Annotated in this window: 55 protein-coding genes and 1 other RNA gene (2 of these 56 cut by a window edge); 19 read left to right on the forward strand and 37 right to left on the reverse strand. The window is 62.8% G+C overall.

Annotated elements, in window-relative coordinates:
* On the reverse strand, positions 1-267 hold the 5' end (the start) of the coding sequence (locus B0G77_RS03975; protein WP_133660943.1) for a glutathione S-transferase C-terminal domain-containing protein. It extends 345 nt beyond the left edge of the window; 267 of the gene's 612 nt are visible here — the first part of the coding sequence; it begins with the start codon at positions 265-267; its stop codon lies beyond the left edge, outside the window.
* A 149-nt stretch (positions 268-416) separates the two neighbouring features.
* Between B0G77_RS03975 and B0G77_RS03980 the strand changes: the two genes are divergently transcribed.
* From B0G77_RS03980 to purH, 5 genes are all read left to right on the forward strand, one after another.
* Positions 417-1,895, forward strand: a complete 1,479-nt coding sequence (locus B0G77_RS03980; RefSeq protein WP_243750930.1) for an aminopeptidase P N-terminal domain-containing protein — start codon at positions 417-419, stop codon at positions 1,893-1,895.
* 16 nt (positions 1,896-1,911) lie between these two features.
* The gene (locus B0G77_RS03985; protein WP_133660944.1) at positions 1,912-3,129 is read left to right on the forward strand and encodes a UbiH/UbiF/VisC/COQ6 family ubiquinone biosynthesis hydroxylase; all 1,218 of its coding nucleotides are present in this window, start codon (positions 1,912-1,914) and stop codon (positions 3,127-3,129) included.
* 198 nt (positions 3,130-3,327) lie between these two features.
* Positions 3,328-4,395, forward strand: a complete 1,068-nt coding sequence (gene dusB / locus B0G77_RS03990; RefSeq protein WP_133660945.1) for a tRNA dihydrouridine synthase DusB — start codon at positions 3,328-3,330, stop codon at positions 4,393-4,395.
* Positions 4,392-4,625 (forward strand): Fis family transcriptional regulator, encoded by a 234-nt coding sequence (locus tag B0G77_RS03995; RefSeq protein ID WP_133660946.1) that lies wholly within the window; start codon positions 4,392-4,394, stop codon positions 4,623-4,625. The genes dusB and B0G77_RS03995 overlap by 4 nt, the downstream gene beginning before the upstream one ends.
* Before the next feature lie 61 nt (positions 4,626-4,686).
* Positions 4,687-6,252 carry a bifunctional phosphoribosylaminoimidazolecarboxamide formyltransferase/IMP cyclohydrolase gene (gene purH / locus B0G77_RS04000; protein ID WP_133660947.1) on the forward strand — a complete coding sequence of 522 codons (1,566 nt, stop codon included), beginning with the start codon at positions 4,687-4,689 and terminating at the stop codon, positions 6,250-6,252.
* A 129-nt stretch (positions 6,253-6,381) separates the two neighbouring features.
* On the opposite strand, the gene B0G77_RS04005 is transcribed toward purH, so the two are convergent.
* A complete protein-coding gene (locus B0G77_RS04005) occupies positions 6,382-6,621 on the reverse strand; it encodes a hypothetical protein (RefSeq protein WP_133660948.1) in 240 nt (79 codons plus the stop codon).
* 119 nt (positions 6,622-6,740) lie between these two features.
* On the opposite strand from B0G77_RS04005, the gene ruvC reads away from it, so the two are divergent.
* On the forward strand, positions 6,741-7,283 hold the full coding sequence (gene ruvC, locus B0G77_RS04010) for a crossover junction endodeoxyribonuclease RuvC (protein WP_133660949.1): 543 nt from the start codon (positions 6,741-6,743) through the stop codon (positions 7,281-7,283).
* An 87-nt stretch (positions 7,284-7,370) separates the two neighbouring features.
* Here ruvC and B0G77_RS04015 read toward each other — a convergent pair whose 3' ends face one another.
* A complete protein-coding gene (locus B0G77_RS04015) occupies positions 7,371-8,015 on the reverse strand; it encodes a LysE family translocator (protein WP_133660950.1) in 645 nt (214 codons plus the stop codon).
* A gap of 180 nt (positions 8,016-8,195) precedes the next feature.
* Here B0G77_RS04015 and ruvA point away from each other — a divergent pair, with 180 nt between their 5' ends.
* The 3 genes from ruvA to B0G77_RS04030 all read left to right on the forward strand — a co-directional run bounded on the left by ruvA (position 8,196) and on the right by B0G77_RS04030 (position 10,931).
* Positions 8,196-8,777 (forward strand): Holliday junction branch migration protein RuvA, encoded by a 582-nt coding sequence (gene ruvA, locus B0G77_RS04020; protein WP_133660951.1) that lies wholly within the window; start codon positions 8,196-8,198, stop codon positions 8,775-8,777.
* A gap of 107 nt (positions 8,778-8,884) precedes the next feature.
* Positions 8,885-9,949 (forward strand): Holliday junction branch migration DNA helicase RuvB, encoded by a 1,065-nt coding sequence (ruvB, locus tag B0G77_RS04025; RefSeq protein ID WP_133660952.1) that lies wholly within the window; start codon positions 8,885-8,887, stop codon positions 9,947-9,949.
* Between the two features lie 49 nt (positions 9,950-9,998).
* Positions 9,999-10,931: an oxygenase MpaB family protein gene (locus tag B0G77_RS04030; RefSeq protein ID WP_133660953.1), complete on the forward strand. Its 933-nt coding sequence runs from the start codon at positions 9,999-10,001 to the stop codon at positions 10,929-10,931.
* A 52-nt stretch (positions 10,932-10,983) separates the two neighbouring features.
* Here B0G77_RS04030 and B0G77_RS04035 read toward each other — a convergent pair whose 3' ends face one another.
* The 3 genes from B0G77_RS04035 to tyrS all read right to left on the reverse strand — a co-directional run bounded on the left by B0G77_RS04035 (position 10,984) and on the right by tyrS (position 13,487).
* Complete coding sequence (locus tag B0G77_RS04035; protein ID WP_133660954.1) at positions 10,984-11,655, reverse strand: histidine phosphatase family protein; 672 nt, start codon at positions 11,653-11,655, stop codon at positions 10,984-10,986.
* 70 nt (positions 11,656-11,725) lie between these two features.
* Positions 11,726-12,184, reverse strand: a complete 459-nt coding sequence (gene dtd, locus B0G77_RS04040) for a D-aminoacyl-tRNA deacylase (RefSeq protein WP_133660955.1) — start codon at positions 12,182-12,184, stop codon at positions 11,726-11,728.
* A gap of 55 nt (positions 12,185-12,239) precedes the next feature.
* Positions 12,240-13,487 carry a tyrosine--tRNA ligase gene (tyrS, locus tag B0G77_RS04045; RefSeq protein WP_133660956.1) on the reverse strand — a complete coding sequence of 416 codons (1,248 nt, stop codon included), beginning with the start codon at positions 13,485-13,487 and terminating at the stop codon, positions 12,240-12,242.
* Between the two features lie 186 nt (positions 13,488-13,673).
* Here tyrS and B0G77_RS04050 point away from each other — a divergent pair, with 186 nt between their 5' ends.
* The gene (locus B0G77_RS04050) at positions 13,674-14,807 is read left to right on the forward strand and encodes an anhydro-N-acetylmuramic acid kinase (RefSeq protein ID WP_133660957.1); all 1,134 of its coding nucleotides are present in this window, start codon (positions 13,674-13,676) and stop codon (positions 14,805-14,807) included.
* 106 nt (positions 14,808-14,913) lie between these two features.
* On the opposite strand, the gene erpA is transcribed toward B0G77_RS04050, so the two are convergent.
* The 4 genes from erpA to B0G77_RS04070 form a co-directional block, all read right to left on the reverse strand.
* On the reverse strand, positions 14,914-15,279 hold the full coding sequence (erpA, locus tag B0G77_RS04055) for an iron-sulfur cluster insertion protein ErpA (RefSeq protein ID WP_133660958.1): 366 nt from the start codon (positions 15,277-15,279) through the stop codon (positions 14,914-14,916).
* Positions 15,280-15,515: 236 nt separating this feature from the next.
* The gene (gene rpsI / locus B0G77_RS04060; protein WP_133660959.1) at positions 15,516-15,908 is read right to left on the reverse strand and encodes a 30S ribosomal protein S9; all 393 of its coding nucleotides are present in this window, start codon (positions 15,906-15,908) and stop codon (positions 15,516-15,518) included.
* An 11-nt stretch (positions 15,909-15,919) separates the two neighbouring features.
* Positions 15,920-16,348, reverse strand: coding sequence for a 50S ribosomal protein L13 (rplM, locus tag B0G77_RS04065; protein ID WP_075158980.1), 429 nt, complete (start codon positions 16,346-16,348; stop codon positions 15,920-15,922).
* A gap of 44 nt (positions 16,349-16,392) precedes the next feature.
* Positions 16,393-16,611 carry a hypothetical protein gene (locus B0G77_RS04070; protein ID WP_133660960.1) on the reverse strand — a complete coding sequence of 73 codons (219 nt, stop codon included), beginning with the start codon at positions 16,609-16,611 and terminating at the stop codon, positions 16,393-16,395.
* A gap of 342 nt (positions 16,612-16,953) precedes the next feature.
* Between B0G77_RS04070 and B0G77_RS04075 the strand changes: the two genes are divergently transcribed.
* Positions 16,954-17,376 (forward strand): OsmC family protein, encoded by a 423-nt coding sequence (locus tag B0G77_RS04075; protein ID WP_133664034.1) that lies wholly within the window; start codon positions 16,954-16,956, stop codon positions 17,374-17,376.
* 85 nt (positions 17,377-17,461) lie between these two features.
* Here the strand turns inward: B0G77_RS04075 and rnpB are convergent.
* The 3 genes from rnpB to pyrC form a co-directional block, all read right to left on the reverse strand.
* Positions 17,462-17,876, reverse strand: an RNA gene (gene rnpB, locus B0G77_RS04080) — RNase P RNA component class A.
* Positions 17,877-17,945: 69 nt separating this feature from the next.
* The gene (locus B0G77_RS04085) at positions 17,946-18,815 is read right to left on the reverse strand and encodes a DUF3025 domain-containing protein (RefSeq protein WP_208116393.1); all 870 of its coding nucleotides are present in this window, start codon (positions 18,813-18,815) and stop codon (positions 17,946-17,948) included.
* A 48-nt stretch (positions 18,816-18,863) separates the two neighbouring features.
* Positions 18,864-19,925 (reverse strand): dihydroorotase, encoded by a 1,062-nt coding sequence (gene pyrC, locus B0G77_RS04090; protein ID WP_133660962.1) that lies wholly within the window; start codon positions 19,923-19,925, stop codon positions 18,864-18,866.
* Between the two features lie 180 nt (positions 19,926-20,105).
* Here pyrC and B0G77_RS04095 point away from each other — a divergent pair, with 180 nt between their 5' ends.
* Positions 20,106-21,017 (forward strand): class II glutamine amidotransferase, encoded by a 912-nt coding sequence (locus B0G77_RS04095; protein WP_133660963.1) that lies wholly within the window; start codon positions 20,106-20,108, stop codon positions 21,015-21,017.
* Positions 21,018-21,102: 85 nt separating this feature from the next.
* Here B0G77_RS04095 and B0G77_RS04100 read toward each other — a convergent pair whose 3' ends face one another.
* The 6 genes from B0G77_RS04100 to B0G77_RS04125 all read right to left on the reverse strand — a co-directional run bounded on the left by B0G77_RS04100 (position 21,103) and on the right by B0G77_RS04125 (position 26,876).
* Positions 21,103-21,828, reverse strand: a complete 726-nt coding sequence (locus B0G77_RS04100) for an amino acid ABC transporter ATP-binding protein (RefSeq protein ID WP_133660964.1) — start codon at positions 21,826-21,828, stop codon at positions 21,103-21,105.
* Positions 21,825-22,502 carry a glutamate/aspartate ABC transporter permease GltK gene (gene gltK / locus B0G77_RS04105; protein ID WP_133660965.1) on the reverse strand — a complete coding sequence of 226 codons (678 nt, stop codon included), beginning with the start codon at positions 22,500-22,502 and terminating at the stop codon, positions 21,825-21,827. The genes B0G77_RS04100 and gltK overlap by 4 nt, the downstream gene beginning before the upstream one ends.
* Positions 22,502-23,242: an amino acid ABC transporter permease gene (locus B0G77_RS04110; RefSeq protein ID WP_133660966.1), complete on the reverse strand. Its 741-nt coding sequence runs from the start codon at positions 23,240-23,242 to the stop codon at positions 22,502-22,504. Before B0G77_RS04110 ends, gltK begins: the two co-directional genes overlap by 1 nt.
* 90 nt (positions 23,243-23,332) lie before the next feature.
* Positions 23,333-24,226 carry a glutamate/aspartate ABC transporter substrate-binding protein gene (locus B0G77_RS04115; RefSeq protein WP_133660967.1) on the reverse strand — a complete coding sequence of 298 codons (894 nt, stop codon included), beginning with the start codon at positions 24,224-24,226 and terminating at the stop codon, positions 23,333-23,335.
* Positions 24,227-24,431: 205 nt separating this feature from the next.
* Positions 24,432-25,736 carry a Glu/Leu/Phe/Val dehydrogenase gene (locus B0G77_RS04120; protein WP_133660968.1) on the reverse strand — a complete coding sequence of 435 codons (1,305 nt, stop codon included), beginning with the start codon at positions 25,734-25,736 and terminating at the stop codon, positions 24,432-24,434.
* 183 nt (positions 25,737-25,919) lie between these two features.
* Positions 25,920-26,876 carry a LysR family transcriptional regulator gene (locus B0G77_RS04125; RefSeq protein ID WP_133660969.1) on the reverse strand — a complete coding sequence of 319 codons (957 nt, stop codon included), beginning with the start codon at positions 26,874-26,876 and terminating at the stop codon, positions 25,920-25,922.
* A gap of 156 nt (positions 26,877-27,032) precedes the next feature.
* Between B0G77_RS04125 and purB the strand changes: the two genes are divergently transcribed.
* On the forward strand, positions 27,033-28,421 hold the full coding sequence (gene purB, locus B0G77_RS04130; protein WP_133660970.1) for an adenylosuccinate lyase: 1,389 nt from the start codon (positions 27,033-27,035) through the stop codon (positions 28,419-28,421).
* A gap of 91 nt (positions 28,422-28,512) precedes the next feature.
* Here purB and B0G77_RS04135 read toward each other — a convergent pair whose 3' ends face one another.
* Positions 28,513-29,007, reverse strand: coding sequence for a gluconokinase (locus tag B0G77_RS04135; protein ID WP_133660971.1), 495 nt, complete (start codon positions 29,005-29,007; stop codon positions 28,513-28,515).
* A gap of 10 nt (positions 29,008-29,017) precedes the next feature.
* Positions 29,018-30,385, reverse strand: coding sequence for a GntP family permease (locus B0G77_RS04140; RefSeq protein WP_133660972.1), 1,368 nt, complete (start codon positions 30,383-30,385; stop codon positions 29,018-29,020).
* A 712-nt stretch (positions 30,386-31,097) separates the two neighbouring features.
* Here B0G77_RS04140 and B0G77_RS04150 point away from each other — a divergent pair.
* Complete coding sequence (locus tag B0G77_RS04150) at positions 31,098-32,831, forward strand: methyl-accepting chemotaxis protein (protein WP_133660973.1); 1,734 nt, start codon at positions 31,098-31,100, stop codon at positions 32,829-32,831.
* 195 nt (positions 32,832-33,026) lie between these two features.
* On the opposite strand, the gene eda is transcribed toward B0G77_RS04150, so the two are convergent.
* Both eda and edd read right to left on the reverse strand, forming a co-directional pair.
* On the reverse strand, positions 33,027-33,668 hold the full coding sequence (gene eda, locus B0G77_RS04155; protein ID WP_133660974.1) for a bifunctional 4-hydroxy-2-oxoglutarate aldolase/2-dehydro-3-deoxy-phosphogluconate aldolase: 642 nt from the start codon (positions 33,666-33,668) through the stop codon (positions 33,027-33,029).
* 2 nt (positions 33,669-33,670) lie between these two features.
* Entirely contained in the window at positions 33,671-35,542 is a 1,872-nt protein-coding gene (edd, locus tag B0G77_RS04160) for a phosphogluconate dehydratase (RefSeq protein WP_133660975.1), read from the reverse strand.
* Positions 35,543-35,838: 296 nt separating this feature from the next.
* Between edd and B0G77_RS04165 the strand changes: the two genes are divergently transcribed.
* Positions 35,839-36,729: a MurR/RpiR family transcriptional regulator gene (locus B0G77_RS04165; RefSeq protein WP_133660976.1), complete on the forward strand. Its 891-nt coding sequence runs from the start codon at positions 35,839-35,841 to the stop codon at positions 36,727-36,729.
* Here B0G77_RS04165 and B0G77_RS04170 read toward each other — a convergent pair whose 3' ends face one another.
* The 9 genes from B0G77_RS04170 to bamE form a co-directional block, all read right to left on the reverse strand.
* The gene (locus B0G77_RS04170; protein ID WP_133660977.1) at positions 36,730-37,146 is read right to left on the reverse strand and encodes a CopD family protein; all 417 of its coding nucleotides are present in this window, start codon (positions 37,144-37,146) and stop codon (positions 36,730-36,732) included.
* A 52-nt stretch (positions 37,147-37,198) separates the two neighbouring features.
* A complete protein-coding gene (locus tag B0G77_RS04175) occupies positions 37,199-38,470 on the reverse strand; it encodes a glutamate-5-semialdehyde dehydrogenase (RefSeq protein WP_133660978.1) in 1,272 nt (423 codons plus the stop codon).
* Between the two features lie 252 nt (positions 38,471-38,722).
* The gene (gene holA, locus B0G77_RS04180) at positions 38,723-39,823 is read right to left on the reverse strand and encodes a DNA polymerase III subunit delta (protein ID WP_133660979.1); all 1,101 of its coding nucleotides are present in this window, start codon (positions 39,821-39,823) and stop codon (positions 38,723-38,725) included.
* Between the two features lie 40 nt (positions 39,824-39,863).
* On the reverse strand, positions 39,864-40,415 hold the full coding sequence (gene lptE, locus B0G77_RS04185) for an LPS assembly lipoprotein LptE (protein WP_133660980.1): 552 nt from the start codon (positions 40,413-40,415) through the stop codon (positions 39,864-39,866).
* A gap of 108 nt (positions 40,416-40,523) precedes the next feature.
* Complete coding sequence (gene leuS / locus B0G77_RS04190; protein WP_133660981.1) at positions 40,524-43,118, reverse strand: leucine--tRNA ligase; 2,595 nt, start codon at positions 43,116-43,118, stop codon at positions 40,524-40,526.
* 258 nt (positions 43,119-43,376) lie between these two features.
* On the reverse strand, positions 43,377-43,820 hold the full coding sequence (locus tag B0G77_RS04195) for a biopolymer transporter ExbD (RefSeq protein ID WP_133660982.1): 444 nt from the start codon (positions 43,818-43,820) through the stop codon (positions 43,377-43,379).
* Between the two features lie 32 nt (positions 43,821-43,852).
* The gene (locus B0G77_RS04200; RefSeq protein ID WP_133660983.1) at positions 43,853-44,518 is read right to left on the reverse strand and encodes a MotA/TolQ/ExbB proton channel family protein; all 666 of its coding nucleotides are present in this window, start codon (positions 44,516-44,518) and stop codon (positions 43,853-43,855) included.
* Between the two features lie 29 nt (positions 44,519-44,547).
* A complete protein-coding gene (gene dapB, locus B0G77_RS04205; RefSeq protein WP_133660984.1) occupies positions 44,548-45,345 on the reverse strand; it encodes a 4-hydroxy-tetrahydrodipicolinate reductase in 798 nt (265 codons plus the stop codon).
* Between the two features lie 178 nt (positions 45,346-45,523).
* Positions 45,524-46,390: an outer membrane protein assembly factor BamE gene (gene bamE / locus B0G77_RS04210; protein ID WP_133660985.1), complete on the reverse strand. Its 867-nt coding sequence runs from the start codon at positions 46,388-46,390 to the stop codon at positions 45,524-45,526.
* Positions 46,391-46,508: 118 nt separating this feature from the next.
* Between bamE and fur the strand changes: the two genes are divergently transcribed.
* On the forward strand, positions 46,509-46,937 hold the full coding sequence (gene fur, locus B0G77_RS04215) for a ferric iron uptake transcriptional regulator (protein ID WP_133660986.1): 429 nt from the start codon (positions 46,509-46,511) through the stop codon (positions 46,935-46,937).
* 108 nt (positions 46,938-47,045) lie between these two features.
* Here the strand turns inward: fur and B0G77_RS04220 are convergent, their stop codons facing one another.
* The 3 genes from B0G77_RS04220 to B0G77_RS04230 form a co-directional block, all read right to left on the reverse strand.
* On the reverse strand, positions 47,046-47,564 hold the full coding sequence (locus B0G77_RS04220) for an ureidoglycolate lyase (RefSeq protein WP_133660987.1): 519 nt from the start codon (positions 47,562-47,564) through the stop codon (positions 47,046-47,048).
* Between the two features lie 13 nt (positions 47,565-47,577).
* On the reverse strand, positions 47,578-48,588 hold the full coding sequence (alc, locus tag B0G77_RS04225) for an allantoicase (RefSeq protein ID WP_133660988.1): 1,011 nt from the start codon (positions 48,586-48,588) through the stop codon (positions 47,578-47,580).
* 86 nt (positions 48,589-48,674) lie between these two features.
* Positions 48,675-50,003 carry a C4-dicarboxylate transporter DctA gene (locus B0G77_RS04230; protein WP_133660989.1) on the reverse strand — a complete coding sequence of 443 codons (1,329 nt, stop codon included), beginning with the start codon at positions 50,001-50,003 and terminating at the stop codon, positions 48,675-48,677.
* Between the two features lie 226 nt (positions 50,004-50,229).
* Here B0G77_RS04230 and B0G77_RS04235 point away from each other — a divergent pair, with 226 nt between their 5' ends.
* The gene (locus B0G77_RS04235) at positions 50,230-50,922 is read left to right on the forward strand and encodes a FadR/GntR family transcriptional regulator (protein ID WP_133660990.1); all 693 of its coding nucleotides are present in this window, start codon (positions 50,230-50,232) and stop codon (positions 50,920-50,922) included.
* Positions 50,923-50,999: 77 nt separating this feature from the next.
* Here the strand turns inward: B0G77_RS04235 and gap are convergent, their stop codons facing one another.
* Positions 51,000-52,010: a type I glyceraldehyde-3-phosphate dehydrogenase gene (gene gap, locus B0G77_RS04240; protein ID WP_133660991.1), complete on the reverse strand. Its 1,011-nt coding sequence runs from the start codon at positions 52,008-52,010 to the stop codon at positions 51,000-51,002.
* 96 nt (positions 52,011-52,106) lie between these two features.
* On the reverse strand, positions 52,107-54,128 hold the full coding sequence (gene tkt / locus B0G77_RS04245; RefSeq protein WP_133660992.1) for a transketolase: 2,022 nt from the start codon (positions 54,126-54,128) through the stop codon (positions 52,107-52,109).
* A 484-nt stretch (positions 54,129-54,612) separates the two neighbouring features.
* Between tkt and B0G77_RS04250 the strand changes: the two genes are divergently transcribed.
* Together B0G77_RS04250 and B0G77_RS04255 are read left to right on the forward strand one after the other, a co-directional pair.
* Complete coding sequence (locus B0G77_RS04250) at positions 54,613-55,026, forward strand: VOC family protein (protein WP_133660993.1); 414 nt, start codon at positions 54,613-54,615, stop codon at positions 55,024-55,026.
* A gap of 19 nt (positions 55,027-55,045) precedes the next feature.
* Positions 55,046-55,712, forward strand: the 5' portion of a protein-coding gene (locus tag B0G77_RS04255; protein WP_133660994.1) for a 16S rRNA (uracil(1498)-N(3))-methyltransferase. It continues 74 nt past the right edge of the window; only the first 667 of its 741 coding nucleotides appear in the window; its start codon is at positions 55,046-55,048; the stop codon falls past the right edge of the window.

A 55,712-nucleotide genomic window follows, 5' to 3' on the forward strand; every position in this document is an offset into this window, starting at 1 on the left:
CTCGACGCGCTCGCGCCCCGACTGCGGAATCAGCTTGCCGACCGGTGACAGCGTATCGACGTATTCGCAGATCACGCGCGAATCGAACACGGCCTCGCCGTCTTCCATGACGAGGCACGGCACCTTACCGAGCGGATTGAACGTATGGATCGTGGTTTCCGGCGCCCAGACGTTCTCGAGTACCAGCTTGTAGTCGATCTTCTTTTCGGCGAGCACGATCCGCGCCTTGCGGACAAACGGACTGCCGAACGAACCGATGAGTTTCATGACACACTGCCCTGTTTGGATTTCGGCGAAAGTATACGTTGGTTTGCGTTCATCCAGACGACGTCCTGGCGTCTTGTGATGCGCGCCGAACGGAGCTGTGGACGGATTGCAACATTGCGGCAAGCGCTGATCGACGGCTAGCTGGCCGGATGGCTAACGGCTACGCCCGCCGGCCAGCCCGGCCGCGCATTGAAGGCTGCGAGCGCTACAATCGCACGATGAACCAGCCGACCGAACTCACCATCGCCGTCGACGTCTACCGCCAGCGCCGCGAACGCGTCCTCACCGCGTTGCGGGAAGCAGGCGGGGGTGTCGCCATCGTCCCCACCGCGCCGGAAGTGCTGCGCAACCGCGACGCCGACTATCCGTACCGGCACGACAGCTATTTCTACTACCTGACAGGCTTCACGGAACCCGAAGCACTGCTCGTGCTCGACGCCAGCGCGGCATCGGGCGAGCCGCGCTCGATCCTGTTCTGCCGGGCGAAGAACGCCGAGCGCGAAACGTGGGAAGGCTTCCGCTTCGGTCCCGAGGGCGCGCGCGAGGCGTTCGGCTTCGACGCCGCGTTCACCTTCGACGAAATCGACGCGATACTGCCGCGCCTGATCGCCGACAAGCCCGCGCTGCACTACGCATTCGGCGCATCCGCTGAACTGGACGGCCAGGTGCGCGGCTGGGTCGAGGCGGTGCGCGCACAGGGTAGAAGCGGAGTCACGGCGCCCGGCGCGATCCACGATCTGCTGCCGGTGCTCGACGAGATGCGCCTCATCAAGGACGCCCACGAACTCGCGATCATGCGCCGCGCAGGCCAGATCTCGGCAACGGCGCACCGTCGGGCGATGGCGGCCTGCCGTCCCGGTGTGCGCGAATACGAACTCGAAGCGGAACTGCTCTACACATTCCGCAAGCACGGCGCGCAGGGTCCGGCGTACGGCTCGATCGTCGCAGCGGGCGCCAATGCCTGCGTGCTTCACTATCCGGCGGGCAACGCGATCGCGCGGGACGGCGATCTGATCCTCATCGACGCCGCGTGCGAACTCGACGGCTACGCGTCCGACATTACCCGCACCTTCCCCGTCAGCGGCCGCTTTACCCCGGCACAGCGCGAGCTTTACGACATCGTGCTGGCTGCGCAGCAGGCGGCCATCGAGGCGACGCGCGCCGGCGTCGACTTCGAGGCGCCGCATCAGGCAGCCGTGCGCGTGCTGGCGCAGGGGCTGCTGGATACCGGCATCATCCACCGTCAGCGCTTCGCTTCCGTCGACGATATGATCGCCGAACGTGCCTATGCGCGCTTCTACATGCACCGTACCGGCCACTGGCTCGGCATGGACGTGCACGATTGCGGCGACTACCGCGAGCGCTCCGCGCCGCGCGACGAACATGGCGCCATCCCCTGGCGCACGCTGAAGCCGTCGATGACGCTGACGATCGAACCTGGCCTTTACGTCCGCGCTTCGGACGACGTCCCCGAGCGCTACTGGAACATCGGTATCCGCATCGAGGACGACGCGATCGTCACCGCAACCGGCTGTGAACTGATGACGCGCGATGTGCCGGTCAAGGCCGAGGAAATCGAAGCGCTGATGCAGGCTGCGCGCGCATCAGCGGGCGCCGCGTGTGAGTGAAGGGAATCGAGACCAGATGAATGAAGTAGCCCAACCGTCGACTGCCACCCCACAGAACACGCAGGCTGACGCGCCATTCGACTTCGATGTGACGATCGTCGGTGCGGGACCGGTCGGCCTCGCGCTGGCCGGCTGGCTGGCGAAACGCAGCGCGACGCAGGCGCTTTCGGTGGCGCTCGTCGATGCACGCGAGCCCGAAGATGCGGTATCCGATCCACGCGCGATCGCCGTGTCGCAAGGCAGCCGGATGATTCTCGAGCCGCTTCGCTGGCCCGGCGACGCCACGGCGATCCAGCGGATTCATGTCTCGCAGCGCGGCCATTTCGGCCGCACGCTGATCGACCATACCGAGCACGGCCTGCCCGCGCTCGGCTACGTGCTGCGCTACGGCTCGATCGTGCATGCGCTGGCGGAAGCGGTGCACGCAACGCCCGTGCACTGGTTCCGCTCGACCTCCGCACTGCAGCCCGCGCAGGCAGACGACAGCGTCACGCTGCCAATCGAAAGCGCGCACGTCGCGCGCAATCTGCGCACGCGGATCCTCGTGAACGCCGAAGGCGGTCTCTATCACGAGCAGCGTAGCGGCACGGGCGCCACGCGCGACTACGGCCAGACCGCCCTCGTCGGCACGGTCACGCTGTCGGCTCCGCAACCGCACGTTGCATGGGAGCGCTTCACGTCCGAAGGCCCGATCGCACTGCTGCCGACGGGCGGCGTGCGCGGCGCGGACTACGCGCTCGTCTGGTGCTGCTCGCCCGAAGAGGCCGCGCGCCGCGCGCAACTCCCCGATGACGCCTTTCTCGCCGAACTCGGCGCCGCTTTCGGCGACCGGATGGGTCGATTTACGCAGATCAAAGGCCGCGCATCCTTTCCGCTCGGGCTTAATGCGGTCGATACGCTCGTCAAGGGCCGCGTCGTCGCGATCGGCAACGCTGCACAGACGCTGCATCCGGTCGCCGGTCAAGGCCTGAATCTCGGCCTGCGTGACGCCCACGCGCTCGTCGACGCACTGGCCCAGCACGGCGCGACGCCGGTCGCGCTCGCAGCCTTCGCGGCGCGCCGGGCGCTCGACCGGCGCCTGACGATCGGCGCCACGGACACCCTCGCGCGCCTCTTTACCATCGACTTCCCGCCACTCGCCACGCTGCGTGGGCTCGCGCTCACCGCGCTGGAATTCGTGCCGCCCGTGAAGACCGCTCTTGCGCGGCAAATGATGTTCGGACAGCGTCGCTGACCCCTTTGGCGGGTCACGCGCCAAGCGGCTCGCGACCCGCCAAGGGTCTATGAACCGATGGGCTTTCATAGAAGATTTAAAGGGTTACGTCAGACGCAAGTGATCTTTCGGGTTGCCGTTAACGGTAAAATGGTAGTTTTCCCTCGCATTCCACGACCGTTTCGATCCGCTATCGACTGGTCGGCCGCCTCTCTTGCCATGCCTACTCTCGGCTCCCACAATCTGCGCAACAACCTGTTCGTCGCCCCGATGGCCGGCGTCACGGACCGGCCGTTCCGCCAGCTGTGCAAGCGGCTGGGCGCGGGCTATGCCGTGTCGGAGATGGTCGCGTCGAATGCGCAGCTGTGGAAAAGCGAGAAGACCATGCGCCGCGCGAATCATGCGGGCGAAGTCGAGCCGATTTCCGTGCAGATCGCCGGCGCGGATCCGGCGATGATGGCCGAAGCCGCGCGTTACAACGTGGCGAACGGCGCACAGATCATCGACATCAACATGGGCTGTCCGGCCAAGAAGGTGTGCAACGTCGCCGCGGGCTCCGCGCTCTTGCAGAACGAGCCACTCGTGCAGCGCATCGTCGAGGCAGTGGTCAACGCTGTTGGCATCGGCCCGGATGCCGTGCCCGTCACGCTGAAGATCCGCACCGGCTGGAATCGCGACAACAGGAATGCGCTTACCGTTGCACGTCTGGCCGAAGACGCCGGCATTTCGATGCTGACCGTGCACGGCCGCACGCGTGCGGACCTGTATCACGGCGACGCCGAATACGAGACCATCGCTGCCGTCAAGGCCGCGGTGCGCATTCCGGTCGTCGCGAACGGCGACATCACGACGCCGCAAAAGGCACGCGAGGTGCTCGCCCTTACCGGCGCCGATGCGATCATGATCGGCCGCGCGGCGCAAGGGCGCCCGTGGCTCTTCCGCGAGATCGAGCATTTCCTGCAGACAGGCGAATTACTGCCGCCGCCGCGTATCGATGAGATCCAGCAGGTGATGAACGAACACCTCGAAGATCACTACGCGTTCTACGGCGAATTCACCGGAGTCCGCACTGCGCGCAAACACATCGGCTGGTACACTCGCGGCCTTTCTGGCGCCAACGTGTTCCGGCATCGCATGAATACGCTGGACACCACGCGCGAACAACTGCTCGCCGTCAACGAATTCTTCGACGCGCAAAAGGCGCTTTCCGACCGCCTTGTTTACGTCGAAGAAGATGCCCAGGACAATGACGGCGAGCCGGACAATAACGACCGACTGGCAGCATGAGCAAGCACAACATCGAACAATGCGTCCGCGATAGCCTGGACATGTACTTCCAGGATCTCGACGGCTCCAACCCGCACGACATCTACGACATGGTCGTATCGTGCGTCGAAAAACCGATGCTCGAGGTGGTGCTCGAGCAGGCAGGCGGCAATCAGTCGCTGGCCGCCGAGTATCTCGGCATCAACCGCAATACGCTGCGCAAGAAGCTGCAACAGCACGGTCTGCTGTAGCGGATTTACTACGGGTTTATTACTTCCTGCGCCCCTCAAGTCCCTCCCCGGCTTTCTCATCATGATCAAGCAAGCGCTCATCTCCGTTTCCGACAAGTCCGGCATCGTCGATTTTGCCAAATCGCTGTCGGACCTCGGCGTCAAGATCCTGTCGACTGGCGGCACCGCGAAACTGCTCGCGGACGCGGGCCTGTCCGTTACCGAAGTCGCCGACTACACGGGCTTCCCGGAAATGCTCGACGGGCGCGTGAAAACGCTGCACCCGAAGGTGCACGGCGGCATCCTCGCGCGCCGCGACCTGCCTGAGCACATGGCTGCGCTTGAGAAGCACGGCATCCCGACGATCGACCTGCTGGTCGTGAACCTGTACCCGTTCGTGCAGACGGTGTCGAAGGAAGAGTGCTCGCTCGAGGACGCGATCGAGAACATCGACATCGGCGGCCCGACGATGCTGCGCTCCGCGGCGAAGAATCATCGTGACGTGACCGTGGTGGTCGATCCGGCCGACTACGCTGTCGTGCTCGACGAAATGCGTGCGAACAGCAATTCGGTCGGCTACAAGACCAACTTCCGTCTCGCAACCAAGGTGTTCGCGCACACCGCGCAATACGACGGCGCGATCACGAACTACCTGACGAGCCTGTCCGACGAACTCAGGCACGAATCGCGCAACACCTGGCCGGCGACCTTCAACCTCGCGTTCGACAAGGTCCAGGACCTGCGCTACGGCGAAAACCCACACCAGAGCGCCGCGTTCTATCGCGACCTCACGGTGCCGGCTGGCGCGCTCGCGAACTACAGCCAGCTGCAGGGCAAGGAACTGTCGTACAACAACATCGCCGATTCCGATGCGGCATGGGAATGCGTGAAGACGTTCGACGTGCCGGCCTGCGTGATCATCAAGCACGCGAACCCGTGCGGCGTGGCCGTGGGCGCGGACGCGAACGAAGCGTACGCGAAGGCCTTCCAGACGGATCCGACCTCGGCATTCGGCGGCATCATCGCGTTCAACCGCGGAGTTGACGAAGCGACGGCGCAGGCAGTGTCGAAGCAGTTCGTCGAAGTGCTGATCGCGCCGTCGTTCAGCACAGCGGCGCGCCAGGTGTTTGCCGCGAAGCAGAATGTGCGTCTGCTTGAAATCGCGCTCGGCGTTGGCCATAACGCGTTCGACCTGAAGCGCGTGGGGGGCGGTCTGCTGGTGCAGTCGCTCGATTCGCGCAACGTGCAGCCGCGCGAGCTGCGCGTTGTCACGAAGCGTCATCCGACGCCGAGGGAAATGGACGATCTGCTCTTCGCCTGGCGCGTCGCGAAGTACGTGAAGTCGAACGCGATCGTGTTCTGCGGGAACGGCATGACGCTCGGCGTCGGCGCAGGGCAGATGAGCCGCGTGGACTCGGCGCGGATTGCGAGCATCAAGGCACAGAACGCCGGCCTGTCGCTGAACGGCTCGGCCGTGGCGTCGGACGCGTTCTTCCCCTTCCGCGACGGTCTGGACGTGGTCGTGGCCGCTGGCGCTACCTGCGTGATCCAGCCCGGTGGTTCGGTGCGCGACGACGAAGTGGTCGCCGCCGCCGACGAGCACAACATCGCGATGGTGCTGACGGGCGTGCGTCACTTCCGTCACTGATTCAAGCTCGCTGACCGGGGCGCTGCCGTTCTGCCGCTATCCAGACTCAGCCGGTTGCTTCCCGGTTTTATGGTTTGATTGAAACGGCCCGACAGGTCTTCCTGTCGGGCCGTTTTTCTTGCGTGGTGTTTACTCGTCGGGTTCTTTCCGGGCGTAACCGTCTCTCACATCGGGATGGGAACTGATATACGTGCTGAGGCCCCGCCCGCGGCGCGCAAGTATCTTCATCGTGTCGACATGCTGCACTCCCGTGCTGGCATAGGTGTACCAGTAGACATCGCCCGATTCGAATCGGACCGCGACGAAGTCTTCGCCGATGTCGTATGCCACCACGCCCGAGGCGCCACTGAGATTTCGATAGGTTTCCACCTGCGCCCGCCTCCCTGCAGGTCCGCATGAGGCATTTATTCCCGTGAGACCGCCCCGAGCCGACCGCTGTGCGGCCCGTTCGTTGTAGTATCGCAGGCACTTCGTCCGCATCGCACCTCATGAGAATTCTCGGCATCGACCCTGGTTTGCGTGTTACCGGCTTCGGCGTGATCGACCAGACCGGTCATCAACTCACCTATGTCGCAAGCGGCGTCATCAAGACTGCCGATGCCGATCTCCCATCGCGGCTCGGCACGATCTTCGATGGGATTTCGACACTGATCCGTCAGCATGCGCCCGATCAGTCCGCAATCGAAAAAGTGTTCGTCAACGTCAATCCGCAATCGACGCTTCTGCTCGGTCAGGCGCGCGGCGCCGCAATCTGCGGGCTGGTCGCGGGTGGCGTGCCGGTCGCCGAATACACGGCGCTGCAGTTGAAACAGGCCGTGGTCGGCTATGGCCGCGCAACCAAGGAGCAGATGCAGCTGATGGTTGCGCGTCTCCTGAATCTGTCCGGCGTGCCCGGCACTGACGCAGCTGACGCGCTCGGTATGGCGATCTGTCATGCACATAGCGGCGGCACGCTCGGCACGCTGGGCGGCATCGCACCAGGCCTCGCAAAGAAAGGGCTGCGCGTGCGGCGCGGGCGGCTGGTGGGTTAGGGCTGCGCTCAGGCGGTGAGGCACGTCCCGCCGCCTGCGCGATCACCGTCGAAAGAGCCCGCTGCTCTGCCATGCGCCGTTTTGTACTCAGTGCCGGCTTGCCAGGGCCAACCGGCAAGCAAGTCCCGCGAAGACTGATCCGAGTAGATACTGCGGCACCCTCGATGGCCGACGACCCGACGTTAGTCTGCTACTCAGCCTGTTACTCAGCCGGCTCGCCATCAAGATCACCGCGCCGTTGACGCAAAGACCGATCAGGTTAAGCACGGTCGCCAGCAGCAGAATCTGCGCGACGATCGATCCGGCTTCAGGGCGCACGAACTGCGGAAACAGTGCGAGGACAAACAGCGCGACCTTAGGATTGAGCAGGTTGGTCAACAGCCCCTGCCGAAAGATTCTGCCCGTCGGATAACGGCGCATCCCGGCACTCGGCGACAGCACCGTTCCCTCGGACCGGAACGTCTTCCATGCTAGAAAAAGCAGATAGCCCGCCCCAGCGAACCGCACGACGTCATACGCCACGGGCACCGCCAGAAACAGCTGCGACAGTCCGAACGCCGCTGCAAGCGCATGACAGTACGTGCCAGCGAGAATGCCCGCCAGCGACGCAAAGCCCGCTGCACGCCCCTGACTGACGCTGCGAGACGCAATCAACAACATATCGGGGCCGGGTGTGGCGGTGAGCGCGAGACAAGCGCCTGAAAAGAGCGCGAGCGTGGTGAGGCTAAGCATGGGGAAGTCCTTTTGTCGACATTGCCACAAAAGGGATCCCAGTTTATTGAGCCCTTCCGGACCAGTCAATTCACACGCTTGCGTTATACCGGCGCAGCCGCTGCGTCTTTTGCCCTGCAACTGCGCCGTGCTGCGGCGCCCTGCGCTACACTCGCCGTTTATTTCATCCTCGAACCTGCCATGATCGGTCGCATTGCCGGCGTCCTGCTGGAAAAGAATCCGCCGCACCTGCTCATCGACTGCAACGGCGTCGGCTACGAAGTCGACGTGCCGATGAGTACCTTCTACAACCTGCCGTCGACCGGCGAAAAGGTGGTGCTCCTCACGCAGATGATCGTGCGCGAGGACGCACATCTCCTGTACGGTTTCGGCACTCCGCAGGAACGCTCGACCTTCCGCGAACTGCTGAAGATCACGGGCATCGGCGCGCGCATGGCGCTCGCGGTGCTGTCCGGAATGAGCGTGCACGAACTGTCGCAGACCGTCACGCTGCAGGACTCTGCGCGCCTGACGCGGGTGCCGGGCATTGGCAAGAAAACGGCTGAGCGGCTGCTTCTTGAGCTGAAGGGCAAACTGGGCGCCGATCTCGGCGCAATGGCCGGCGCGGCGTCGGCATCCGGTCACGCCAGCGATATTCTGAACGCATTGCTCGCATTGGGTTACTCCGAAAAAGAAGCGTTGGCAGCCGTCAAGAACGTGCCGGCTGGCACCGGTGTGTCCGAAGGCATCAAGATCGCGCTGAAGGCGTTGTCCAAGACCTGAGCTGGCCTGCACTCGACGACGGCTAAAGCTTCGCATGCGGGAGCGCTTCGCGCACCCTGGCCGTTCGGCCAGCTTTATCGGCTGGCGGCACGCGGTACAATGTGCCCATGATCGAAACCGACAAACTCGCCGCCGAGCGCATCATCGCGGCTACGCCCGTATCGACGCACGAAGAAGCGTTTGAGCGCGCATTGCGCCCGCGCCATCTCGACGAGTACGTCGGGCAGGAAAAGGTGCGCGGCCAGCTCGAAATTTTCATCGAAGCGGCCAAACGCCGGTCCGAATCGCTGGACCACGTGCTGCTGTTCGGGCCGCCGGGTCTCGGCAAGACCACGCTCGCGCATATCATCGCGCGCGAGATGGGGGTCAATCTGCGGCAAACATCCGGGCCGGTGCTCGAACGCGCAGGCGATCTCGCGGCGCTCCTCACCAATCTCGAAGCGAACGACGTGCTGTTCATCGACGAGATCCACCGGCTGTCGCCGGTCGTCGAGGAAATCCTGTATCCGGCGCTCGAGGATTATCAGATCGACATCATGATCGGCGAGGGTCCGGCCGCACGCAGCGTCAAGCTCGATCTGCAACCGTTCACGCTCGTTGGCGCGACCACGCGCGCCGGGATGCTCACGAATCCGTTGCGCGACCGTTTCGGTATCGTCGCGCGTCTCGAGTTTTACAACGCGGATGAGCTGGCACGCATCGTCAGCCGCTCGGCGTCGCTGCTTGGCGCGCAGATTCATCCCGACGGCGCGTTCGAAATCGCGAAACGCTCGCGCGGCACACCGCGGATTGCGAACCGCCTGTTGCGGCGCGTCCGCGACTTCGCCGAAGTGAAGGCAGACGGCAACATCACGGCGAAAGTCGCCGATGCCGCGCTCGCCATGCTCGACGTCGACCCGGTCGGATTCGATTTGATGGACCGCAAGCTGCTCGAAGCGATCCTGCACAAGTTCGACGGCGGCCCGGTCGGCGTCGACAACCTGGCCGCGGCAATCGGCGAAGAGCGCGATACCATCGAAGACGTCCTCGAACCGTATCTGATCCAGCAGGGCTTCCTGCAGCGCACACCACGCGGCCGGGTCGCCACGCTGCTGACATATCGGCATTTCGGTCTTGCTGCACCGAATACGTCGAGTCCGGTACGCAACCTGTGGGATTCGGGCGAGCCCTGACCCCCGCGCCAAACGTTGCATCAGGCACCAGCACAGGAAGAGCCAGGCGATGTCCGATCAAGCCAGTCCGCGAAGCGATCAAACGGGGTTCGCGCAGCTTGTCGCGAAACGTTTGCGTACGAGGCTGGCTGCGGGCGTGACGCACCTGACGAGCGGCAGCGGCCCGTCGCTCGATTACTCCTCGCCACCCGGTGACCCCGGCCTCTTCGGCCCCGATGCCGTCTGCTGGAAAGTCCATTCCGACTTCACGTCGATGATGACGGGCGGTATTAGCGCGCTGCTGCTTCAGGCGCTGCATCCGCTCGCGCTGGCCGGCGTCTGGGATCACTCCTCGTTCCGCAGCGATATCCTCGGACGGCTGCGTCGTACCGCGACGTTTATTTCGGGCACGACGTATGGCAACCAGCGCGACGCACTCGCCCTGATCGAGCGAGTGAAGCAGATCCATTCCGGGGTCGCGGGCACTGCTCCCGATGGCCGCCCCTACCGTGCGAGCGACCCCGCGTTGCTGACATGGGTGCACGTCGCGGAAGTGTCGAGCTTTATGACCGCGCATATGCGCTACGTGAATCCCGCGCTGCCTGTCGAAGCGCAGGACCAGTACTTTGCCGAAACGGCCCGTATCGCCGAAATGCTCGGGGCTGTCGGGATTCCCCGTTCGCGGGCCGAAATAGAAGCCTATCTGGTCGCGATGCGGTCTGAACTGGAAGCCAGCTCGCGCGCGCGTGAAGTCGTGAATGTGCTGATGAGCGCGCGTCCGCCAGGCATCACAATGCGGCCGGCGGGCACGCTGATGCTCAACGCCGGTGTCGATCTGCTCCCGGAGTGGGCGCAGGCGATGCTGGGCTTCGATACGTTTTCTCGCGTGAGGCGGGCGCTCGTACGTCCAGGCGTGAGGCTTGTTGCGCCCGTGATGCGCTGGGCGCTGGTGAAGGGCGTATCGAAGCGGGCTCGAAGACGCGTCGCAGCGACGCGCCCCTGACCCACAGCCATCACCCGGCGCGCACCTTGCGCAGAACCCTCTGGCGTTCTGATCACCGTCCGGGTTCGGGCACTTTCCTAAGGTTGTCGTCCTGACTGTGGCCACCCAGGTGCTCGACGTCAGCCCACGTAACAACCGCCGCTGCAGCGCCGTCGAAGTCCACCACATTCATGCTCGTATTGAGCAACGAGTAGGTACGCGGTGCTTCGAGCGACAAACCGTTCGCATACCGGTATACGCAATCGAGCACGCCACCGTGCGCGACGCACGCGATGCGCCCTCCCGGGTGCACCGCGATGATCGGTTCGATCGCATGCAGTACGCGATGATAGAACGCGCGCTGCGATTCGCCGTCCGGTGGCGCGAAACCCGGGTCACGTGTTTGCCAATGGGCATATTCGTCGGGAAAGCGCCCGGCAATCTCGTCGCTGTCGTGGCCCTGGAAAGCGCCGTATTGCCGCTCGCGCAAGCCTTGACGCAGCTGAAGTGGCAAGCCGAGCGCACTCGCTATGGGTTGCGCGGTTTGCTGCGCACGCATCAGGTCGCTCGAATAGATCGCATCCAGCCGCGCGCCCTGCTTCACTTCACGTTCAAGCCGTTGCGCGAGTTTCTGAGCCTGCTCGACGCCGCTCGTCGCGAGTGGTATGTCGATGTGCCCCTGGATGCGTTTGATGCGATTCCAGTCGGTCTCGCCGTGCCGGATGAAGATGACCTGGGTGGACATAGGAAAGCATGCCTGGATCGAATACGGAGCCGCCATTGTCGCAAAAAGCGACGGCGGGCAACGGAAGGCTTCAGGGACGTGTCTGAAGCCAGAACGTGACCGGGCCGTCATTGACGAGCGACACCTGCATATCCGCGCCGAATTCGCCCGTCTCGACGACTGGATGCTTTGCCCGTGCGGCTGCGACGAAATACTCAAAGAGGCGCCGTCCCTCATCGGGCGGCGCAGCCGGCGTGAAGCTCGGACGCAGACCACTGTTCGTATCGGCGGCCAGCGTGAATTGCGAGACGAGCAGCAAACCGCCCGCCCGACCCGCCCCGTCGATGTTCTGCACCGACAGGTTCATCTTGCCCGCCGCGTCGCTAAACACACGATAGCCGAGCAACCTGGCGAGCAGCCTGTCGGCGACGGCATCGGTGTCGCCGCGCTCCGCGCAGACAAGCGCGAGCAGACCTGCCTCGATCGCCCCCGTCACGCGATCGTCGACACGCACTTCGGCGTGCCGCACCCGTTGAATCAGCGCGATCACGCGACGTGCTCCTCAAGCACGACAAACGGGGCGGCCACGATGCGCATCAAGCCGGTCAGGCCGTCAACGTCACGCGCGCAAAGCGGCGCTTGCCAACCTGCACGACGAACTCGCCGGCCTCGATCTTCAAGCCCTTATCGGACACCGTCGCGCCGTCGATCTTGACGCCACCCTGCTCGATATTGCGCAGCGCCTCGCTCGTCGACGGCACGAGTCCGGCCTGCTTCAGCAGTTGCCCGACCGCCAGCGGGGCGCCCGCAAGCGCTACTGACGGAATGTCGTCCGGCAGGCCACCCTTCGCGCGATGATTGAAGTCTTCAAGTGCACGCTCGGCGGCGGCGGCCGAATGGAAACGTTCGACGATTTCCTGCGCCAGCATCACCTTGAAATCGCGTGGATTGCGGCCCGCTTCGGCTTCGCGTCTGAAGCCGGCGATCTCGTCCATCGGACGGAACGACAGCAGTTCGAAGTAACGCCACATGAGCATATCGGAGATGCTCATCAGCTTGCCGAACATGTCGGTCGGCTTTTCGCTGATGCCGATGTAGTTATTCTTCGATTTCGACATCTTCTCGACGCCATCGAGCCCTTCGAGCAGCGGCATCGTCAGGATGCACTGCTGTTCCTGGCCATACTGCTTCTGCAACTCACGACCGACGAGCAGATTGAACTTCTGGTCGGTGCCGCCCAGTTCGAGGTCCGCGTTCAGCGCGACCGAGTCGTAACCCTGCATCAGCGGATAAAGGAATTCGTGGATCGAAATCGGTACACCGCCCTGAAAACGCCTGGTGAAATCCTCGCGTTCGAGGATCCGCGCAACCGTGTAGCGCGAAGCGAGCTTGATCATCCCGTCGGCGCCGAGCGGCATCGACCATTCGCTGTTGTAGCGGATCTCGGTCTTCTCACGGTCGAGCACGAGCGCGGCCTGATCGAAATACGTCTTCGCGTTCGATTCGATCTGCTCGCGCGTAAGCGGCGGACGCGTCGCATTACGGCCCGACGGATCGCCGATCAGCGACGTGAAATCGCCGATCAGGAAGATCACCGTGTGCCCGAGGTCCTGCAACTGGCGCATCTTGTTCAGCACGACCGTGTGGCCGATATGGATGTCCGGCGCCGTTGGGTCGAGGCCCAGCTTGATGCGCAGCGGCTTGCCGGTGGCCGCGCTGCGCGCGAGCTTCTGCGCAAACTCATCCTCGATCAGCAACTCGTCGACGCCGCGTTTCGTGACAGCGAGGGCGTGACGCACTTCGTCGGTGATCGGAAAGGCGGGACTGGGCTTGGAAGTGGACTCGGTGCTCATGCTGGAACGTGACGTCGAAAAAAGAGATTGTCCCATAGTTGGCGCGGGCGGCCGGCGCCGGGACGGACACCGGATTTTACGTGATTCGCCCCGCAAAGCCGATCTTTCGTGGCCGCGCGCCTATCCGCGCGGCCTGTCGCGCTGATAATCTGTTAAAACGGTTCGCAACCATAGGAGGAGCAGAACGTGGCGAGAGAGACGACAGACGGCGGCGTGTATTTCGGATTGATGTCGGGCACCAGCATGGATGGCGTCGACGGCATCGCGGTTGAATTCGCGAAGGGCAAGACGCCCGTGGTGCGCTCGGAAGCGTTCGTCGGCTTTTCGGAGGGCTTGCGGGACGCGCTGTTTGCCCTGCAACAACCCGGCGACAACGAGATCGAGCGCGAGGCGCTGGCGGCGAACGCACTCGCCGCCCGCTATACCGTGTGCTGCCATGAACTGTTACGCAGCGGCAACCTGTCCGCGACAGCGGTGCGCGCAATCGGCGTGCACGGCCAGACCGTGCGGCACCGGCCCGAAAAAGGCTATACGCGACAGATCAATAACCCGTCGCTACTCGCGGAAATGACGCACATCGACGTAATCGCCGACTTCCGCTCGCGCGACGTCGCCGCCGGCGGCCAGGGTGCGCCGCTCGTTCCGGCTTTCCACGCAACCGTGTTCGGTAAAAAAGGGGAAACCCGCGTGGTCTGTAACCTGGGCGGAATCAGCAACATCACGATTCTCGGCGCTGCGGGCGGCGTACGTGGCTTCGATTGCGGGCCTGGCAATGCGCTGCTCGACGAGTGGGCACAGCGGCACCTGGGCAAGCCTTACGACGAAGGCGGCCATCTTGCCGCGAGTGGCCAGGTGCACCGGCCATTGTTGCACGCGCTGCTGGACGAACCATTCTTCGAGCAGCAACCGCCGAAGAGCACTGGTCGCGACCTGTTCAATGCCGAATGGCTGGACGCGAGGCTCGCGCCATTCACGTCGGTCAGTGCCGCGGACGTGCAGGCAACGCTCACCGCGCTGACTGCCATCACGGTCGCCCGCGAGATTGAACGTCACGCGCCAGACAGTCGGGCCGTGTATGTGTGCGGCGGCGGCGCCCGCAATCCCGAGTTGCTAAAGGCCCTTCAGGCAACTTTCGAGGAAAGCGGATGCAGCGGTGTGCCGGTGATGACTACCGAAGCGCTTGGCGTGCCCCCGCATCAGGTCGAGCCGCTTGCTTTCGCGTGGCTGGCGATGCGTTGCGTCGAGCGCCAACCGGGTAATCTGCCGGCAGTGACCGGAGCGGCAGGAGAACGAGTGCTGGGCGCGATCTATCCGCGCTGACCGCGCGCCGCCAGCGTTCGTTCGCGAACGTGAAGACTCGCCGACAAATGGAAAACGGGGCTTTTCAGCCCCGTTTTTTTCGACAAACCGCTTCGTCAGCCGATAATCAGACCGAGAACGACGAACCGCAACCGCAGGTGGTCGTGGCATTCGGATTCTTGATCACGAACTGGGCACCGTTGATGTCGTCCTTATAGTCGATCTCAGCGCCTACCAGATACTGGTAGCTCATCGAGTCGATCAGCAGCTGGACGCCGCTCTTGTTCATCACGGTGTCGTCTTCATTGACGGCTTCGTCGAACGTAAAACCGTACTGAAAGCCCGAGCAGCCGCCGCCCTGCACGAAAACGCGCAGCTTCAGCTCCGGGTTGCCTTCTTCATCGATCAGTTGCTTGACCTTCTCAGCCGCTGCGTCGGTGAAAACGAAGGGGCCCGGCATCTCGGTTACGGGGGTGTCGGTGACTGCGTTCATTCGAACTCTCCAAAAAAGCTTCTAGACGCTATTGTAGGGCTGATCTCGATATCGTGCTGAACCCCCATAAAATCAATGGGTTCTTGTAGCGATAGTTGTCCCCCATCGCAACAATGGCATGGAGCGAGCGCCCGAGCACTTGGTCCAATGAAAAAAGCCGCCAACGCATCTGCGAAGGCGGCTTTTTGCAGCGATTTCGCCCGGGTTGCCCCATCGGCGAAACCAGCCCGAAGCGATTAACGCTTCGAGAATTGCTTCCTGCGGCGTGCCTTGTGGAAGCCGACCTTCTTACGTTCGACTTCACGTGCATCACGCGTCACGAAGCCAGCGTTCGACAGAGCCGGCTTCAGCGTTGCGTCGTAGTCCATCAGCGCGCGGGTGATGCCGTGGCGAACCGCACCGGCCTGACCCGTTTCACCGCCACCCGACACGTTCACCTTGATGTCGAACGTTACAGCGTGGTTCGTGAGTTCCAGCGGCTGGCGCACGATCATCAGCGAGGTTTCGCGCGAGAAGTAGTCGGCGATGGGCTTGCCGTTCACAACGATGTCGCCCTTGCCTGCCTTGATGAAGACACGAGCAACGGCGCTCTTGCGGCGGCCCGTACCGTAGTTCCAGTTACCGATCATGTGGGCTCCCCTTAGATCTCGAGCGCTTTCGGCTGTTGCGCCGAATGCGGATGCGTTGCTTCGGCGTAGACCTTCAGCTTCTTGATCATCGCGTAGCCGAGCGGGCCCTTCGGCAGCATGCCCTTGACCGCCTTCTCGAGCGCACGGCCCGGGAAGCGTTCCTGCATCTTGCCGAACGTCGTTTCGTAGATACCGCCCGGGTAGCCCGAGTGGCGATAGTACTTCTTGTCTGTGGTCTTGTTGCCCGTGACCTTCAGCTTGCCGGCGTTGATAACGATGATGAAATCACCGGTGTCGACGTGCGGGGTGAACTCAGGCTTGTGCTTGCCGCGAAGACGGCGTGCCACTTCGCTGGCGACACGGCCGAGAACCTTATCCGTCGCGTCAATCACGTACCATTCGCGCGTCACCTCATGGGCTTTTGCGGAAAACGTCTTCATGATCGATCCAAATAAAAATGCTTTGCCCTGTGTTTTTTTCCTGCTTAGGTGTCGCGCATCGAGGCGCTGTGCAGGCTCTCCCTGTTCTTCTCCCGCGGGCATATGCGGAAAAGCCCTGAATTATAAAGGAAATTGCCGCGCCAAGTCAAAACATCCGGCAGAAAGGAGAGCCAGAGGGCGAAAAAAAGCCCGAACTCGCGGTTCGGGCTTAATCCACCAAAGGAGGAGGGTGGAGGAGACATGCTGAGGTAGACGAACTGCATCAACCAATGATTGCGATTATATGAGGCCACCTTGTGCAACGCAAGATCATTTGCATGATGAAATTTGTTTTCACGATGCGAAACAACAACACCCGACGTCTGAATAGGCAAAAACCCTTATCAATCAACCGAAATCTCGGCTTTTTCGCGGACTCGCGAGCTCGGCAAGTAGAACTAAACCCCTGGTTAGAGAGGGGCATCCGACGCCGACCAGACATGCCGCAGCGCAACACGCAAGGTTTTAGCAAGCATAATGCAGTGTCGTCGTCCCTTCGGGCGGGCCTTGAATCGCCGGGCTACAATGCCCATCTCGAATTCAAGCGCACGCGCTGGAGTACAGGCATGGAATGCAAGGTAACTTGGATGGGGCAGGACGGGATGGCTTTCGCCGCCGAAACGGGCAGCGGCCATCTGGCCATGATGGATGGAGCACCGGAGGGTGGTGGCCGCAATCTCGCGCCGCGTCCAATGGAAATGGTTCTGTTGGGCACGGGTGGCTGCACGGCCTACGATGTCGTGATGATCCTGAAGAAAAGCCGTCAGGAGATCGCCGGCTGCTCGGTCACGCTGAAGGCGGAACGCGCCAGCGAAGACCCGAAGGTCTTCACGAAAATCCATTTCCACTTCACAGTGACGGGCAAGAACCTGAATCCGGCGACGGTCGAACGCGCGATCAACCTGTCGCACGACAAGTACTGCTCGGCGTCGATCATGATCGCCAAAACGGCCGAGTTGACTCACTCGTTCGATATCGTCGCGGTCTGATTCCGCGCGACGGGCCCGCAGTAGACGTCATGCCGCAATGCAAAACGCCGGCGTCGAGATTCGACGCCGGCGTTTTTTGTTCAGGTGGCAAAGCAGGCCGATAAGCCGGATTCTGTGCACGCGCCACATCCGAAAACGCGACGCGCGTGGCAGCCATTCCTCTAGGCGCGCCATTGCTGGCGCGCTCAAGCTTCCTACCCGCAGACGAGACGGGGGCCCCGTCCTGCATCTCGAAGATGCGCGCCTGCCTACTTGGAATTGCTCCGGGTGGAGGTTACCGTGCCGGTCTGCGTCGCCGCAGCCGCGGTGCGCTCTTACCGCACCGTTTCACCCTTACCTGATCCCGGCTTGCACCGGGCCATCGGCGGTTTGCTTTCTGTTGCCCTGTTCCGCGTGTCACCACGGATGGCCGTTAGCCATCACCCTGCCCTGTGGAGTCCGGACTTTCCTCGCCCTCGTTGGCTTAAAGCCGCGGAGGCCGCGACTGCCTGGCCTGCTTCGCTGGCGGGGATTCTAACACCGGCGCGCCGAACCGCCGGTGCGACGCGCAGAAATAGCGGCGTGGCGCATCAGCGAGCGCGTCGGCCCCGGCGGAATACCGAAGCGTCGTCATAGAAAGATGGCGCTTCGTTCGCCTGCCACCAGCCCGGAATGCCCAAAACAGGAAGCGGCGCAAAAACGCGCCCGCCCAGTTCATCCGCCGTTGACAGCGCCTGGCTCACCGCGGCGTCGAGCCACTCGTCGCGCCCGGCGACCGGCCATGCGAAGTACGCTGGCGGCACATCGACGATCCACGCGTGCGCGGTGCATGCCTTGTATGGCGTGACCAGTTTTTCCAGCAATGCGTGACCGAAGCACCGCACTTCGCACGCCGCCCCCCAAGCCGCGCGACCGGCGACAAACAGCGTCTGCCAGTCGAACGCGCGCAGCGCAGCGCTCAGCGCGGGATCGGCACAGGCGAACAGGACAGCGTTCTCGTCGAAGAGCGTCAGCGCGTCACGCGTGGCCCCGCGCGTCGGGCCGACACCCAGTGCTTCGATCGCGGCCGACTGGCGCGCATTCAGCGCCGCCTTGATTCCCGGAAACTGAAACCAGACGAGCGCGTTGAAGAAGTCATGCAGGTTATGGCGGGTCGGCACACAGCCGGTCGATGCGATATGCGCCTCGTAGGCCGAGCCGGTCGGCAGGTCCCCCTGCGCAATGAAAGCGAGACGCTCGCCGCGGCCCGTCGTCTGGCTGGAATGCCGGGCGTCCGCGTTCATTTCAGCGAGCAGCGCAGCCTCGCTGGCGAGCGCCGCCTGTTGCCAGCGCACGCCGCGCGCGGCGAACTGCGCAAACCACGGCGTCGACCAGTCGATATGCTCGAAACCCGGCTTGACCGGCAGGCCTCGTGTCTCCGCCCCGGCTGGCGCAGTACCGGCCGAAGACAGATTGCACATGACACCTTCGGCGGTGGCTGCCCACCCGTCTTCAGAGCACATCACGCCTCAGACGAGACGCCAGTCCATCGGCTCGCCGCCGCGCAGCGGCACCACCGGCGTATCGCCGACAGCGACCTCGGCCGGCAGCGTCCATTCTTCGCGACGCAGCGTCACCTTCTCACTGCTGCGCGGCAGACCATAGAAGTCCGCGCCGAAGAAACTCGCGAACCCCTCGAGCCTGTCGAGCGCGCCAGCCTTGTCGAAGGCTTCCGCGTACAGCTCAAGCGCGTGCAGCGCCGTATAGCAGCCCGCGCAGCCGCACGCGTGCTCCTTCAGTCCTTTTGGATGCGGCGCGCTGTCCGTGCCGAGGAAAAATCGGGGATTGCCCGATGTCGCCGCCTCGACGAGCGCCACGCGATGCGTCTCGCGCTTCAGCACCGGTAGACAGTAGTAGTGCGGGCGAATGCCGCCCTGGAAAATCGCGTTGCGGTTGTACAGCAGGTGGTGCGCCGTAATCGTCGCGCCGAGCAGGTCGGGGGCCGCGCCGGCTTCGCGGATGTAGTCGACGGCATCCTTCGTCGTAATGTGTTCGAACACCACCTTGAGCGCCGGGAAATCGCGACGCAGCGGCGTCATCACGCGATCGATGAACACCTTCTCGCGATCGAACAGATCGATCGACGAATCCGTCACCTCGCCGTGCACCAGAAGCGGCATGCCCGCTTCCTGCATCGCTTCAAGCATCTTCGCACATTTCATGATGTCCGTGACGCCGGCGTCCGAGTTGGTCGTGGCACCCGCCGGATACAGCTTCACGCCATGCACGAAGCCGCTTTCGCGCGCGCGGCGGATTTCGTCGGGCGGCGTGTTGTCCGTGAGGTACAGCGTCATCAGCGGTTCGAAGTTCACGCCCGCCGGAATCGCGGCGACGATCCGCTCGCGATACGCCTGTGCCTGGGCCGTCGTGGTGATGGGCGGCTTCAGGTTCGGCATGATGATTGCGCGGCCGAACTGACGCGCGGTGTGCGGCAGTACCGCGGCCATCATCTCGCCATCACGCACGTGAAGGTGCCAGTCGTCGGGGCGGGCGAGTCTCAGGGTATCCGAAGAAACGTTGGAAGCAGTCATGGCGAGAGGAATACCGGGCGAAAGTGGCGCAATGGCGCAGTTCAATCGATGTGGGCAAACCGCAACGTTGCGGCCTGAATACCCGTCAATTTGATTGTTTGCCGCTTCTGACCCGGTGATATGCTTGGAAAATCATCATTGTAACGGGTCACCCCGTTCACCCGCCCGGCTTTCCGCACCATGTGCCAACTACTCGGAATGAACTGCGCCGCGCCGACGGACGTCACGTTCTCGTTCACCGGCTTCGCGGCGCGCGGCGGCGTCACCGATCACCACGCGGACGGCTGGGGCATCGCCTTCTTCGAGGACAAGGCCTGCCGCCTCTTCATCGACCACCAATCGTCAGCCACTTCGCCGATCGCCGAGATGGTGAAGCGCTATCCGATCAAGTCGAAGAACACGATCGCGCATATCCGCAAGGCGACGCAAGGTCATATCCTCCTGGAGAACTGCCACCCGTTCATGCGCGAACTGTGGGGCCGCCACTGGATCTTCGCGCACAACGGCGACCTGCAAAGCTACCAGCCGTTCCTCACGGGCGTCTATCAACCGGTCGGCACGACGGATAGCGAACTCGCGTTCTGCGCGCTGCTGCAAGGCTTGCGCAAGGCGTTCCCGGGCACGCAGCCACCGCTCGATGAACTGTTCGCCGGGCTCGAAACCTTGACGCGGGAGATCACGCATTTCGGCGTGTTCAACTTCCTGATGTCCAACGGGCAGGCGCTGTTCGCGCACTGCTCGACGCGCCTGCACTATCTCGTGCGCCGCTGGCCGTTTTCGACCGCGCACCTGGTCGACGCGGACGTGTCGATCGATTTCGCGAAGTACACCACGCCGGAAGACCGCGTTGCGGTGATCGCCACGCAGCCGCTCACGGACAACGAAGTCTGGACGGCATTCGAACCCGGCGACCTGCTGATGTTCCAGCACGGCGAGGTGATCGGCCGCACGAACGTGCCGGTGCCGCCGGCGGTGCTCGAAAAGTTGCGCGATCCCGCCAGCGATCCGTCCGCCTCGGCGACCACCATTCGCCAGTCGGCCGACGACACGGTCGACCTCGAAGCGGACGACACAGCAGCCTACGAATCCTGACACGCAACACACTCGCGCCGCCAGCAAAAAAGCCGCATCGGATGCGGCTTTTTTGCTGCAACTTCCAGCGCGAGCGCTGCAAGACTCAGTGCAGGATCTTCGCCAGAAAATCCTTCGCGCGATCCGACTTCGGATTCGCGAAGAACTCTTCCTTGCGGTCGTCTTCGACGATGAGGCCTTTGTCCATGAAGATCACGCGATGCGCGACCTTCTTCGCAAAACCCATTTCGTGCGTGACGCACATCATCGTCATGCCTTCCTGCGCGAGTTCGACCATCACGTCGAGCACTTCGTTGATCATCTCGGGATCGAGTGCCGAGGTCGGTTCGTCGAACAGCATCGCGATGGGGTCCATCGACAACGCACGCGCGATCGCCACCCGCTGCTGCTGACCACCCGACAGCTGCCCCGGATACTTGTCCGCATGCGCACGCAGGCCCACGCGATCGAGCAGCTTCAGGCCCTTCGCATTGGCTTCGTCGTTCGAACGGCCGAGCACCTTGATCTGCGCGAGCGTCAGGTTCTCGGTAATCGACAGATGCGGGAACAGCTCGAAGTGCTGGAACACCATACCGACTTTCGCGCGCAGCTTCGACAGATTCGTCTTTTTGTCGGTGAGCGATTGACCGTCGATCGTGATCTCGCCCTTCTGGAACGGCTCGAGGCCGTTCACCGTCTTGATGAGCGTCGACTTGCCCGAACCCGACGGGCCGCACACCACAACCACTTCGCCTTTTTTCACTTCCGTCGAGCAGTCGGTCAGTACCTGAAACTGTCCATACCACTTCGAAACATTGTTGATTGAGATCATCTTGCGACCTTTTTCTGAAGACCTTTGACAAGGCTCGACGCGAGCACACAAATCACGAAATAGCACGCGCCCGCGAACAGTACCATCTCGACGTTGGTGCCGTCACGGTCGCCAATATTCGTGGCCGTACGGAAGAAATCCGCGAGGCTGATCACGTAGACAAGCGACGTATCCTGAAAGAGCACGATGGCCTGCGTCAACAGCAACGGCACCATCGCGCGAAACGCCTGCGGCAGCACGACGAGGCGCATTGCCTGGCCATAACCCATGCCGAGCGCGAAGGCCGCATTCACCTGTCCACGCGACACCGCCTGAATCCCGGCGCGGATGATTTCCGAATAGTAAGCTGCCTCGAAAAGCGAGAAAGCGACCATCGCCGACGCCAGACGGATATCGATATCCGGCGACAGTCCGAGCACGTTCTGCAGCACCTGCGGCACGATCAGGAAGAACCACAGCAGCACCATCACGAGCGGGATCGAACGGAAAACCGTGACGTAGCCCTGCGCGAACCACTGGAACGGCTTGAACGACGACAACCGCATCATCGCGAGCACGGTGCCCCATACGATACCGATGACGATTGCGATCAGCGTGATCTTGAACGTGACAATGACGCCGGTCCAAAGCGTGGGCATTGCGCCCGGAATACTGCTCCAGTCGAAATGATGCATCACTTGCCTCCGATGTAGCCAGGCAGCCGGGTTCTGCGCTCGATCACGCGCATCAGCTGCATCACGACGAGGTTGATGATCACATAGGCGAGCGTCACCGCGATGAACGACTCATATGCCTGTGACGTGTAGTCGACAAGCTGACGCGCCTGTGCGGACAGATCGAGCAGCCCGATCGTCGACGCAACCGCCGAGTTCTTGAAGATGTTCAGAAACTCGGACGTGAGCGGTGGCACGATGATCCGGTACGCGACAGGTAACAGCACATAGCGGTACGTCTGCCATTGCGTGAAGCCCATTGCGAGACCCGCCGCACGCTGGCCACGCGGCAATGCGTTGATGCCCGAGCGCACCTGCTCGCACACACGCGCGGCGGTGAAAAGCCCAAGGCACACGATCGACGAGGAGAAGAACTGCGCATTCGGCGGCAACTGCTTGTACCACGTGCCGATGGACACCGGCAGCAGTTCCGGTATCACGAGATACCAGATGAAAAACTGAACAATCAGCGGAATGTTGCGGAAAATCGCGACATAGACCGTGCCGGCGCCCGCGAGCCATTTGTTCGGCACCGTGCGCAGCACGCCAAAGAACGATCCGACGATAAGCGCGATCACCCAGGCCGACAGCGACACCGTGATCGTCACCCAGAAGCCGGACAACAGCCAGCCCAGATAGGTGGTCGGCTCACCGGTCGAAACCGGACTCAGCAGAATGCCCCAGTTCCAGTGATAAGACATGACGAAGACTCCAGCAAAAAGAAACGGAAGAAGCGCATGGCCCCTTCCGTTTCGTCTGACGCGTTGAATTGACGCGAGAAGCAGCGACGATCAGTCGATTGCCTTGTCGTTCGGGCTCTTGAATAGCGCCTTGATGTCGTCGCTTTCCGGGAAGTTCAGGTTGAGACCCTTCGGCGGAATCGGCGATTCAAACCACTTCTTGTAGATCGCGTCGGCTTCGCCCGAGGTCTGGACCTTCGCGATGGCAGCGTCGACAACCTTCTTGAACTCTGGATCGTTCTTGCGCAGCATACAACCGTACGCCTCATGCGACTGTGGGCCGGCCACGATCACGAAATCACCCGGATTGTTCGATTTGGCGCGTTCACCGGCGAGCAGCGCATCGTCCATCATGAACGCGGCGGCCCGGCCCGTTGACAGCGTCAGGAACGACTCGCCGTGGTCCTTCGCGCTGATGATGTTCATGCCCATGTTCTTGTCCTGGTTCATCTTGCGAAGCAGGCGCTCGGACGTGGTGCCGGCCGTCGTCACGACGGTCTTGCCCTTCAGGTCCGTCCAGTCCTTGATGCCCGAATCTTTCTTCGTCATCAGACGGGTGCCGATCACGAAAATCGTGTTCGAGAACGCCACCTGTTGCTGGCGCTCGGCGTTGTTCGTCGTCGATCCGCACTCGAGATCGATCGTGCCATTCTGAACCAGCGGAATGCGGTTTTGCGACGTCACCGGTATCAGCTTGACCTTCAGGTCCGGCATGTTGAGCTTCTGCTTGACGGCATCCACCACCTTCAGCGCGAACTCCTGCGAATAGCCGACGACATTCTGCTTGTCATCATAGTAAGAAAAAGGAATCGACGATTCGCGGTGCCCCAGCGAAATCACGCCCGTATCCTTGATTTTCTTCAGAGTGCCCGCGTCCTGCGCGTGCGCGCCAACGGCAAACAGACCCAGTGTCGCGAGAAGCAGCGCAGCTTTTTTAACATTCATGTTGTGATCTCCTTGGCAAGAACCGGCGCCAGTTTAACAAGGTAACCATTCTGAAAGTAATGCCTGTTAACCATGTTTTAGCTTATCTGATGCGTGCGCCCAACACCCTTTTTCGCCGCACGCAGGCGAAAGCGGGCGGCATCTTTCAATGCCGCCCGCTTTCATGATGTCACTTGCTGCGATTTACAGCCTGAAAACCTGTCGATCAGGGGTACAGACCGCGCATTTCCCGCGCCTGCAGGATCCGCTTACATGCGACGATGAACGCAGCCGTACGCACCGACACGTTCTGTTCGCTCGACACCTGCCACACCGCCGCAAATGCCTCGCGCATCACGCGCTCGAGGCGCTCGTTGATCTCGTCTTCGGTCCAGAAGAAGCTCGAGAAATCCTGCACCCATTCGAAGTACGACACCGTGACGCCGCCCGCATTCGCGACCACGTCCGGAATCACGAGGATGCCCTTGTCATGGAGAATGTCGTCGGCCGCGGTCGTAGTCGGGCCGTTCGCGCCTTCGACGATGATCTTCGTACGGATTTTCGACGCATTCTTCTCGGTGATCTGGTTTTCGAGCGCGGCCGGGATCAGGATGTCCGACTCGATGCCCCAGAAATCTTCGTTGGCGATCGTGTCGGCTTCGGGGTAACCGCCCACGCCGCCCGTCTTCGCAACGTGTTCGAGGAGCGCCACGGCGTCGATGCCCGACGACTTGTAAAGCGTTCCCGTGTGATCCTGCACGGCGACGACCTTCGCACCCGCTTCCTGGAACAGGCGCGCCGCGATCCCGCCGACGTTGCCGAAGCCCTGCACGGCGATCCGTGCGCCTTCGATGTCGAAGCCGATACGGCGTGCCGCTTCGCAACCGACCACAAACACGCCGCGGCCCGTCGCTTCACGACGGCCGAGCGAACCGCCGAGCGTGATCGGCTTGCCGGTCACAACGCCCGTGGCCGTCTGGCCCTGGTTCATCGAGTAGGTGTCCATCATCCACGCCATGATCTGCTCGTTCGTGTTCACGTCCGGCGCGGGGATGTCGGTGTTCGGCCCGATGATGATGCCGATTTCGCTGGTGTAGCGGCGCGTTACGCGCTCCAGTTCGCCACGCGAAAGCTTGCGCGGATCGAGACGGATGCCGCCTTTCGCGCCGCCGTACGGCACGTTCACAGCCGCATTCTTGACCGACATCCACGCGGACAGCGCCATCACTTCCGACAGTGTCACGTCCTGGTGATAACGCACACCACCCTTGCCCGGACCACGCGAAACGTTGTGCTGCACGCGATAGCCTTCGAAGTGAGCGACCGTGCCGTTATCGAGTTCGATAGGCACATCAACGATCAGAATCCGCTTCGGCCGCTTCAGGGTTTCGAGCCAGCGCGACAGCGGACCGAGATAGGGCGCTACGCGGTCGACCTGACGAAGATAGTTGCCCCAGGGGCCAAGATCGTCGCTATGCAGGTAGGACGGGATGGATTGCGAGGATGCTGCGGACTGCGGTTGAGATGACATGAACGCTCCGGCGTCGATCGGAATGACGCCATTGTCGAAAAACGCTCAGTCTAAATCCAATGCCGTTTGATCATCCCGTTATGTTTTTCTTGCATAACGTTTAAAAAACGAAAAAGTGTGTCGCATGGATGCGTGGTAGTCGCCTGCAGGATGCAGGCGACCAGACTGGCGCAACGCGGCGCCTTACTGCTGTCCCTGCGCGAGCTCCGCGGTGACGACGTCCCACAGTTGCCGCACCAGCACCTGGCGAGGATCGTCGCCCTGCGCCGCGAGCTTGTCCCGGTACAGGCGAATCTCCATCGTCAGCGAGAACTGCCCCTGTGGGACACCCCGCGATGCGCGATCGAGGCGAATCAGATGACCTTCCGCGACGGCGTCCTCGACCGCGCTATGCGGCAGGAAGGCAAGCCCGTGACCAGCGAGCGCCATCGCTTTCAACCCTTCGGCCATGTCCGTTTCGTAGACACGATCAAGGTACAGGCGGGCCGGCGCATTCGCGATGATCACCTCGGTCATGCGCCCGAGGTACGCGTTCGGCGTGTACGACAGATAGGGCGCTGGGGCGTCGGGCGTGCCGGGTAGCGTGTGCCGGGGCCGCCCGGCGCGGCCCGGCGCCGAGAACGGACTGATTTCCTCGACGCCGAGCGTCAGCATGTCGTAGCGAGCCGGATCGAGCGCCACCGGATGACTCGGATGGTGATAACCCATAACCAGATCGCAACCACCTTCCACCAGCGAAAGCACCGCATCGTGCACGTTCAGTGCGCGCAGCCGCGTGTGCACGGAGCCCAGCCTGGCCTCGATACGCTGCAACCACTTCGGAAAATACGTCAGCGACAAGGTATGCGGCACCGCGAATTCGATCGTCGCCGCGGGCGTGGCGGTGTGGCCGCGCAACAGCGTGCGCGCCTCGTGGAACTGCGACAGCATCGCGAGCGCCTGCTCGTAGAACACCTGTCCGGCGGAAGTCAGGCGCGTCGGATAAACCGAACGATCGATCAGCTCCGTGCCCAGCCACGCCTCGAGCGCCTGGATCCGGCGCGAAAACGCAGGTTGCGTCACGTGCCGCAACTCAGCCGAGCGGCTGAAACTGCGGGTCTCCGCCAGCGAAACGAAGTCTTCGAGCCATTTCAGTTCCATGCGGACTCTGCCAGTGAGCGGCGAAAGAGGAAAAAGAAGTCAGCATTCTAGCGGCGTAGCGCCAGGTCGTGCCCTTCGAAAGGCGCCCCTGCGCGCCAGTGGTAAAATCCCCGGTTACTCCGCTTTCTGATCCTCACCTTCCGTCCCCGCCCCATCATGTCCGACACCCGCCCCGACACCCTCTTCGCCCTGACCGCGCTCTCTCCGCTCGACGGCCGCTATGCAGCGAAAACCGAAGCGCTGCGCGACTGGCTCTCGGAAGCCGCCTTCATGCGCCATCGCGTGATGGTCGAAATTCACTGGCTGATTGCCCTGTCGCGCGCCGGTTTCGCCGAGGTGCCGCGTTTTTCCGATGCGTCGGAGCAGTTCCTGCTGCAACTCGTCGAGCGCTTCACCGCGCACGACGCGGCACGAATCAAGGACATCGAACGCGTCACGAACCATGACGTGAAGGCGGTCGAATACTGGCTCAAGGAATCGGTGAAGGGTCAGCCGGAACTCGAACGTGCCAGCGAATTCATCCATTTCGCCTGCACATCTGAAGACATCAACAACACGTCGCACGGCCTGATGCTGGCCGGCGCGCGCGAACACGTGATCATTCCGGCGCTGCGCTCGGTCCACGCGCGCCTCGTTGCACTCGCCCACACACAGGCTGCGCAGCCGATGCTGTCGCGCACGCACGGCCAGCCGGCCAGCCCGACGACGCTCGGCAAGGAAATCGCCAACGTCGCGGCGCGCCTCGAACGCGCCATCGAACGCATCGCAAAGGTCGAACTGCTCGGCAAGATGAACGGTGCGGTCGGCAACTTCAACGCCCACCTTTCGGCGTATCCGCAATTCGACTGGGAAGCCTTCTCGCGCGAAGTGGTCGAACAGCGTCTGAAGCTCTCGTTCAATCCGTACACGATCCAGATCGAACCGCACGACTACATGGCCGAACTGTTCGACGCCGTCTCGCGCGCGAACACGATCCTGCTCGACCTCGACCGCGACGTGTGGGGCTACATCTCGGTCGGCTACTTCAAACAGCGCACGAAGGCCGGTGAAATCGGTTCGTCGACGATGCCGCACAAGGTCAACCCGATCGACTTCGAGAACTCGGAAGGCAACCTCGGCCTCGCCAACGCAACGCTGCGTCACCTCGCCGACAAGCTGCCGATCTCGCGCTGGCAGCGCGACCTGACCGACTCGACTGTGCTGCGCAACATCGGCGTTGCGTTCGGCTATTCGCTGCTCGCGTACGACTCGCTGATCCGCGGCCTCGACAAGCTCGAAGTGAACGCGCAGCGTCTGAACGAAGATCTCGACAACTGCTGGGAAGTGCTGGCTGAGCCGGTGCAAACCGTCATGCGCCGTTACGGCATCGAGAACCCCTACGAACAGCTGAAGGAACTGACGCGCGGCAAGGGCATTACCCGTGAAGGCCTGCAGGCTTTTATCAAGGGCCTCGCCATTCCGGCCGACGCGAAGGAGCGCCTGCTCGCGATGACCCCCGCATCGTACGTCGGCAAGGCGGTGGAACTGGCGAAGCGGATCGCATAAAGCGCGATTCTCCGCTTCATGCTGGAATAGAAAAGGCGCTCCGTGGAGCGCCTTTTTTACGTGCTGTGCTGCCCGGAGAGACAGGCGTCAATCAACGCGCCTGAATCTGTTTCAACACATCATCGACGATTTCTTCCGGCGACAGTTCGACACTGACGGTGATCGCTTCGTCCGCAGCCGGCTCTTCGAGCGTATCGAGTTGGCTTTGCAGGAGCGACGGATCGAAGAAATGCCCGGTGCGCGTCTGCAGCCGCTCCTGCAGCACTTCGCGCGACCCTTTCAGGTAGACGAAGCACACATCCCTGTCGCCCGCGCGCAGGATGTCGCGATACGAACGCTTCAGCGATGAGCACGTGAACACCGCCGTGCGCCCGGCCTCCTGCTCTTTCTCGATCGCCGCGCGAATCGTTCGCAGCCACGGCCAGCGGTCCTCGTCGGTCAAGGGAATGCCGTGATGCATCTTTTCCTTGTTGGCTTCGCTGTGAAACGCGTCGCCATCGGTAAAGTCGCATTTCAGCTTCTCCGCGAGCATTTCGCCAATCCGCGTCTTGCCCGCGCCCGACACACCCATCGCTATCAGAATCATCAGATACTCCTTACAGGACCGCCGCCAGCGCGAAGGTCAAACCCAAGCCCATCACCGAGATGATGGTTTCGCACAGCGACCAGGTCTTGAACGTCTGCACCACGGTCATGCCGAAATATTCCTTGATCAGCCAGAAGCCGCCGTCGTTCACGTGCGAGAAGATCAGCGAACCCGAGCCCGTCGCGAGCACCAGCAGTTCCGGCTTCGCCTGCGTACCCGCCGCCGCTGCAATCGGCGCAACGATGCCGCAGGCCGTCGTCATGGCGACCGTCGCCGAACCCGTCGCGAGGCGGATCAGCGCAGCGACAAACCAGCCGAGCAGAAGCGGCGAAAGATGCGCCGCGGTCGCCGTATCGACGATCTGCTTCGAGATGCCGCTATCCAGCAGCACGCGGCCAAAGCCGCCGCCCGCGCCGACGATCAGAGTGATGCCGGCGATCGGCGCAAGACACTCGCCGCAGAACTTCTGGATCTGCTCGCGATTGAAGCCGCGATTGGCGCCGAAGGTCCAGAAGCTGACCAGCACCGAGATCAGCAGCGCGACGTCAGATGTGCCGACGAATCGCAGCAGGTCGTTCGGCAGCGTCTTCGGTGCGAACAGCAGATCGGCCCAGCTGCCGATCAGCATCAGCAGCACCGGCAACAGAATCGTGAAGAGCGTGATGCCGAAGCTCGGCAACTCGCGCTTCTTCTCGCCTTGCGCCTCGCTCGACCCGATGAACTGCGCGGCAAGCGGGTTATTCTCCGGCAGCTGGATCGAGCGATGGATCAACAGCGCGAACAGCGGACCGGCGACAATCGCAGTCGGAACCCCGACGATCAGACCATACGCAATCGTCTTGCCGATATCCGCGTGATAGGCCTGCACCGCGAGCAGCGCGGCCGGGTGCGGCGGAATCAGACCGTGCACGACCGACAGCCCCGCGACCATCGGCAGCCCCACCAGCAGCAGCGATTTACCGGTGCGCTTCGCGACGTTGAACGCAATCGGAATCAGCAGCACGAAGCCGACTTCAAAAAATACCGGCAAGCCGACGATGATCGCGACAAACATCATCGCCCAGTGAATGTTCTTTTCGCCGAACCAGTTGATGAGGGTCGTGGCGACGCGCTCCGCGCCGCCTGATTCGGCCATCATCTTGCCGAGCATCGTCCCCAGACCCACGACGATCGCGATGTGACCGAGCGTATTGCCGTTGCCAGTTTCGAACGACTTGACGATCGTGTTCATCGGCATGCCGACGGCAAGGCCCAGCAGCAGCGAAACGATGATCAGAACGAGAAATGGATAAACCTTGAAGCGCGTGATCATCAGGATCAGCGCCGCGATGGCGATCACCGCGTAAATCAGCAGCATGCTGCCGTGGACAGCTTCCATGAAGCTCCTCCTTGGTGTTATTCGAATGGATGCAAGACGTGGCTGACATCCTGGCTTGCGACCTTACGCGGTGCCGGTCGAGCCGGCCGTCCGCGCGGACGGCTGGATTTTACTGTCTGTTTTCGTTACCCGTACTGGACTTTAGTAGATGACTCGCGTGACAGGTTGTCCAGGAACGCAAAAAAGAAGCCTCGCCGAGGCCGCCATGAAGGCCGGTTCAGCGAGGCTTCTTCGATGAAACCCATGTCAAAGCGTGCACTACTGCATGCCCAGGGTGCGGCGCGCCAACCGGTGCGCTAGTGTAGCGTTGCATTCTGTCTGGAACTCAAGCGACTGTTCGCGCGAATGACCTTTGCAGGAGGTCGCGAGCGGTCCTGGTCCAGACGAATGCCTTGGGATGGGTATTGTGGTGAGCGATGTATTCGTCGATTCCCTTGACCCGATTCATCTCGCCCCCCAACTGGCCATCGACTCACCCCCCCAGCACTCCCTGCCGATGTCGACGTTGATTGAGCACCGCTCAATAAATCGTCAGACAAAAAAATCAAATTCCCCACAAACCTTTGGGTCACTCAAGAAACCTTATCGTCGGGTCGTTATATCACCTAGATGGCATACAGTGCCACGGTCGGCCGAGGTCGTCAGTTCTGAGAGAAAAAGCCAGGCGTTACCTTTCATTTTGTTTCACTCAGGGCGACCGGAGACGAATAGTATGAAGATCAAGCAGATGTCCGTTAGGGCAAAGCTGTACGGCACATTTGCCAGCCTCACCATGGTTGTTCTGGTGGTGTCCGGACTGTCGTTGAATGCGTTGAACAGCGCTAATGCCCATTTTTCCAGCTTCGTTTCCGGAATCAATGCGCGCGCGCAGCTATCCCAGACCGTTCGCACGGCCGTAGACCGGCGTGCCATTGCGGCACGCAACATGGCGCTGGTGACGAAGCCGGAGGACTTCGCCGTCGAAAAGGCCGCCGAGGCCCAGGCGCAGCAGGACGTGGACGCACGGCTTGCGAAACTGAACGCGATGATGGCGAGCGCTGTAGATGTCACCGATCAGGCCCGCAACCTCCTGCAGGAGATCAACCGGATCGAGGGCTTGTATGGTCCTGTCGCGCGGGCGATCGTGGAACTCGCCGTTGCCGGCAAACGCGAAGAGGCCGTCGCAAAGCTCAATAACGATTGCAGGCCGTTGCTGGTGGCGCTGATCAGAGCCACGAACGACTACCAGAGCTACACGCGGGATCGTGCCGATCTGCTGGTCCGGCAGTCATACGAACACTACGAGATGCAGCGCAATCTGCTACTTGGAATCTGTCTGGCGGCAATTGTGCTGTCTGCTCTGGCCAGCACTCTGATAACGCGCGGCATTCTGGGCGCGCTCGGCGCGGAGCCTGCTGACCTTGGCCGGGTGGCGCAGCGCGTCGCCGGCGGCGATCTGAGCAGCGTACCAGGGGCAACTTCGGCGCCCTCAGGCAGCGTGCTTGCTTCGATGGCACAGATGCAGCAAAGCCTCGTGGAACTGATTGGCCGGGTTCACAAAGCAGCCGACAGCATTGCCACCGGTTCGAGCCAGATTGCGTCGGGTAATGTCGACCTGTCTTCCCGCACAGAAGAGCAGGCGTCGTCACTTCAGGAAACGGCCTCCAGCATGGAGGAATTGACGTCGACCGTGAAGCAGAACGCGGAGAACGCTCAGCAGGCCAGGGCGTTGTCGGCCAACGCGTCGGACGTGGCCATGAAAGGCAATCAGGTGGTCGGCCAGGTGGTCGAAACGATGGGCCAGATCAGCGCAAGCTCGAGCCGTATCGCAGAGATTACGGGGATCATCGAAGGTATTGCGTTCCAGACCAACATCCTTGCACTGAATGCGGCCGTGGAAGCCGCCCGCGCAGGCGAGGAAGGCCGTGGGTTCGCCGTGGTCGCCAGCGAAGTGCGCAATCTTGCGCAACGTTCGTCCAGCGCGGCGAAGGAAATCAAGGAACTGATCGCCCAATCGGTGAACCAGATCCAGGCTGGCTCTTCACTGGCGACCGAGGCGGGTGCGACGATGTCGGAAGTGACCCAGGCGGTCGCGCGCGTGACCGACATTATGGGCGAGATCGCGGCGGCGTCGACCGAACAGAGCCGCGGCATAGAGCAGGTCAATCAGGCGATCACGCAGATGGACACCGTGACCCAGCAGAACGCGGCGCTCGTCGAAGAGGCGACCGCGGCATCGAAGTCGCTCGAAGATCAGGGGCGGCACCTGACCGAAGCGGTTGCGCTGTTCCGGCTCGACCAGGCCAACCCGCTGCACCGGCGCGATACAGCTTCGGTCGCCACGCCAGCTGAAAATGGCACGCGTGCCGGCAATCATGCAGGTACGCGCGCCCCGTCGATGCGGGCGCCGAAAGCAGCACACGCTCCGTTGAGTGCCACCGGCAGCGATGGCTGGGATACGTTCTAAATATGATTCAAATTCAGGGCCCGCAGGGAGCGCTGTTTGACCGGGCCAAACGCCCCGAAGGAAGTCCCCTTGAGGGACAGGCGCCGCCCAACGCTGCACTGCGGGCGGAAAGGCACGTTCGCAAGCCCGTTATTAGCGGGCACAGGCTCTGGATGACGCAAAAGCCTGCGCAAAAGCGGCGCGCGACGCGCTGGATCAATGTGCCGGCGCTGCCAGCTGGCTGGCCGCACGGGCGAGGCGCGTGACTTCGTCCCAGTTCTGCGTGGTGAGCGCTGCCTTCGGCGTGAGCCATGAACCGCCGACGCACACCACGTTCGGCAACGCGAGGAAATTCGGCGCCGATTCGGCGGTGATGCCGCCCGTCGGGCAGAACTTCAGCGTCGGAAACGGGCCGCTGAACGCCTGCAGCATCGGCACGCCGCCGGCCTGCTGCGCCGGGAAAAACTTGACGATCTCGTAGCCGAGTTCCAGCGCGACAATGATGTCGGTCGGCGTCATCACGCCGGGCAAGAGCGGCAGGCCCGCGTCCTGCGCGGCCTGGTGCATTGCCTTCGTCAGGCCCGGCGACACGCCGAACGTGGCGCCGGCCTTCTTCGCCAGCGCGCACTGCTCCGGCTTCGTGATCGTGCCGACGCCCACGACGATATCTTCCGCCAGTTGGCTCGCACGTTCGATCGCCTTCAGGCCCGCTTCGGTGCGCAGCGTGATTTCGAGCACCTTGACGCCGCCCGCATGCAGCGCACGCGACACGTTTTCGCCCTGCTCGACCGAATCGAACGCCAGCACCGGAATGACCGGGCCGAGGCGCACGATTTCGCTTACTGACCTTGCTGTCATGTTCAGACTCCCTGTTTCTGCAACTCGTGGCTGGTGTGAGTCTCGCCCACCATCCGGCCGAATACCGATGCGCCCTGCTCCGCAGGTGCTGCTGCCGCACGGAAGACGCCGAATAGCTCGCGGCCGAAGCCAAATTCATTTTCCGCCTGATGCGCGGGTTGCGCGACCGTGCGCGCCGCCCACCCGGCTGCGTCGATCTCGATATCGAGCACGCCGGCTTCCGCATCGATCACGATCATGTCGCCCGTCTGCACCTTGCCGATCGGTCCCTGCAACAGGGCTTCCGGCGAGATATGGATGACTGCCGGCACCTTGCCTGAAGCCCCCGACATACGTCCATCGGTAACCAGCGCAACGTGGAAACCCTGATCCTGCAACACGCCGAGGAGCGGCGTCAAACGATGCAGTTCAGGCATGCCGTTTGCGCGTGCACCCTGAAAGCGTACAACGGCAACGAAATCGCGCTTCAGCTCGCCGTTATCGAATGCTTTCTGCACGGCTTCCTGCGAGTCGAATACGATCGCTGGCGCCTTCACCTTGCGATGCTGCGCCGCAACCGCCGAAATCTTGATGACCCCGCGGCCGAGCTTGCCCTGCATCAGACGAAGGCCGCCATCGGGCTGGAACGGTTCCTTGATGCCGCGCAGCACGGCAGTGTCGTGGCTGTTCGCAACGCCCGGCACCCACGTGAGCTTGCCGTCGATCAGCTTCGGCTCTTCGGTGTAATGCGAGAGGCCCTTGCCGGCAACCGTATTCACGTCTTCGTGCAGCAGGCCGCCTTCGAGCATATTGCGGATCAGGAACGCCATGCCGCCGGCCGCGTGATAGTGATTCACGTCGGCCTTGCCGTTCGGATAGATTTTCGCCAGGAGCGGCACGGCTTGAGACAGCGTGTCGAAGTCGTCCCAGTCGATCACGATGCCGGCCGCGCGGGCGATCGCAACCAGATGCAGCGTATGGTTCGTCGAGCCGCCGGTCGCGAGCAGCGCGGCGATGCCGTTGACGATGGCTTTCTCGTCGATCACGTGGCCGATCGGCATGTAGTTGCCGCGCTCCGCCGTCAGATCGAGCACGCGGCGCGCCGCCTGTGCCGTCAGCGCATCGCGCAGCGGCGTATGCGGATGCACGAATGCCGAGCCAGGCAGATGCAGGCCCATCACTTCCATCAGCATCTGGTTACTGTTTGCCGTGCCGTAGAACGTGCAGGTGCCGTGGCCGTGATACGCGGCAGCTTCGGCTTCGAGCAGCTCGTTGCGCTCGCACTGGCCGATTGCGAAGCGCTGGCGGATCTTCGCCTTGTCGTCATTCGACAGGCCGCTCGTCATCGGGCCGGCGGGCACGAAGATCGTCGGCAAATGGCCGAACTGCAGCGCGCCGATCAGCAGGCCCGGCACGATCTTGTCACACACGCCCAGACACAGCGCCGCGTCGAACATGTTGTGCGTGAGCGCCACTGCCGTGCTCATCGCGATCACTTCGCGTGAAAACAGCGACAGCTCCATACCCGGGTTGCCTTGCGTCACGCCATCGCACATGGCCGGCACGCCGCCGGCGAATTGCGCGACGCCGCCGTTCTCGCGCGCAGCGGCCTTGATGATGTCCGGGAAGTTCTTGTACGGCGCGTGAGCCGAGAGCATTTCGTTGTACGACGACACGATGCCGATGTTCGGTTCGCGGATCGTCTTGATTGCCAGCTTCTCCTTGCCTTCGAGCCCGGCGAAGCCATGGGCGAGGTTCGCGCACGACAGCGCGCCGCGCGCGGGAAACCGGCCCTGCGCACGGTCGATGTGCGCCAGATAGGCCGCGCGGGTGGGCTTGCTGCGTTCGATCACGCGCTGCGTGACCTTGATGAGTTGCGGATGCGGGGAAACCATCGAAGCTCCTTCGTCGCTGGTAGGGCGAGCACGGGCGCGGCGCCAGATTTGATAAACGCGGGGGACGGCCTTGGCAGCCGACATCAGCATATTAGTAGAAAAACTACACAGCCGCAATGCCCAGAGATCCACCTACTCATCCTGCCAGAATCTGGCTCATAACGCCTCTACGCGGGCTTTCTGCCCGTAAACACAAAAACCCAGGGAATATACCTACCTCGATAAATGTAGTTTTTGTACATGTCTGTACGATCGGATATAGTCCACGCATTCTTCAGCATAGTGCGAGTTTTCCGATGATGCTGTCCCAAGTGGAATCCATGCGCGACCAGCTGCGCCCTTCCGAGCGCAAGCTGGCCGATTACGTGATCGAGGCGCCGCGCGAGGTGCTCGATCTGTCAATGACCGAAGTGGCGGCACGCGCAGGCGTGAGCCAGCCGACGATCGCGCGCTTCTGTCACGCGCTCGGCTTTTCAGGCTTCCGGGAGTTCAAGATCCGGCTCGCCCAGGGCATTGCAGCCGAAGTGCCGGCCGTGTATCGCGACGTGCGCCCCGACGAACCCACGCCCGGCGTGGCGGCAAAAGTACTCGACCGGACGATCGGCGCGCTGATTCAGGTACGCAATAACCTGTCCTCGGACAGCGTCGCGGCAGCGATTGCGTTGCTGGCCGAGGCACGTCGCATCGAGTTCTACGGCGCGGGAGGTTCCGGCGTCGCGGCGCTCGACGTGCAACACAAATTTTTCCGCCTCGGGATGCCGAGCGTTGCCTATTCGGACCCGCATACGTTCCTGATGTCGGCCGCGCTACTGGGCAAGGGCGACGTCGTAGTCGCGATTTCGAACACCGGGCGCACTCGCGATATCGTCGAGGCGGCGAAGTCAGCGCTCGCGGCGGGCGCACAGGTGATCGCGATCACGCACGGCAATTCGCCGCTCGCGCGCGTCGCCACCGTCGGGCTCTTTGCGAACGTGGATGAGGACACCGATATCTTTTCGCCGATGACGTCGCGCGTATCGCATCTCGCGATCGGCGACATTCTGGCGGTGGGCGTAGCGCTCAAGCTGGGGCCGAACCTCGTCGGCAAGCTGGCGCAGGCGAAGGACGTGCTGCGGCGCCGGCGGATCGAAGACGCGCCCGCGGGTGCGGGTGCGGAGAAAAAGGGAACGGGCGCGTTGAAGCGTTGATCAGAACGGCTTGATCACCACGAGCGCGACCGCGGCCAGCATGCCGAGCACCGGCAGTTCGTTGAACATCCGGTACCACTTGTCCGAGCGTTTGTTCTGACCACGCTCGAAGGTCTTGAGCAGCTTGCCGCAGTAAGCGTGATACACGATGAGCAGCAGCACCACGCCGACCTTCGCGTGAATCCAGCCCTGGCCCTGGCCGATGCCGACTCCGAGCCACAGCCAGAGCCCGCATGCGAGCGCCGGCACGGCGATGAAGGTCATGAAGCGAAACAGCTTGCGCGCCATGATAAGCAGCCTGCTCACTGCGGCAGGCTCCGTTTCCATCGCCAGATTGACGAAGATGCGCGGCAGATAAAACAGTCCGGCAAACCAGGCAGCAATCAGAACAATGTGTAACGTCTTCACCCAGAGCATCGGCGGTCCTCGTGCGAATTGTTGATGTTGTTGTTAGCGTGACGCTTCGCGCTTATTGACGGCCTTCCCCGTGTCCGAGCACGACGTACTTCATCGACGTCAGTCCTTCCAGACCGACCGGCCCGCGCGCGTGCAGCTTGTCGTTCGAAATGCCGATTTCCGCGCCGAGGCCGAATTCGAAGCCGTCGGCGAAACGCGTCGACGCGTTGACCATCACGCTCGCCGAATCGACTTCGCGCAGGAAGCGCATGGCGCGGTCGTGGTCTTCGGTGACGATCGCGTCCGTGTGCGCGGAACCGTAGGTGTTGATGTGCTCGATCGCCATGTCGATGCCGTCCACCACCTTGATCGCCAGCACCGGCGCGAGATATTCGGTGCGCCAGTCTTCTTCGGTCGCATCGACGAGCGGGCCGACGCCTGCCGCTTCGAGCACCGCGCGCGCCGCGGGATCGACGCGCAATTCGACTTCCTTGCCGCGATACAGCTTGCCGAGCGGCGGCAGCACTGCATGCGCGACGCCGCGCGCGACGAGCAGCGTTTCCATCGTGTTGCAGGTACCGTACCGATGCGTCTTCGCGTTGTCGCAGACGGTGAGCGCCTTCGTCACATCCGCGCGGTCGTCGACATACACATGGCAGATGCCGTCGAGATGCTTGATCATCGGCACGCGTGCATCTTCCATCAGGCGCGCGATCAGGCTCTTGCCGCCGCGCGGCACGATCACGTCGACGAATTCGGTCATCGTGATCAGCACGCCAACCGCCGCGCGATCGGGCGTCTCGACGACCTGAACGGCGTCCTGCGGCAAACCGGCGGCTTCCAGCCCTTCGCCGATCAGCTTCGAGAGTGCCGTATTGCATTCGAGTGCTTCCGAGCCGCCGCGCAGGATCGTCGCGTTGCCGGACTTCAGGCACAACGCGGCCGCATCGATCGTCACATTCGGACGCGATTCGTAGATGATGCCGATCACGCCCAGCGGCACGCGCATCTGCCCGACCTGGATGCCGCTCGGGCGGTACTTCAGGTTGCTGATCTCACCGATCGGATCCGGCAGCGCCGCGACCTGTCGCAAGCCTTCGACCATCGTCGTCAACGCCTTGTCGGACAGCGTCAAACGGTCGATAAAGGCCGCGTCTAGGCCTTTATCGCGCGCCCGTGCGACGTCGCGCGCGTTCGCTTCCTTGAGCGTCGCCGCGTCGCGTTCGATCGCGCGCGCAACCGCTTCGAGCGCGGCGTTCTTCGCAGCCGTCGAGGCTCGCGCCATCGCGCGCGATGCGTGACGCGCGCGGCGGCCGAGGTCGGTCATGTACTGGTCGATATCCATCTTGATTCTCGTGATGTCGCGCCTGATTCACGCTCGGCGGACAGGCAGGATTAGCGGAAGTAAGCGTCGATTGTAAGTCGGGTGCGGCGGCTTTGCTTGTCTGGGGCCTTGTCGCGCCGGCTCTGATTCATTGCGAGTGGGGGGACGCGTCAATACGACGGTCTTTCTGGCACCGGCCAACATGCTGCAAAGCCTTCTTGCGCAAAAAGCTTCGCCGCTTCAGCAGCTACGCCGGCATGCGCCGTGGACACTTCAGGCTGGCCGCCGTGATGGCCTCGCGGACGCTACAGTTGCGGACTTCGCTGGCGAGGCGACGGTCATAGCCAGCTCGAAAAGTCCGCTCCATGGATCGGGCGGCGGATCATGTCGATGGTTGCCTGGCGTCCCGCCGGACAAGCCCTTCACCTGACGATCGAGCCGCGCGGCGAGCGCCAGCCCCTTTTCGAGCGCAGCCTCGGTCACGCGCGAAAGTGCCGGCCCGACGAGGCGCTCGCGCGGCCCCCAGACCCGGTTCTCACGCAGCAGGATCGCGAGCGGCTTGCCCGCTGCGACACCGCGCTTGATGCGCAGCAGCGTTCGCACTTCCTCGACCACCGCCCAGAGCACCAGCACCGCGGCTTCGCCTTCGCCGCGCAGACCGTCTAGCATCCGCGAAAGCCGGCCGACATCGCCGGCGAGCATCGCTTCGTTCAGCTTGAACACGTCGTAGCGCGCGACGTTCAGCACGGCGTCCTGGATCTGCTCGAAGCTCAATACGCCCTGGGGATACAGCAACCCCAGTTTCTGGATTTCCTGGTGTGCCGCGAGCAGATTGCCCTCCACGCGCTCGGCGATGAACTGCAATGCGCGCCGCCCTTCTTCGCCGGCCGCGACACGCTGGCCCTGCAGGGCGAGCCGCTGGCCGACCCAGTTCGGCAACTGCGCACGCTCGACCGGATCGATCTTCAGTGCGACACCGGCGTCGCCAAGCGCGGTGAACCACGCCGCCTTCTGCGTTGCCGCGTCGAGACGCGGCAACGTGATGAGCGTCAGCACATCGGGATTCGCGGCTGCGGCGAGCGTTTTCAGAGTGTCCGCGCCTTCCTTGCCTGGCTTGCCCGATGGAATCCGCAATTCGACCAGTTGACGGTCGCCGAACAGCGACATCGACTGGCTTGCGCCAAGCAGCGAACTCCAGTCGAAACCGCGCTCGACAGTGAACACCGAGCGGTCGGTAAAGCCTGCCGCGCGCGCAGTCGCACGAATGCGGTCGCACGCTTCCTGCGCGAGCAGATGCTCGTCGCCGTACACGACGTACAGGCCAGCGAGCCCTTTCGCGAGATGCGGTTCGAGCGCGTCAAGTCGCAGTTGCATGATTACGGATAAACGTAGTGAACATGTTGTCGCGCGACGCTCACAGCGGCGGCGGCGGCAACGGTGCGCGCGGGGCGACGGCTGGGACCTGTTCGCCCGGCCCCGGATGCAGCGAGCGCACAACGGCGAGGCGCCGCGTCAGTTGGTCGACCGCATCGTTCTGCATGTCGGCGAACAGCAAGTCCGATTCCGCGGACTTTGCCAGCGTAAACTGGTCGTTATACGTCATCGCGCGGTTCAACGAGATCGCGCTGGGAGGAATCAGCAACGTGCCGTCGGCCCCGGTGAGCGTGTAGCTCAGCGAATAGTTCAACTGGTACTCGGAGACGACACCGAACGAATTCAGCGTCAATGTACTCGTGCCGCGCGACTCGGAGATATGCAGCACCGCGTCCGCGTAGGTTGGCACATTGACGATCACCGTATCGCTGCCGCCTTCGATCTGCCGGGTAAGGCGTGCAACAAACGGCGGCGGCGCACCCGCGATGGCGAGACGCTTGAACGCGTAGTCCTGCTGGCCGCGCAGCTGAAAGCCGCAGGCGGACAACATCATCACGCCGCACGCAAGCGTCAAAAACGTTCTGCGAGTCACATTGGCTCCTGATTCTTCAACAAGCGCAGGATGCTGTCGCTCGACGCGCCGGCCTCCTGCACACTTCCGTCTGCTATTGCGTGGTGGCGCCTGGTTCTGCCGCCAGCATCAAACGACAACATTCACGAGGCGCCCCGGCACGACGATGATCTTCTTCGGCGTCTTGCCTTCGCCGAACTTTGCGAACATCTCGTGTGCGACCGCAGCCTGTTCGATCGCTTCGCGCGGTGCGTCCTTCGCGATCGTCACGGCGCCACGCACCTTGCCGTTCACCTGCAGCACGAGTTCGATCTCGGACTGCTCGAGCGCCTTTTCGTCGACCTTCGGCCACGGCGCATCGAGCAGCGTGCCAAGTTCGTCTGCGTATCCGAGTTCCTGCCACAACTGGAACGTCGCGTGCGGCACGACCGGATACAGCACCCGCAGCAACACGCCGTACGTTTCACGCAACACGGCCGGCGTTGCACCCTTCGCGCCTTCGATTGCGTTGAGCATCTTCATCGCCGCAGACACCACCGTGTTGTACTGCAAACGCTGATAGTCGTAGTCGGCCTGCTTCAGCACGCTGTAGATCTCACGGCGCAGCGCCTTGTCCGTGTCGGCGAGCCGCGCGACATCCAGCGACGCGGGTTCGCGCAATGCCGCCTCGTTGGCGTACCCGAAGGCCCACACACGGCGCAGAAAGCGGCTCGCCCCTTCGACGCCGGCGCCCGACCACTCGAGCTGCTGCTCAGGGGGCGCGGCGAACATCGTGAAGAGACGTGCGGTATCGGCGCCGTACTGGTCGATCAGAACCTGCGGATCGACGCCATTGTTCTTCGACTTCGACATCTTCTCGACACCGCCCAGCACGACCGGCTGGCCGTCCGCGTTCAGCACCGCGCCGACCGGGCGACCCTTGTCGTCGAACGTTACCGTGACGTCGGCCGGGTCGCACCAGGTCTTCTTGCCCGCTTCGTTCTCGCGGTAATACGTTTCGTTGAGCACCATGCCCTGCGTAAGCAGATTCTTCGCCGGCTCGCCGAACTTCACAATACCGAGGTCGCGCGACACCTTTGCCCAGAATCGCGAATACAACAGGTGCAGGATCGCGTGCTCGATGCCGCCGATGTACTGATCCATCGGCATCCAGTAATCGGTGCGCGCGTCGACCATCGTTTTCGCATCGGGCGCCGCATAGCGATAGAAGTACCAGGCCGAATCGACAAACGTGTCCATCGTGTCGGTTTCGCGCTTCGCGGACGCGCCGCAGGTTGGACACGTGCAGTTCAGGAACGCTTCGGACTTCGCAAGCGGATTGCCCGTGCCGTCCGGCACGAGGTCTTCGGGGAGCACGACGGGCAGGTCCTGTTCCGGCACCGGCACGTCGCCGCAGGTGGCGCAGTGGATGATCGGAATCGGCGTGCCCCAGTAGCGCTGGCGCGAAATGCCCCAGTCGCGCAGACGCCACGTGACCTGCTTGTCACCGAGGCGCAGTTCCTTCAGATCGGCAGCGATCGCGTCGACGGCGGCCGCATAGTCGAGACCGTCGTATTTGCCGCTGTTCACGCAGGCGGCGCCTTCCTTGTCGCCGTACCATTCCTGCCATGCATCGGTCGAATAGGTCTTGCCTGCGGCGGTGACGACCTGTTTGATTGCGAGGTCGTATTTCTTTGCGAACGCGAAGTCGCGTTCGTCGTGCGCCGGCACGCCCATCACCGCGCCTTCGCCGTAGCTCATCAGCACGTAGTTGCCGATCCACACTTCGACCTTCTCCTGCGTCAGCGGATGCGTGACGAAGAAGCCGGTGGCCATGCCCTTCTTTTCCATCGTCGCGATGTCGGCTTCGGCCACGCCCCCGCGCTTGCATTCTTCGATGAACGCCTGCAGTTCGGGCTTGCCCTGCGCGAGGCGTGTCGCGAGCGGATGCTCGGCGGCGACCGCGCAGAACGTGACGCCCATGATCGTGTCGGCGCGCGTCGTGAAGACGCGCAGCAGTTTCGCTTCACCGTCGATTTCATACGGGAAGCCGAAGTTCACACCGAAGCTCTTGCCGATCCAGTTCTGCTGCATCACCTTGACGCGCTCGGGCCAGCCGAGGCCTTCGAGGTCGTTCAGCAGTTCATCCGCGTATTGCGTGATGCGCATGTAGTACATCGGGATTTCGCGCTTCTCGACGAGCGCGCCAGAGCGCCAGCCACGCCCGTCGATCACCTGTTCGTTGGCGAGCACGGTCTGGTCGACCGGGTCCCAGTTCACGGTGCCGGTTTTCTTGTACGCGATGCCCTTTTCGAGCATCTTCAGGAACAGCCACTGGTTCCACTTGTAGTAATCGGGGCTGCACGTGGCGACTTCGCGCGACCAGTCGATCGCGAGACCCATCGACTGCATCTGCCCCTTCATGTACGCGATGTTGTCGTACGTCCACCTTGCCGGCGGCACGTTGTTGGCCATTGCCGCGTTTTCGGCAGGCATGCCGAACGCGTCCCAACCCATCGGCATCAGCACGTTGTAGCCGTTCATCCGCAGATAGCGGTACATCACGTCGTTGATCGTGTAGTTGCGCACGTGACCCATGTGCAGCTTGCCCGACGGGTACGGCAGCATCGAGACGCAATAGAACTTGGGCTTGTCTGTGGCTTCCGTCGTCTTGTAGGCGTCGCTGGCGCGCCATTGCCCTTGCGCGGCGGATTCAACGTCGGAGGGAACGTATTTTTCGTGCATGGTGTGGTGAGTCGCTGGGTTCGGTGCTTTCGCACCGGGCCTGGTGCTTTGCTGGATGGGATCGATCGCCCCCTTGCGGGGGAAAGGGCTGATTATACCGTCCGACGCCGCCGTGCCCGGGTCGTGAGAACCGGGATTTGCGCTTCCTTCCGGTTACCCCGCCTGGCGGCAGGCGTTACGCGCGGACCACCGCCATGACGACCGGCCGCGGCTCCGGCTGTTGGCAGGCTGCGGCATCGGCTTAGCCGTCCTCAAACCTTACGGATGACCTGCTGCGGCCGGTGAGGCAGCCGGCGGATCCGTCACGAAACCGATCCGCTCCAGCCCTGCCTGTTGCGCCGCGCCCATCACCTGGGCAATTACCTCGTAGCGCGTCGAGCGCTCGGCGCGCAGATGGATCTCGGGCGGGTCGGCGCGCTTGCCTGCCTCGGAAAACCTGGCGCGCATCTGGTCGAGGGTGATGGGTTTGGTGTCCCAGTACAGTTTGCCGGCAGCGTCGATCGACAGCGAAATGGTTTGCGGTGTCGGTCGCGCGGGGGCCGAGGCGACCTTCGGCAGATCCAGCCGGATCGCGTGCGTCAACAGCGGCGCGGTAATGATGAAGATGACGAGCAGCACGAGCATCACGTCGATCAGCGGCGTCATGTTGATGTCTGCCATCGGCGGGGCAGTCTGCTTCTTTTCGAGTCCGCCGAATGCCATGTCGATCTCCGCGAAGGATGTCCCGGCGCCGCTCAACCGGCGGGGGCGCACACGTAGGCGTGCAGGTCGTGAGCGAAGCCGTCCAGTTCTTCGGAGAGCTGACGCACCATGCGTCCGAGCACGTTGTAGGCAAGCACCGCTGGAATGGCGACGACCAGACCGAAGGCCGTCATGATGAGCGCTTCGCCAACCGGCCCGGCGACGTTTTCGATCATCGCCTGTCCGCTTGCCGCGATACTGCCGAGCGCGTGATAGATACCCCAGACGGTGCCGAGCAAGCCCACAAACGGCGCCGTGCTGCCCACCGATGCCAGCAGCACCTGCCCGAATTCGAGCCGCCGCTGCGACGCGCTCAGCGCCTGACGCAACGCGCGCAGCACGCGCTCACTGCGCTCGACACGCGCGAGCAGCGCGTTCGGCATGTCGGTTTCCGCGGCATGAAGCGCCGCCTCCGCCAGCGGCGCAAAGACGCGTTCGCGGTCGGCAAGACGCAACGCCACCACCCCGTCCGACAGCGTCTGCGCCTGCCAGAACAGCGCAACCGCGCGCGGCCCCTGGCGCTTCGCACGGCCTAGCATCCAGCCTTTCACGATCAGGAAGCACCAGCTCGCCACCGACATCGCCAGCAACACCCACGCTACGCCATGCGTAATAGGGTCGCTCGTCTGCAGATAGTGGAGGATGCCGGTGGTCGCCATCGAGCCTCGCCGTCGAAAGATGCGTGGGGTTACCGCAGGCCGAGCACGTCCTGCATATCGAAGAAACCAGTCGGGTGGCCTGCGAGGAAACGCACAGCACGCAGCGCGCCCTGCGCATAAGAGAGCCGGCTCGCGGATTTGTGCGTGATCTCGATGCGCTCGCCGACGCCCGCAAATAGCACCGTATGATCGCCCACGATATCGCCGCCGCGAATCGCGGAAAAACCGATCGTCGACGGATCGCGCTCGCCGGTCACGCCTTCGCGGCCATACACGGCGCACTCATCGAGATTGCGCCCGAGCGCGTCGGCGATCACTTCGCCCATCATCAGCGCCGTGCCGGACGGCGCGTCGACCTTGTGCCGGTGATGCGCCTCGATGATTTCGATGTCGTAACCGGTTGCAAAATGGCGTGCCGCGAATTCGAGCAGCTTCAGCGTGACGTTCACGCCGACGCTCATGTTTCCCGCGGCCATGATGGCGATTTTTTCGCCTGCGCCACGCAGTTGCGCCTTCTGCGCATTGTCGAAACCGGTGGTGCCGATCACGAGCTTCACGTTGTGGCGCAGCGCGGCTTCAAGATGCGCCATCGTGCCTTCGGGACGCGTGAAGTCGATCAGATAGTCGGCTTCCGCGAAGACGGCTTCGATGTCGTCCATCAGTGCGACACCGGTCTCTTTGCCGAGAAACGCACCGGCATCCCGCCCCAGTTGCGGCGAACCTGCGCGGCAGAGCGCGCCGACGAGCGCCGCTTCAGGGTCGTTCAGGACGGTTTCGATGAGCATCCGGCCCATGCGGCCCGATGCTCCGGCAATAGCGATTTTCATGGGCAACTCACAGGCAACCGCACGCAACTGAGGCAACTCAGCCGACACACAGGCAACGCAGAAACAACTCCAGCGCGCGTCGAGGTCAACGCGCGCCAACGCGCAAGAGTAGCGGGCCTGCCTGCGCACGCACTTCGCTCACTCCCGCGCGCGACCCAAAGAGAAACGGACAGCGGGTTTAGCCGCCTGTTCCCGTCGAGGCGCCAGTCGAAGTCTGCGACGGCTGCGACGCCGGGGCGTTGCTTTGCGGCCCGACTGGCCCAACCGGGTTCTCCGACGGACCGTTCGTCTCGGGCGGCGGCGGACGCCTGAACTGGAACTGCGGCTGACCTGGCGCGTTGGTGTTCGGCGGCAAGCCTGCCGACGGCGGCCTGTTGGCGCGCACCGCCGGCGTCGCATTGCGAGACGGCGTCTGCACGGCCTCGGTTGCGCGGTTCGCGGCCTGAGCGGCCTGCGCATTCGGATCCGTCGACGGCGCCGCAGCCGCGGCCGCATCGGCTGACGGCGAACGCGCCGTATCGGTCGCAGCCGCCGCCTCCGCGGGCGCGGAAGCAGCTGCAACCGGCGCGCTGGCGCCGCTCGCCGCGACTGCCGTAGCAGCCCCTCTCCGGCCGGTTCTGTCACCGTCGATCTGGGCTAGCAATTCGAGGTTGGACGGCAAATCTTCGCCACCCGTCCAGCTCGCGACGCGGTCACTCTCGAAATGCACGATGAAGTCGCGCTGCTCCACGATCTGGCGTGAACCGCGCCGGAAATAGAAGATATAGTCCCAGCGATTGTCGTGGAACAGGTCCGTCAGCAACGGCGTGCCGAGCACCTGCTTCACTTCCGCACGCGACATGCCGACCTTCATCTGTGCGGCCATTTCTGCCGAGACGAAGTTGCCCTGCACGACAGTAATCCGATACGGCGTAATGCTCTGGGCAATACGTTGCGTCAGGCTGTCGTAAGTGGAACATCCAGCAAGAACCGCAACAGCCGCAGCAGCGATCAAGGTACCCCGCATGCGGCTCCCCCGGTAGATCAATTGAGATTTTGAAATCATTTCACTCACCGTGCGGGCTTGCTGACAAGCCGCGCGAATTTCGTTCCATCGAAGATGACCTGAACAGCAATTCACATTACTATTAGAACCCTGCATTGTACTCTAGGGATCCCTTGTCATGACCAATCCAACCGATCTCAAGAACATCGGGCTCAAGGCGACCCTTCCGCGCCTCAAAATCCTCGAAATTTTCCAGCATAGCGCGGTCCGCCATCTGACAGCAGAAGATGTGTACCGCAGTCTGCTGCACGAGGAACTCGATATCGGTCTCGCCACGGTGTATCGCGTGCTCACGCAGTTCGAGCAGGCGGGGCTCCTGTCGCGTAGTAATTTCGAATCCGGCAAAGCCGTTTTCGAGCTGAACGAAGGAACCCACCACGACCACCTGGTGTGCCTCGACTGCGGGCTCGTCGAAGAGTTTTTCGACCCCGAAATCGAAAGCCGCCAGCAGTCGATCGCGAAAGAACGCGGCTTCAAGCTGCAGGAACACGCGCTCGCACTGTACGGTGCCTGCACCAAGGAAAACTGTCCCCATCGCAAGCACTGAGCGGACGGCAGTTCGCGGAAGAGCGCTTTCCAGCTCGCGCACATCGACAACAAAAAGACCCGGTCAGCGGAAGCTGACCGGGTCTTTTTACATCGTGCGATCTGACGGTCAAGGCGTCGTGATTTCCGCGACCAGGCCTGACGATTCCAGCCGCCACGGCTCCTGCAAGGCCACTTCATCGCAATTCGGCTGTTCGCCGCCGCGGTCGATCACCACGAAATCGCTTACCCGCTCGAGCGCGAGCAGCGGATGATGCCACACTCCCGCGGCGTAATTGACGCCCTGCCAGCCATCCGCCCGGAAGGCCCGCATGCGCGACGGATCGAACTCGCCCGCCGGCGCGACGACGACCAGGTAGCGCACGCCGGCAAGCGGCAGAAACGCCTGGCTGCCGAGCGGATGACGCTCCATCATCGCGATCTCCAGCGGCAGACTACGCGGCTGAGCGCGAAATACGTTGACGAGCGGCCGGCCGCCGTCGCTGCACACGTCGATCGTGGCAAGGTCGTGAAAGCGCACGGTCGTGCCGCCATTGATCGGAAAATGGCGTGCGCCTTCCAGTTCGATCACATCGCCGAAAGGCGCGAAGGCCTCGCGCGTCAGCCGTTCCATCTTCAGTGTTTTCATGGCGGCGGCTCCGTTACTCGGTCTCGCCCCACAGACGCAGACGCGACACGCCGCCGTCCGGGTAGATATTGAATCGCACGTGCGTCACAGGCCCGAGGGACGCCAGCTGCTCGCTGAACGTGTGCACGTGATCCATTTTGAGGGACTGTTCGGGCATCAGCACGGGCCAGAACATCGCCTGCGTGACGAGCGATTCGTCCGTGCCGCCCACAACGGATGCCGCCTGCAGCGAACAGCGATCCGGGAAATTGCCCTTGAAGTGCGCCGTATCGACTTCGACCTTGCGGATCGTGCCCGGCCGGGCAAGCGCGATGATGGCCCAGTCGTTGCCCGGCTCGCGACGACGCCGCGTTTCCCAGCCGTCGCCCATATTCACGCCGCGACCCGGCATCAGTATCTGCGAGGCCGGCCCGAAATGCTGGTTGTTCGCGGTGACGAGATACGCGCCGTTTTCAATCGCTGCAAGATCGATCAGCTCGCCACGTGCAAGGCTGGTCCAGTCGCGCTTCGGTTGACCGTACACCCGCAGGCGGGCGAGGCCGCCGTCCGGATACAGGTTCACGCGCAGATGCGTAAAGGCGCGCGCGTCGTCGACCTCGACGTAATGGTGCTGGTTGCCTTGCAGCGTCGTGGCGGGTACGAGTGTCTGCCAGACTGCGTTGTCCGGCGGCAAATCGCTTTCGGCGTAGCACGCTTCGATCGACGCGGCGGGAGGGAAATTGCCGGTGAAGTGGCTCGTATCCAGATCGACCCCATGCACGACGCCCGGGCGGGCGAGCCGGATCACACAGGAGTCGTGGCCGGTCGTGCGCTTGCGGCGGGTTTCCCAACCGTCCATCCATTTACCGTGGTCATCGTACTTGCCGGGGATGAACACCGCCGGCTGAGGGTCGAGCATGCGTTCCTTGGGTGCGAAGAATTCGTCGCTGGCGAAGAGCGCTTTCGCGCCCAGACGCGGATCGGCGAGATTCATATAGCGGCGCGTGAAGGCGGGAGCGTTGGGGTCGAGGATCGGATTAGCCATGATGTGGGTCTGTCGGGGTCGGTAGGGTCGGTGAAGGCGGCGGGCGTTGCCGCCCGCCTGAGAATGCGTCGGTCAGGGTTTCGTCGTCAGATTGCGTGAGCGTGCTCGCCTGCGACCTCCGGTCCGGCTTTCTCATCGCCGGCCGGGACGTAGCGCAGTTCGGCATCCTGATTCAGCACGCGACGGGCGCGCACCTTGTCGATATCGTTTTCCCACACGGCGACTACCACCGTCGCCACGCAGTTGCCGATCAGGTTGGTCAATGCCCGCGCGATGCCGACGAACCAGTCGACCGGCAGGATCAACACGAGCCCGAGCACCGGAATCGCCGGAATCGCGGAAAGGGTCGCGGCGAGAATCACGATCGCGGAACCGGGAATACCGTGCGCGCCCTTCGACGTCACCAGCGACACCAGCACAACCACGATCAGATCATGCATCGACAGCGGTGTATTCGTGGCCTGCGCGATGAAGATCACAGCGAGCGTCAGGTAGATCGAGAAACCGTCGAGGTTGAACGAGTAGCCCGTCGGAATCACGAGGCCGACGGTCGAATCCTTCACACCCATCCATTCGAGCTTGCGCATGATCTGGGGCAGCACGGCGTCCGACGATGCCGTGCCAAGCACGATCGACAGCTCTTCGCGCAGGTAGCGGATCAGCTTGAACACATTGAAACCGGCCAGACGCATCACCACGCCAAGCACCACCGCGACGAACACGATGCAGCTTGCGTAGAACACGAGCACCAGCATGCCGAGTTGCTTGAGCGACTCCACGCCGTACGTGCCCGTCGTGAAGGCGATCGCGCCGAGCACCCCAAGCGGCGCGAGCTTGATGATGAAGCTCATCACGCGGAAGAACACCTGCGCCAGTTCGTCGATCAGGCTGCTTACCCGCTGCGCCTTCTCGCCGAGCAGCGACAGCGCCGAGCCGAACAGCACCGAAAACACCAGGATCTGCAGGATGTCGCCCTTGGCGAAGGCGTCGATGGCCGTCTCGGGGATGATCTTCAGCAGAAACCCGGCCGTGTCCTTCAGGCTCTTCGCGTGTTCCGTGTAGGTCGAGAGCGACGCGGCATCGAGCGAATGAAGGTTGATGTTCATCCCGACACCCGGCTTCGTCAGGTACGCAAGCACGGCGCCGATCACGAGCGCGATCGTCGTCATGATTTCGAAGTAGACCACCGCCTTCAGACCGACGCGCCCGACCTTCTTCAGGTCACCCGCGTGCGCCATTCCGCCAACGACCACGCAGAACACGATAGGCCCGATCACCATCTTGATCAGCTTGAGAAAACCGTCGCCAAGCGGCCGCAGCGACTGGGCGAAATGGGGGAACAGCGCGCCGATCACAATGCCCGCTACGAGAGCGATCACCACCCGGCCAAACAGCGAATTGAAAAACTTCAACACGGCTTTCTCCTGGTTCCTGGGTTCATCTGTTCATACTGGTCCGACCAGCACTGTTATGGCGAATAGTAGGAAGCCGATATAGTGCAGTCAAGGACCGATTTGACGGGGTTTACCCGTTGCGCTAGTGGAGTCTTTCGACCCGCTTCCCGATGCTTTACAAGCATGCCGTGCAGCGACCGCGAACGCGGATTACAATGCCGGTCAGACCACGCCGATCAAAAGTAAGATGAAAAACGTCCCGCACACTGTTACTGACGCCGCGATCGCCACGATTCGGGAACGGATCGAAGGCGGCGCCTATCCGGTCGGCAGTCTTCTTCCGGCGCAACGCCAGCTTTCCGAGGAACTGGAGATCAGCCGCGCGTCGCTACGGGAGGCGCTGTCGACGCTCGAAGCGCTCGGCCTGCTCACCATCCGGCCTGGCAAGGGCGTCTATGTGGAGAGCGCGCAGGCGTCGGCCGGCCATCCATGGCGGTTCGCCGATCAGTCGTCGCTACCGGATACCTATCAGATGCGCTTCGCGCTGGAGGGCTTCGTCGCAAGGATGGCAGCGCTTGCGATCAGCGACAGCGACATCGACTGGTTCGAGGACAACATCGCTGCGTTGCACGGCGCGCTGGTTGCGGCTGAACTCGACGAAGCCGCGCAGCTCGACTTCGATTTCCATATGCGGATTGTCAGCATCGCCGGCAACGCAGCGATCGAATCGATCCTGCGCAGCAGCGCCGACATCATGAAAGAAAGCCAGCGAATGCCGTTCTACAGGCGCGAGCTTGTTCTGACCACCTGGCACGAGCACCGGGCGATTCTCGATGCGCTGAAGGCGCGCAACCCCGAGGCAGCCGGCAAGGCCATCGAAACGCATATCTCGAACGCCGCGCAGCGCGCAGGTGTGTACTTTCCGACGCCGCGGTCGTAGAGATTGAACCGCCAGGACGTTGCATAAAAAAAGCGGCCCGCAGGCCGCTTTCTGTTCAGCGTAAACGCGTCGATGACTTATTTCGCGTTGGCGAGTGCCACTGCCGTATCCAGCATGCGGTTCGAGAAACCCCACTCGTTGTCGTACCAGCTCGACACCTTCACGAGACGGCCCGACACCTTCGTCAGCGTTGCATCGAACGTCGACGAAGCCGGGTTGTGGTTGAAGTCGATCGAAACCAGTGGCGCCGTGTTGTAGCCGAGAATGCCCTTCAGCGCGCCTTCCGATGCTTCCTTCATGATCGCGTTCACTTCGTCCACCGTGGTGTCGCGCTTCGCGATGAACGACAGGTCGACGATCGACACGTTGATCGTCGGGACGCGAATCGCGTAACCGTCCAGCTTGCCGTTCAGTTCCGGCAACACGAGGCCGACAGCCGATGCTGCACCCGTCTTCGTGGGGATCTGGCTGTGCGTGGCGGAGCGCGCGCGACGCAGGTCTTCGTGGTACACGTCGGTCAGAACCTGGTCGTTCGTGTAGGCGTGAATCGTCGTCATCAGGCCCGTTTCGAGGCCAATCTTGTCGTTCAGCGGTTTGACGAGCGGTGCAAGGCAGTTGGTCGTGCACGATGCGTTCGAGATGACCGTGTGCTCAGCCTTCAGCGCGTGATGGTTCACGCCGTAGACGATCGTTGCATCGACATCCTTGCCGCCCGGTGCCGAGATGATCACCTTCTTCGCGCCACCCTTGATGTGAGCGCTGGCTTTTTCCTTGGTCGTGAAAAAGCCCGTGCACTCCATCACGACGTCGACGCCCAGCTCGCCCCACGGCAGTTCAGCCGGGTTGCGGTTTGCCAGCACGCGGATCTTGTCGCCGTTCACGACGAGGAAGTCGCCGTCCACCGACACTTCGCCCGGGAACTTGCCGTGCGCGGTGTCGTACTGCGTCAGGTGGGCATTCGTCCTGGCATCGCCGAGGTCGTTGATGGCGACGATTTCGATATCGTGCTTCTTGCCGTTTTCATAAAAGGCGCGCAGCGTATTGCGGCCGATCCGGCCGTAGCCGTTGATTGCGACGCGAATCGTCATTGTCTATCTCCTGATGGCTGAAAAAATACCTTGGGTTGGGTCGGGCGGGCGAATTCTGCCGGAGCGTGAGGCGCGTCCGGCAGAACCGGTTGCCGCTCAGCCGAGGGCGGCCTTTGCCGTCTCTACAACGTGCTCGACGGTGAAGCCGAAATGCTTGAACAGCACGCCAGCCGGGGCGGATTCGCCGAACGTGTCGATGCCGACCACGCCGCCTTCCAGGCCCACATACTTGCGCCAGTAATCCGTCACACCTGCTTCGATCGCCACGCGACGCACGCCGTGCGGCAGCACGCGTTCGCGGTATGCGACGTCCTGCTTGTCGAACACCGTCGTCGACGGCATCGACACCACGCGCGCCGCAATGCCTTCCTGCGCGAGCGGCTCGATCGCCTTCAACGCCAGCTCGACTTCCGAGCCGGTCGCGATCAGGATGACCTTGCGCGCGACGATTTCGTCGTTCCAGTCGCGCAGCACGTAGCCGCCCTTCGCGACGTTTGCGATCTGCGCATCGGTGCGCTCCGAGAACGCGAGATTCTGGCGAGTGAAGATCAGGCACGACGGGCCATGATGCTCGACAGCCTGCGTCCACGCGACAGCCGTTTCGACCGTATCAGCCGGGCGCCAGACCTGCATATGCGGAATCAGGCGCAGGCTCGCCACGTGCTCGATCGACTGGTGAGTCGGGCCGTCTTCGCCGAGGCCGATCGAATCGTGCGTGAACACGAAAATCGACGGCGCCTTCATCAGCGCGGCGACGCGCAGTGCGTTGCGGCTATAGTCGGAGAAGGTCAGGAAGGTGCCGCCGAATGCCTTTAGGCCGCCATGCAGCGCGATGCCGTTGATGGCCGCGCTCATGCCGAATTCGCGCACGCCGTAGCTGAGGTAATTGCCGCGAAGGACGCCCTCGGCGTCGATGCCGACTTGCTTCGACGCCTTCCAGTTGGTCAGGTTTGAGCCGGTCAGGTCGGCCGAGCCGCCGAAGAGTTCAGGCAGCACCGTCGACAGACCTTCGATGGCCTGTTGCGAAGCCTTGCGGGTCGCGACCGTTTCAGCGCGTGCGTTTGCACCGGCGATGATGGCCTGGGCCTTTTCCGCCCAGTCAGCCGGCAGCTTCTTCGCCATGCGGCGTTCGAATTCGGCTGCTTCCTGCGGATACTTCGCGCGGTATGCCGCGAATGCCTTGTCCCAGTCGGACTCGACGCGTGCGCCCGCTTCCTTCGCGTCCCATGCCTCGTAGACTTCCGACGGGATCACGAACGGTTCCCACTTCCAGCCGATCGCCTCGCGGGTCGCGGCGATTTCCTTGTCGCCGAGCGGCGCGCCGTGCGCGTCGTGGCCACCCGCCTTGGTCGGCGCGCCTTCGCCGATCACCGTCTTGCAGCAGATCAGCGTCGGCCTGTCCGACTGCTTCGCCTGGACAATGGCCGCATCAACTGCAGCGACGTCGTGGCCGTTGACGCCAGGAATCACCTTCCAGCCATAGGCTTCGAAGCGCTTCGGCGTGTCGTCGCGGAACCAGTGGACCACTTCGCCATCGATCGAGATGCCGTTGTCGTCGTAGAACGCGATCAGCTTGTTCAGCTTCAGCACGCCTGCGAGCGAGCAGGCTTCGTGCGAGATCCCTTCCATCAGGCAGCCGTCGCCGACGAACACATACGTGTGGTGATCGACGATCTTCGCGTCAGGCTTGTTGAATTCGGAGGCGAGCAGCGCTTCGGCGAGCGCCATGCCGACCGCGTTCGCCAGACCCTGGCCGAGCGGACCGGTGGTCGTCTCGACGCCCGGCGTGATGCCGTATTCCGGGTGGCCCGGCGTCTTCGAATGAAGTTGACGAAAGTTCTTCAGTTCTTCCATCGGCAGGCCGTAGCCGGTCAGATGCAGTAGCGAATACAGCAGCATCGAGCCGTGACCGTTCGACAGAACGAAACGGTCGCGATCGGCCCATTGCGGGTTCTTCGGGTTGTGGCGCAGATGGCGCGACCACAGCGCAACGCCAATTTCAGCCATGCCCATCGGCATGCCGGGGTGACCAGAATTGGCCTTCTGAACGGCATCCATCGACAATGCGCGGATCGCATTGGCCATCAGGGAGGTGGGAGCGGGAGACGGGGTCGTCATGTCGAGTCCGGAGAACGAGTCCAAAAAAGCGGGGGCGCCGGTCCGGAAGCTCGGCGGCCAGAGTGCTCCGGCGCACGATGCGGCGCCGGGAGACGCGAAACGGGCAGAGCAAACGGACAAGGCTGCAAAGCGTGACATTCTAACAGATCGTCAACCGTATCCCCGGCCGCGAACGGCCCGGCCAGCCACGTTTTGCCCTTGATTCGACCGTCCGGGCAGTGCCGGGTTCGCCCCGCCTCACGCACGAGTCGCCCTCTATAATCGGCCCATCGAGAACGACGGCGCGACTCGCGAAGTGAGGTATCGAAACCCGCTCGGGTACGACGCAGCGTGTTTCGCGCTCTTCGCCGCGCCGCGTGCCGCGCGATAAACTAAGCCGGTCCTTAAGTGACTTACAGAACCATGACGACGAACGGGCTGTCCGTCCGCCGCAAACAGGCCGCTCTCACAACGTGTTGATGAACCAAAGGACCAGGAGAATTCAATGACTGCCCTACGCCCAGCCGGTGTGCCGTGGTTGACGCCATACCTGACTGTGCGCGACGCGCGTGCCGCTACCGCCTTCTTCGAGAGCGCGTTTGGCTTCAGGGTCCGCGACAGCGTGCACGACGACGGCGCGATGATGCACGTCGAAATGACGTGGCAAGATCAGTTGATCGTGATGTTCGCACCGGAGGGCGCTTTCGGTTCGACCGCAAAGACACCGAAGAGCGCAGGTGCGATCGCACCGCAGTCGTTCTATCTTTATGTGGACGACGTCGATGCCGTCTACACGCGCGCGCTGGCCGCCGGCGCAAAATCGCTGAGTGAGCCGCAGGATCAGTTCTGGGGCGACCGTTTCGCTCAGATCGAGGATCTCGACGGCTACCGTTGGGCGCTTGCCCGTCACCTTTCCTGATTCGATGAGCCTTTCCACGATGCCTCGCTTTTTCGTCGGCGCGCCTCTACTGGGTGGCGACCTGCTGGTTCTTCCCGACGATGTCATGCGACACGTTCAGGTCCTCCGCCTGCAACCCGGCGACTCGATCGCGCTTTTCAACGGCGAAGGCGGCGAGTTCAGCGCCGAACTCGTCGAAGTCGAACGGCGCTCGGTTCGGGTAAAGGTCGGGGAATTCAGATCGATCGATGTGGAGCCGCCCTATCGCGTGACGCTCGCACAGGGCGTCGCCGGCGGCGACAAGATGGACTGGCTGATCGAGAAAGCGGTCGAACTCGGCGCCTCGGCGTTCGTGCCACTGACGACTGCGCGCAGCGTCGTGCGCCTGTCCGGCGAGCGGGCAGTACGCCGTCAGGCGCACTGGCAAGGGATCGTGCGCGCGTCGTGCGAACAATGCGGTCGCAACCGTCTGCCGGACGTCGCATCGGCCGTCGACCTGACTACCTGGCTCGCAAACCTCCCCGCCACGCCCGACGACGATGAACTGCGGCTGCTGCTGTCGCCGCGTGCGAGCATCGAATTTTCCGCTTTGCCGAAGGTCGCGCCGAAAGGCCCGGTGACGATCCTGATCGGACCGGAGGGCGGCCTGTCCACCGAGGAAGAAGGGCTGGCGCTGAGTCAGGGCTTCAGCGGGCTCGGGCTCGGGC

This window comes from Paraburkholderia sp. BL10I2N1 (assembly GCF_004361815.1).
Taxonomy (GTDB): Bacteria; Pseudomonadota; Gammaproteobacteria; order Burkholderiales; family Burkholderiaceae; genus Paraburkholderia.

Excerpts from the sequence above, each read along its gene's own strand:
- B0G77_RS03980 (WP_243750930.1), top strand. The coding sequence starts at position 417 with ATGGCTAACGGCTACGCCCGCCGGCCAGCCCGGCCGCGCATTGAAGGC.
- B0G77_RS03985 (WP_133660944.1), top strand. The coding sequence starts at position 1,912 with ATGAATGAAGTAGCCCAACCGTCGACTGCCACCCCACAGAACACGCAG.
- dusB (WP_133660945.1), top strand. The coding sequence starts at position 3,328 with ATGCCTACTCTCGGCTCCCACAATCTGCGCAACAACCTGTTCGTCGCC.
- B0G77_RS03995 (WP_133660946.1), top strand. The coding sequence starts at position 4,392 with ATGAGCAAGCACAACATCGAACAATGCGTCCGCGATAGCCTGGACATG.
- purH (WP_133660947.1), top strand. The coding sequence starts at position 4,687 with ATGATCAAGCAAGCGCTCATCTCCGTTTCCGACAAGTCCGGCATCGTC.
- ruvC (WP_133660949.1), top strand. The coding sequence starts at position 6,741 with ATGAGAATTCTCGGCATCGACCCTGGTTTGCGTGTTACCGGCTTCGGC.
- B0G77_RS04015 (WP_133660950.1), bottom strand. The coding sequence starts at position 8,015 with ATGCTTAGCCTCACCACGCTCGCGCTCTTTTCAGGCGCTTGTCTCGCG.
- ruvA (WP_133660951.1), top strand. The coding sequence starts at position 8,196 with ATGATCGGTCGCATTGCCGGCGTCCTGCTGGAAAAGAATCCGCCGCAC.
- ruvB (WP_133660952.1), top strand. The coding sequence starts at position 8,885 with ATGATCGAAACCGACAAACTCGCCGCCGAGCGCATCATCGCGGCTACG.
- B0G77_RS04030 (WP_133660953.1), top strand. The coding sequence starts at position 9,999 with ATGTCCGATCAAGCCAGTCCGCGAAGCGATCAAACGGGGTTCGCGCAG.
- B0G77_RS04035 (WP_133660954.1), bottom strand. The coding sequence starts at position 11,655 with ATGTCCACCCAGGTCATCTTCATCCGGCACGGCGAGACCGACTGGAAT.
- tyrS (WP_133660956.1), bottom strand. The coding sequence starts at position 13,487 with ATGAGCACCGAGTCCACTTCCAAGCCCAGTCCCGCCTTTCCGATCACC.
- erpA (WP_133660958.1), bottom strand. The coding sequence starts at position 15,279 with ATGAACGCAGTCACCGACACCCCCGTAACCGAGATGCCGGGCCCCTTC.
- rpsI (WP_133660959.1), bottom strand. The coding sequence starts at position 15,908 with ATGATCGGTAACTGGAACTACGGTACGGGCCGCCGCAAGAGCGCCGTT.
- rplM (WP_075158980.1), bottom strand. The coding sequence starts at position 16,348 with ATGAAGACGTTTTCCGCAAAAGCCCATGAGGTGACGCGCGAATGGTAC.
- B0G77_RS04070 (WP_133660960.1), bottom strand. The coding sequence starts at position 16,611 with ATGCAGTTCGTCTACCTCAGCATGTCTCCTCCACCCTCCTCCTTTGGT.
- B0G77_RS04075 (WP_133664034.1), top strand. The coding sequence starts at position 16,954 with ATGGAATGCAAGGTAACTTGGATGGGGCAGGACGGGATGGCTTTCGCC.
- B0G77_RS04085 (WP_208116393.1), bottom strand. The coding sequence starts at position 18,815 with ATGTGCAATCTGTCTTCGGCCGGTACTGCGCCAGCCGGGGCGGAGACA.
- pyrC (WP_133660962.1), bottom strand. The coding sequence starts at position 19,925 with ATGACTGCTTCCAACGTTTCTTCGGATACCCTGAGACTCGCCCGCCCC.
- B0G77_RS04095 (WP_133660963.1), top strand. The coding sequence starts at position 20,106 with ATGTGCCAACTACTCGGAATGAACTGCGCCGCGCCGACGGACGTCACG.
- B0G77_RS04100 (WP_133660964.1), bottom strand. The coding sequence starts at position 21,828 with ATGATCTCAATCAACAATGTTTCGAAGTGGTATGGACAGTTTCAGGTA.
- gltK (WP_133660965.1), bottom strand. The coding sequence starts at position 22,502 with ATGCATCATTTCGACTGGAGCAGTATTCCGGGCGCAATGCCCACGCTT.
- B0G77_RS04110 (WP_133660966.1), bottom strand. The coding sequence starts at position 23,242 with ATGTCTTATCACTGGAACTGGGGCATTCTGCTGAGTCCGGTTTCGACC.
- B0G77_RS04115 (WP_133660967.1), bottom strand. The coding sequence starts at position 24,226 with ATGAATGTTAAAAAAGCTGCGCTGCTTCTCGCGACACTGGGTCTGTTT.
- B0G77_RS04120 (WP_133660968.1), bottom strand. The coding sequence starts at position 25,736 with ATGTCATCTCAACCGCAGTCCGCAGCATCCTCGCAATCCATCCCGTCC.
- B0G77_RS04125 (WP_133660969.1), bottom strand. The coding sequence starts at position 26,876 with ATGGAACTGAAATGGCTCGAAGACTTCGTTTCGCTGGCGGAGACCCGC.
- purB (WP_133660970.1), top strand. The coding sequence starts at position 27,033 with ATGTCCGACACCCGCCCCGACACCCTCTTCGCCCTGACCGCGCTCTCT.
- B0G77_RS04135 (WP_133660971.1), bottom strand. The coding sequence starts at position 29,007 with ATGATTCTGATAGCGATGGGTGTGTCGGGCGCGGGCAAGACGCGGATT.
- B0G77_RS04140 (WP_133660972.1), bottom strand. The coding sequence starts at position 30,385 with ATGGAAGCTGTCCACGGCAGCATGCTGCTGATTTACGCGGTGATCGCC.
- B0G77_RS04150 (WP_133660973.1), top strand. The coding sequence starts at position 31,098 with ATGAAGATCAAGCAGATGTCCGTTAGGGCAAAGCTGTACGGCACATTT.
- eda (WP_133660974.1), bottom strand. The coding sequence starts at position 33,668 with ATGACAGCAAGGTCAGTAAGCGAAATCGTGCGCCTCGGCCCGGTCATT.
- edd (WP_133660975.1), bottom strand. The coding sequence starts at position 35,542 with ATGGTTTCCCCGCATCCGCAACTCATCAAGGTCACGCAGCGCGTGATC.
- B0G77_RS04165 (WP_133660976.1), top strand. The coding sequence starts at position 35,839 with ATGATGCTGTCCCAAGTGGAATCCATGCGCGACCAGCTGCGCCCTTCC.
- B0G77_RS04170 (WP_133660977.1), bottom strand. The coding sequence starts at position 37,146 with ATGCTCTGGGTGAAGACGTTACACATTGTTCTGATTGCTGCCTGGTTT.
- B0G77_RS04175 (WP_133660978.1), bottom strand. The coding sequence starts at position 38,470 with ATGGATATCGACCAGTACATGACCGACCTCGGCCGCCGCGCGCGTCAC.
- holA (WP_133660979.1), bottom strand. The coding sequence starts at position 39,823 with ATGCAACTGCGACTTGACGCGCTCGAACCGCATCTCGCGAAAGGGCTC.
- leuS (WP_133660981.1), bottom strand. The coding sequence starts at position 43,118 with ATGCACGAAAAATACGTTCCCTCCGACGTTGAATCCGCCGCGCAAGGG.
- B0G77_RS04195 (WP_133660982.1), bottom strand. The coding sequence starts at position 43,820 with ATGGCATTCGGCGGACTCGAAAAGAAGCAGACTGCCCCGCCGATGGCA.
- B0G77_RS04200 (WP_133660983.1), bottom strand. The coding sequence starts at position 44,518 with ATGGCGACCACCGGCATCCTCCACTATCTGCAGACGAGCGACCCTATT.
- dapB (WP_133660984.1), bottom strand. The coding sequence starts at position 45,345 with ATGAAAATCGCTATTGCCGGAGCATCGGGCCGCATGGGCCGGATGCTC.
- bamE (WP_133660985.1), bottom strand. The coding sequence starts at position 46,390 with ATGATTTCAAAATCTCAATTGATCTACCGGGGGAGCCGCATGCGGGGT.
- fur (WP_133660986.1), top strand. The coding sequence starts at position 46,509 with ATGACCAATCCAACCGATCTCAAGAACATCGGGCTCAAGGCGACCCTT.
- B0G77_RS04220 (WP_133660987.1), bottom strand. The coding sequence starts at position 47,564 with ATGAAAACACTGAAGATGGAACGGCTGACGCGCGAGGCCTTCGCGCCT.
- alc (WP_133660988.1), bottom strand. The coding sequence starts at position 48,588 with ATGGCTAATCCGATCCTCGACCCCAACGCTCCCGCCTTCACGCGCCGC.
- B0G77_RS04235 (WP_133660990.1), top strand. The coding sequence starts at position 50,230 with ATGAAAAACGTCCCGCACACTGTTACTGACGCCGCGATCGCCACGATT.
- gap (WP_133660991.1), bottom strand. The coding sequence starts at position 52,010 with ATGACGATTCGCGTCGCAATCAACGGCTACGGCCGGATCGGCCGCAAT.
- tkt (WP_133660992.1), bottom strand. The coding sequence starts at position 54,128 with ATGACGACCCCGTCTCCCGCTCCCACCTCCCTGATGGCCAATGCGATC.
- B0G77_RS04250 (WP_133660993.1), top strand. The coding sequence starts at position 54,613 with ATGACTGCCCTACGCCCAGCCGGTGTGCCGTGGTTGACGCCATACCTG.